This is a genomic window from Gracilimonas sp. BCB1 (genome assembly GCF_040117685.2).
Classification (GTDB): Bacteria; Bacteroidota; Rhodothermia; order Balneolales; family Balneolaceae; genus Gracilimonas.
This window is the reverse complement of record NZ_JBEDYP020000013.1, coordinates 288,358-342,587: the sequence shown is the minus strand read 5'-3', so window position 1 is coordinate 342,587 and position 54,230 is coordinate 288,358. Positions and strand designations below refer to the sequence as shown.

The window sequence follows — 54,230 nt, the reverse complement described above, 5'->3', positions numbered from 1 at the left end:
GTGTACCTCGTTCGGTTGTGCCATGCGCCCAATTAACCACGTAGAGCTTTGAACATCTAGGTTTTCGCATTTATCGTGAAACGCTTTCGCGTTTTCGTCGCTTCAATGATATAGGTCGAATTAATTTTTGGTTAACAGTGTCGTTTGCAAAAAGTAAAAAAATGGAAACTTGGTCAAGGAGTTGATTATTAGTTTATGTAATCAATTTGGAGAAGATTGTATTCAGGTGATGTTTCACCATTCTATAGATCCTGATTATTTAAAAACACCGAACCCAAGGGTCAAACTTTATAATAAAAACTTAGAATTTGCCAATTGGCTAAGTGAGAATAATATTACTTATAAAGATATATCTGGATCAGCAGATGACTTAATGGAAGAATACAATCAAGCTAATCTTCATATAGGATATAGAGTTCATGCACATATTTTATGTCAAGCATATCAAAACCAGACATCTTGATTTCTGAAGATGGTAGGGGGAAAGCATTAAAAGAGTACTCAATGGGTTTATTTTCTTGATGGTTTTGTACAGAAAGGAATAATGCCTTCTTTTGGAGAATTAAACAAATTATTGGTCTATGATCTATTCGAAATTGATAACCAGTTACCCAAAAAAATAATGGATAACTCTTCAAATTTGAAGTATCAAATGACCTGCCCCGACTTGAAAAGTGCCAAATGTCGATTGACAATCATTTCAAAAGTTATGGGAAATACTTGAAATCAGCTGACCATGAGGAAATCTGTTTTAGTTATAATCGCGTCAATTTCAAGAAGAAGCGGTGGGATTTCATCTGCATTAGATTTAATCGAAGCATTTAACATCCTTGGATATAAAGTAAATGTCGGAGTAGCAAAATATCCTCCATCTATATATAGGTTTTATAATAGTAATTTTTTGAAATTAGCTTTAAGTAAAATCAAATTTTTAGACAATAGGTTAGTTAAAAATCCATTCAAGTCAAGAATTAGAAGTGTTTATTCAATATTCAATTTTGGGAAAATTTCAGAAGATGATTTCAATAAATATGATTATGTAATTGATATATCCGTGTTAAATGAAAGACTTGTTTCTAATTTTAGAAATGATGTAAATACAATTTTTGTCAAAAACCATGCTGGATCAGTTGAATCTTATAAAAAGAGCTTTTCTAATAATGAGGAAGAGTCAAAAAAAAGCTATTTAGAATCATTTAAAAGTTATGATAGGATTTTATTTCAATCTAAAACTCAATCCTTGGAGTGTATTAGCGAATTTAATGAATTAGAAGGAAAACAAATTGTAATAGAACCCTCATGTGAAGAAGAATCTGTATTGAGATCTCAATTCAGTAGTCCTCCATACCTAAAAAATAAAGATAAAATTAATTTGGTAAATGTAGGCTCCTTGCAAAAAAGGAAAGGCCAAGTATTGTCAGTAAGACTACTCCATGAATTGATTAAATCGGATATAAAATGCGAACTTCATTTGGTAGGTGGTATAATTGACGAAAATTATTTAACTCAAATTAATAAAGTATCAGAAGATTTAGGAGTTGCAAAATTTCTATTTGTTCATGGACACAAGGATAACTATTTAGATTATATGGCTCACTCTGATATTATATTACAAACATCTTATTCAGAAGGAGTATCCAGAATATTAAGGGAAGCTATGTTGATGGAAAAACCCATTGCAACATTTTCCATTTCAGGAACAAATGATCTATTAGATAATGATTGTGCTATTCTTGCAACACCCTTTGTTGTTGAGGATTTAGCAAATAAGATTAAAGCCGCTTTGAAAGACAATAATAAATTAAATAATCTAAAGCAGAATGCTCTAAACGAGTATAAAAATAATAATAGCAGAACTGCTTACTATAAAAATATACTTTCTACTTTTAAATAGACTCATAGATTGCTACAGAGAGTTAAAAATTTATTAAATAACAACCAGGTAATAGTAGAAAATTTTGGCTATATATCCTTACTACAGATATTTGTAGTACTAATTCCACTTTTAACCTATCCATATCTCGTTAGGGTATTAGGAAAAGAATTGTATGGTTTGGTAATTACTGCCCAGGTTGTGGCTAGTTACGCATCTTTGGCCATTGATTTTGGTTTTAAAAGGGTTTCTGCAAAAGATGTTTCAATTCATAGAGGAGATAAAGACAAACTATCAGAAATTGTTTCCTCAGTGCTCGTTGTCAGAGGGTTAATTTGCTTGGTTTCATTTCTGATTTACATCGGGGTAATTAATATTGTTGCGTCCTATAATGAACACTTCTACCTTTTTATATTCTCTTTCTTGTTAGTCTTTAATGAACTACTGTTCCCCCAGTTCTATTTTCAGGGAATAGAAAAAATGAAGAGAATATCTTTTATAAATATTGGGACCAAAACATTATTTGTTGCTTTAATATTTATTTTCATCAAAAGTCAGTCAGACTATTACTTAGTACCATTGTTAACGGCCATAGGGTATTTTTTAGGTGGTGTTATATCCCTGTATATAATTTTTATTAAAGATGGACTTAATTTTTTTATCCCATCTTATGATAGGTTAAAATATTACACCGTTGATGCCTTTCCAATTTTTTCCACAAAAGTTGTTGCATCTATAAAGGATAAGTTCAGCTATATTTTAGTTGGGTCATTTGTTGGAATGTCAGAGGTGGTTATCTATGATTTGGGTTCGAAATTCACAAACCTTTTAGTAAAACCAGTTACTACATTATCAATGGTACTATTTCCAAAAATGGCAAAAGACCGAAATGTCGATTTATTTTGGAAGGTACTGAAATATTCTTTCTTAGCTATGATAGTGCTGATAGCAATTACAAATATAATTCTACCCAAGCTAGTTTTGTTATTCATTGGAGAATCGATAGATCTTTTACCACTAAGAGTATTCTTAATAGCACCGTTGTTTTTGTCTGTAAGCAGTTACATCTCATCAAATATTATTATAGCATTCGGTCATAACAAATATATTTTTTACAGTATTTTAGTAACTACATTTGTTTACGTCTCCCTTACTTTATTGGCTTACTATAATAATATGTTGGATTCAGTACTTGTTTTTATTGGAATAACTGTTGTCTCTTATATTTCTGAGTTTGTTTATAGAATTTATGTGTCCGTGAAAATTAGTAATCAAAGAATTAAACAAACAGATTAATAAATTCGAAATTGTATATCCTATCAGCTACATATTATAGCGTTTTACTAATAATTAGCTTATATCTGATAGATTTAAGTAAACGAGCAAAAGGAGAAAGTCGTAACCTAATACAGCATACGTCTATATTTTTTATTATAGCTTTCTGTGGACTTAGGTTTTTCGTTGGGAATGATTATGATGGGTATTATCGAAGCTTTAAACATCTGCTTAACTATAGTCCTGGGCTGACTGAATTTTACTGGGAACCCGGATTTTACTACTTAGCGAAAGCTTTGACAAGATTTGGTGAAATTGGCTATTTTTATTTATTACTGATCAGTTCAATAGTCACATTCATTCTTATCTACATTGCTCTTAAAGAACAAAGTTCTCTGAAGTGGGGAGTGTATTTTGCTATAACACTTGGGTTACTGATTATGGCAAACGATCAAGTGCGCCAGGGAATTGCTTTAGGGGTTTTTTTATATTCATTAAAATATATTAGGGATGGAGAACTGAATAAATATTTAATGTGCATTATAATTGCATCATTATTCCATTATAGTTCACTATTATTAGTATTTGTTTATTTCATCAGATTAATAAAACTAAATAAGGTTTGGTGGATATTTTTAATCGGGGTAACCTACGTTGGCTTTCAGCGAGGAATTTTTTATGAAACTATCTTCAGCATGATTGAATTGATCCCATATTATGGAGAGCTGTATGCTGCTAGGCAAAGATTTTTTGAAGTCGAGCTTGGAGGAAGTGGTCTTTCCATTTTATTTAGAAATGCTTTAGCTCTTATTTTCATTATTGCATTACCAAATCTAAAAAAAAATATTTATGCCAAGATTTATTTAACTGGCCTAATATTAGGAAATATGGTTGTAGGGTTTATGCCGGCTGAAAGAGTTACATATTATCTCTACTACGTGCATATTATTGCTCTTCCTTTGCTGCTATATGCCAATAAAAAATTGAGTAAACAACTTTTCTACGTAATAGTATTGCTGTCTTTTATTTTCTTTTCTTTACAAAATTTGTTTGCTCTTGAAAAGCATGGGGCTATACCATATCGAACCATATTTTTTGAAGACTTATCGAATCCACCACAAGAGTTAATTTATAAGAACGAAGTAAATGAATTTCGATAGAGTGAAAAGATTGTTGACAAAAATATTAAAAGACAACGAGTTTTTATTGAGTATATACAACTCGTACTATAAATTGTTAAATAAAAAAGAGTTTCTGGAAGAGGTAGAAAAAAGGAAAATGGAAAGTATTTTTGAATATGAAGTGCTTTCAAAAGAGCTGCCTTTTTATCCGGATGCACCAGTAAAAGATTCAAACTTTTATGGTCATTACTACTGGCTAAAGAATTATACAAATCTTGAAAAATTTGATTTTGCAATAGAACATGGTTTATATCTCGGGAGTCATGTTCCAATTGCTACTCATTTAAAAACTACAAAAGCGGTTGTTACCTTTTCAAAAAATCGAGAAGAACATCTTAGAAATGCCGGTGTAAAAAAACCTATTGTTAAGATCGGGCCATATATACATTATGCAGATTCATTATTAAGCGATAAGCAGTTCATTGAGATCAAAGAAAAGTTTGGAAGGATACTAACTGTTTTCCCTTCTCATTCTATCAAGGGATTCAATGTAAACATTGATCAAGATCACTTACTTGATGAAATTGATAGAATTAAAGCAGAATACAGCTGCGACAGTGTATTTGTTTGTGCTTATTATAAAGATATTCGGGATAATAATTTCATTGAACAATACCGGCAACGTGGCTACAATATTGTTACAGCAGGACACCAATACGATCTAAATTTTTTATCTCGACTAAAGTCAATCATTCAGTTATCAGACTATACTATGTCGAATACTGTTGGAACACATACTGGCTATTGTATTTATTTAAATAAACCTCATTATATATTTAATCAAGAGATTGAATACACAGATAAAGAGGGCAAACCATCTAAAGAATACCGCTTTGATCATGAAGTTGAGAAGCTTAGAAAAGAGATGGCTATTATAATAAAGGCATTTGATGAATTTAATTCTGACATTACGGAAGATCAGAAAAAGATTGTTGATGAATACTGGGGCGTATCAGAAATTAAAGGAAGAGATAAGCTAAGATTAAAACTACTTGGATAATGACAATATCTGTTCTAATGTCAACTTACAAAAATGATTCGCCAGACCATTTAGATAGGGCAATTCAGAGTGTTTGGGAGGATCAGTATGAGAAACCAGACGAAATTATTTTAGTTGTTGATGGACCGGTTAGTAAAAGGACAAAAAAAATATTAGACAAATACAGAACAGTTATCGGGAATAATTTCAAAATAGTGTATCAAGAGAAAAACCTGGGTTTAGGTGCTACTTTGAATAATGGAGTAGAATATTGTAACTGTGAATTTATTGCAAGGATGGATGCTGATGATATCTCTTTACCGAATAGATTTTTTTTGCAAAAAAGATTTCTAAAGGAAAACCCGGACATTGCAGTTTTGGGTGGAAGCATAAAAGAATTTGATGAAGATGGGAATCAATATTGCAGGAAATTTCCAGCTGACACTGAAGAAATTAAAAACGAAATTCCCAAGGGATCACCATTTGCCCATCCAGCCGTTATGATTAAGAGAGAAATATTCAAGGATGTAGCTTATACAGAGACCACTAGCAAGTCGATTGATAAAATTGTTGTCGGCAACGAAGATATTGCTCTGTGGTTTGAAATTATAAAAAGGGGATACAAGGTTGCAAATTTAGATCAATCCATTTTGAAGTACAGAAAGAACCATTCTTTTTTTGACAGAAGGTCTAAAAATAAATCTTTTTCAGAATTCAAAATTTATTGGGAAGGCACTCTGGCTCTTCATGGATTTTCTTACAGGTTAATTTTTCCTTTGTTAAGATTAGCAAGTAGACATATGCCCAGGGTTATAAATAAATTTTTATACAGCCAAAGAAGCTTGGTCTTCAAATCGAGTTAAATTTTGTTCATTATGTTTTAATGAGAAATGTCTTATATTTGATGCCTTGAGAAATCATATATAGAGGGTTTTTAATAATTGGCCGATATGAATGTACAATTAATACAGGTCCTGACGGGGGCAATCGTTGCTTTTGGGATAGCTTATTTTTCTGTCCCCATTTTAAGAAGAGTTGCTTACCACAGCGATTTTTATGACAAACCGGATAATGACCGCAAATTACACGACCGTTATGTTCCTACATTAGGTGGGGTGGCCATATTCCTGGCATTTTTTGTAGGATTTTCTATTAGCGGGTTTGCTGAGCACATGGAGGGATATCCGTACTTTTCAGCGGCAATGATACTACTCTTTTTTACAGGACTTAAGGATGATATTGTTGATTTATCTGCCAAAACCAAGCTGGTTATGGAGCTGGTGGTGGCCGGTTTGCTCATCTTTGGGTGTGGAATGTACATAGACAATTTTTATGGCGTTTTTGGGGTACATGAAATACCATATTGGGTAAGTGTGGCATTAACTACTTTTACCCTTATAGTAGTTGTCAATTCCTATAACCTCATTGATGGAATTGATGGTCTGGCTGCCGGAACCGGCATAATTGCATCCTTCTTTTTTGGCTTAGGCTTTTATGTAGCCGGAGAACTAGCCTTGGCAACTATATCATTTGTATTATTGGTTTCACTTGCAGCATATTTGAAATACAATTTCAACCCGGCTGAAATTTTTATGGGTGATACCGGGTCGCTGGTAGTGGGATTTCTACTGGCTGTATTGGCTATTAATTTTGTAGGACTGAATGGGAATGCTGCCTATACAGAAGTGTTTGGAGCTACATCTCCAATTTTACCGGTAGCTATCTTAGCTCTTCCATTATTTGATACCTTTACGGTATTCTATAAACGAATCAGAAGAGGTAAATCACCATTTAACCCCGGAAGAGATCACGTCCACCATTCTATATTATCGGCAGGATTCGGACATAAAGTTACCTCTATTCTGCTATACGGTTGCAGTATTTTTATCACATTAATTGCTATCAGTGTTAAGCAGCTGGATATTAATCTGGTATTTTTAACTACACTGCTGTCCATGTTTTTATTCCTTCCTACTAATGGCTTCAAGCGTAGATTGTTAAAAGGCATTGGTTTTGATATTGAGGCGCATCTTGATACTCATAAAACTCTTCAGGAATTGCGAAAGGAGACGCAGGAGATATCTTCCAGCTCCAATGAAGGAAAGAATTCTTCCGATGAAAGTATTAATCGTGAAAAACGGGAATACTCTTCTACATAAACTGTGATAAGTTTATCAAAGAATGAAGTATAGAGAAAGCCACAATTTTGTGGCTTTTTTAGTTTGAAGGAGTGAATTATTTATAAACAGTACTACTTCTGCAAATCCGAAACGCATTTACTACTTTAGATAAACCCGATAAATCAAGCTTCTTAAAGAATTGAAATCTCTGTACATTAATTGTCTGAAAATCAAACTCGGCAAACGAAATTACTCTAATGAGCTTAAGCAACTTGCTTCAAAAAATTGAAGACAAAGAATACAGAGTTGGAATCATTGGTTTGGGGTATGTAGGGTTACCTTTAATGTGGACCTTTCATCAGGCGGGTCTCCCGGTAATTGGGTATGACATAGACCAGCAGAAGGTTGATAAACTGAAAAATGGAATTCCTTACATCAAACACCTTGGATCGGAGATGATGAAGGTATTGTCCAAATCAGAACGCTGTAATGCTACTACAGATTTTTCACGTCTCGATGAGGCAGATGCCATTTTACTCTGTGTTCCTACCCCACTGGACCATCATCGGGAGCCGGATATGAGTTATGTGGAGCAAACCACAGAAACAGTATCTAAATACCTGAGAAAAGGACAATTGGTAATTCTGGAATCTACTACCTGGCCGGGAACTACCGAGGAATTAATGATTCCTATCCTGGAAAAGAATTCAGGGCTCAAAGCGGGCGAAGATTTTTATGTGGCTTATAGTCCGGAGCGGGAAGATCCGGGCAATCCGAACTTTAATACCGCCAAAATTCCAAAAGTGGTGGGTGGACATGGAGAAGATGCGCTGAAGTTAGCTACAGCCATGTACGACACGGCTATTGTTCAAACGGTTCCGGTTACTGATTGCAAGACTGCGGAAGCAGTAAAGTTAACTGAAAACATTTTTCGATCTGTAAACATAGCCCTGGTGAATGAACTGAAGGTGGTGTATGAAGCTATGGGTATTGATGTTCATGAAGTATTGGATGCAGCAGACACGAAACCTTTTGGCTTTATGAAGTTCACACCGGGTCCGGGATTGGGGGGGCACTGTATACCCATCGACCCTTTTTACCTGACCTGGAAAGCCCGGGAGTTTGAGAAGCATACTCGTTTTATTGAGCTGGCCGGCGAGGTGAATACCAATATGCCGCAGTATGTGATCGATCAGGCCATGCTGGCTATGAATGCCCATAAAAAGGCGATGAATGGAAGTAAGGTGTTGGTAATCGGTCTGGCCTACAAGCCGGACGTGGATGACATGCGTGAGTCTCCTACCTTCAAAATTTTCGATCTGTTAAAGAGAGTTGGTGCTGAAGTTTCCTATTATGATCCGTTTATTCCGGAAGTACTCCCTACGCGGGAACATGCAGAATGGACCGGCCATACATCCGTTGAATGGAATGAAGAAGACGTTTCTAAATTTGATGCAGTAATCATATCTACCAATCACTCCACCATAGATTACTCAGAACTGGCAGAATGGAACAATTGTATTATCGATACCCGAAATGCGATGAAGGGTGTTACACCTAAGGATGAAAAGCATATTTTTAAAGCGTAGAAGAGGTGTTAGGTTTTAGGGGCAAGGTGTTAGGGGTTCTAAGCTTTATATATACTTCTGATTTCTTTTTCTTCAATTGTTGTCTTTGCTAAAAACTGATGCGACGCAGCAATTTCCTGGAAATAACCCCGGAAAATGAATAGCATCCTTATCGAGTTGCGATTAACCGAATGATCGATAGATCGATTTGCGATGTGATATATTTTATACCTGAAAGGCGTTGTTGCTGAGCAGCATAAGGAAGTTTAACAGTAACCATGTTATTCTGAACGAAGTCCCGAGTAGTCGGGACGGAGTGAAGAATCTCATGGAATCGAAATGAGATGTAAATCAACGACCATATTTATATCAAGCAACAAGATCCCGGGCATTCGCCGCGGGTTGACAACCAACACAACATGTCATCACGGGCAAAGACCCGCGATCTCCTTGATTAAGTTCAGAAATCATTTAGGGAGATCCCGTATCTCCGCTATGCTTCGTACGGGATGACGGGGCTGTATGAGACAGGCTTCTACCTTCATTTAGAAAGTAAAAGAAAACGGTTACTTATTCATATACCTAACCTAGCTTGGCGCAGAAAAGTCTCTCCTTGCGAAAGAGTCCCGATTATCGAGAAGAGAGGTCGGGGAAATCGAGTTGGGATGTACTCTATTGTCCCATGAGAAAACCAGATCCCGGATCTCCGTTACACTGCGTCCGGGATGACGAACAGTTGGTAAGGATTAGACTGCTTCCGGTACACAAGCGAAGGGGTTCAGCCCTTCGCTGAAAGGCCCTGAGTGACAGAATCTTCATTTCTTCTCCTATGATACAGCGCCAATGGAATAACTCCCAATGCTGATAAAGGAGCCAAGTAGGTTGAAAGAAAATCAAGAACATGAAACATCCATGGATGTTGGGCTGGGTTCATCCAAAAAATCAGTGTGGAGATAAATAAGACAAAGCCATGGGCTGTTATCAATACAACAAAGAATTTATTCTCTGCTCCAATCAGAATAAGTCCGATGATCCCCAGAAAAAAGAAATAACCAAAGGGGATTTTGTAGGAAAAAAGTTTTACCGTATTTCCTTTTGAATACTTGAATACGGCCAGGCGGGTATCCAGCTTTTGGAGAGAAAGATCCTGACTTGACTGCACAGATTCAATCAAACCCTTATTAACCTGATATTGGAATAAGGCAGTCCGAACAGGACGAAGAAGGTATAGATGAAAAATTATATAGGTTATGATGAGCACAACCTTAATAAGATATTTTTTTACCCTCATGGATATTAAATGTGTGTATTCTAAAAGTTTCTGACAATACCAACTTTAGTACAAGTTTGAAAGTCATAAAAATTTTATATTTGTGGCTTTATTATGAATCCTAAGAAATATTAAATATGAAGATTGCCGTTGCCGGAACAGGGTATGTGGGGCTTTCCCTTGCTGTTTTATTATCTCAGAATCATGATGTGGTTGCGCTGGATATTGTAAAGGAGAAAGTTGACCTCATTAATAACCGAAAGTCACCAATTACGGATGCTGAAATAGAGGAATTTCTGGCAAAGAGAGAGAATTTATCCTTAACGGCTACCGTGAATCCCACAGAAGCCTACGAGGAAGCAAAATACATCATCATAGCCACTCCCACAGATTATGATCCACAAACTAATGAGTTCAATACCAAATCGGTAGAAGCGGTAATTAAGGATGTATTGCAGATAAATCCTGATGCGGTGATGGTTATTAAATCGACTATTCCGGTAGGCTATGTAAAGGAGGTCAAGGAGAAATTCGGTACAGATAACATTCTGTTTTCTCCTGAATTTTTAAGGGAGGGTAAAGCCCTGCACGATAATTTATACCCATCAAGAGTGGTGGTTGGAGAACAATCAGACCGCGCTAAGGTTTTTGCAGACTTGCTGATTGAAGGGGCCGCTAAAGATAAGGATGAGATTCCGGTTCTTTTCACCGATAATACGGAAGCAGAGGCTATTAAACTATTCTCAAATACCTACCTGGCCATGCGGGTGGCTTATTTCAATGAGCTGGACTCCTATTGTGAAACCCACGATCTCAGTACAGCTCAAGTAATTGAGGGGGTTGGACTGGATCCAAGAATCGGAGACCACTATAATAATCCTTCCTTCGGTTATGGAGGATATTGTCTGCCCAAAGACACCAAGCAATTGCTGGCTAATTTTGAGGATGTACCGAACAATCTGATCCGGGCTATTGTGGATGCTAATTCTACACGCAAGGACTTTGTCGCCCGTCAAATCTGGAAGAATGATCCCAAAATTGTGGGGGTTTATAGGTTGGTCATGAAGCAGGGTTCAGACAACTTCCGCCAAAGTGCCGTTCAAGGGATTATGAAACGAATCAAAGCTAAGGGTATTGAAGTGGTTGTTTATGAGCCCTACCTGGAAGAAGATGAGTTTTATCACTCCCGTGTGATCAGAGACCTGGATGAGTTCAAGAGAATTTCCGAGGTAATTGTAGCCAACCGCATGGTGGATGAGATTCGGGATGTGAAGGAAAAGGTGTATACCCGTGATTTGTTTGGCACAGACTGAGGGAGCATTGAACATTGAACATTGAATAACGAACATTCAATGTTGAAGTTTTTATCTGGGTAAGGTTTACAAACATGCCTGAAAGGCATTGCTGCTGAAAGCAGCATTAGAACGGGTAATGAAGTGCCTGTCATTCTGAACGGAGCGTATGCGGAGTGAAGAATCTCTATTATCTGGATTGGGTGGTAATTAATGTCCCCTTTCCTCGGTAAAACAACCAGATCCCGGGCATTTGCCGCGGGATGACAGCCCATTGTATGTCTTCGTGTTCTGCCGCAATGGCAAGCATGCGATGACGGTTGGATTATAGGCACCAGATGTTTAGTCGGCCAAACAGGTAAAGTCTCTCCTTGCGAAGGAGAGATTTAGAGAGGTCGGGGGAATCGAGTTGGGGTGTACATGAGAAAACCAGATCCCGGATCTCCGTTACACTTCGTCCGGGATGACGGGAGAAAGTGCTGAATAATGAATCATAGCCTTCCAGTAAACAAGCGAAGGGGTTCAGCCCTTCGCTTAATAAACGTAAAGCAGTTTTAATTCCGCCGTATCTGGAAAATGGTATTCGTTACAATCGCGGCCATAGAGACAATAGTGGACAGTATGGCTATTCTCTCCTGAGTAGACATACGTTCGCGTTGCTCTTTAGGGGGGATGATAAGTACTGATCCCGGTTTCACTTTCGGGTACGATTTAAAGAATAAGAATTTCTTGGTACGGTCTACTTCGCCATTGGCATAAACAATATAGGCTTTCTTCGTATTGGCCTGTTCGGTGAATCCACCGGCTGCGCTGATATAACTTCGGAATGAGCGTCGATCTTCATAACGGGCATTAATCGGGTATAATACTTCACCCCGGATTTGCACCGTTTGAAGACGCTTAGGTATTTCAATCACATCGCCCGGTTGTAATAAAAGGTCATACTCAGAATTCGGATTATTAATGGCTTCCTGAAGCTGTATGCCCACCTGAGATAAGGACTCAATATTCTCTTGTTTTGTAACCGAATCTTCCAGGTTGACTGACAAGTCTTCCATTTCATTACCATAGTTTCGGGTCAGGGAAGCTCCTTCCACATAGGCAAAATCAGTGGGCCCGCCGCTTTTTTCAATCAAGTCAGTAAGACGAAAATTCCGGCTGCTGATGGTGTAATCACCCGGGTACATGACTTCACCTGTTATTTGTACAGTTTGCTGCACTTCATAAGAAGGTGACTTTCGAACAAACACCTGATCGAAAGGTTCGAGTTTTATCTCCTCCAGCTTGTCATTGTAAGCAAGTCCGTTTTCAATATTTACGGTGATGATCTCAGCAATCTGGTTATTCATTTTCCCGGAACCAGAATCAGGAATACGACGGGCAATCTCAATATTATAGGGAGCTGCTTCTTCTTTAAACCCGTTTGCCTGGTAAATCAGATCCTTAAGGGAGCTATTCTCAACATACTTGTACGTATCCGGGTTAAGTACAGAACCACTAATTTTAACGGTTCTGAGTTCTCTTAAATCAAATATGGATGAAATCTGTACCACATCATCTTTTACAAGTTTGATTTCTGCAGATGCAGTATCGCTCATCAGGTGATTGAGGTTCACCGGTATCGCCTCAATACTGTAATCTTTCTGGGTACGGTAAATGACAGCACGTTCCATAAAGGCATCGCCCATGAGTCCTTCTGCATTTTCAATAAGTTCTGTAAGGGTCGGGTTTTCTTCCAATTGATATTCTCCGGGGCGGAATACAGGTCCTTTGATGGTTACCTTATTTTCGTATCGGTCCAGGATTCGTCCAACAGTCACAATATCTCCGGAATGAAGTACGGTATTCCCATTTTCAGGATAGGCGATGTCAACAATCCTTTTTTCTGTGTCGGTTTTACGCTCAAGTTTCACTCTTTTCTTGTAGGCAAACTGATTGAATCCACCGGCATATTCCAGCAGATCGCTAAATGTTTCTCCGTCCAGAGTTTCAAAAAGCCCTACGTTCTTTGTTTCCCCTTTTACCGTAATTCGGTTTACATAAGGTTCCACCTTTATGATGTCTTGGTCTTTGAGAATGATGTTGTCAGATAGATCTCCGGATACCAGGAACTTATATAAATCAACCGTTTGCTTAACATTACCGTCGCGTAAGACTTTAATGGAGCGATAACTTCCACCTTTATTAGGTCCGCCGGCTGCATAGAGGGCATTAAATACCGACGAGAGGGAACTGAGGGTGTAGGTGCCCGGAGCTTTAACTTCACCGACTATACTAACTTTAATGCTTCGGATATCCCCAAGCGTTACCTGCATATAGGTAGTTTTATCAGGTCCTTTTAAACCCGAATAGATGTTGGACAACTTGCTTACTAACCGTTCTTTGGCTTCTTCAACGGTAAGTCCGCTTACAACAATAGGGCCTACATTGCTAATCTGAATGGACCCTTCAGGGCTTATTACCAGCTGATAGGTGGTTTCTGATGCTCCCCATATATCAATAAAAAGTTCATCGCCGGGTCCCAATGTATAATTTTTTGGGGTAGGGATATTCAATGAAGGTTCAAAAGTGATGCTTTTGCTGGTAAAGATGTCCGATCCAAATATGTCAGAAGTATCTCTTTCGGTTGAATCTAAAAGTACATCGAGGGTGTCAGGTCTTAACCCCTGGGAACGGGTTGTTAAGTTTTTGGATGTGTTCCCGGATCTTAGTCGCCCTTGATTGGAGGCTTCAGATTCCTGATTTAACCCGCTCATGGAAGAACGAACACTATTGATTCTTGACCTAAGCTTGCTCACTTCAGATGGGTTCATTCCCCGTGCAAGTGCCAATGACTCAACTTCTGAAATGGTGAGTCCTCGTTCCTGCATACGTTCATAGAGCTGCATGACCTGCTGATTGCTTAAGTCGTCTACTCTTATATTTTCAAAATCAATGCCGAAATTTTGTGCCTGTGCTGATATAGTTATTAAAGCTACAAACAGGAGTGTAGTTAACCGCTTTAACATGTAATATAATGTCCTTTATATGGGGAATGTTTAAGAGCCTTAATAATACGGTTTTTTGAATAGAAGAGTAACATTAAAAAGAACAAAATCAATGACTATAAAATAAAGCGGAGGTACTAAGTCAGGGAGGAATATTGTTGGGAATAACAGAAAAAGTATGGGCTTTTGTTGGCAAACCCCTTTCTGTCTTTACCTTGGAAAGGGAAAGGACGCCTTAGTAAGATTTTGCCGGGTTTAGCTGAGTTTAGAGGAAAGAAATTCGAGTTTTGAACCCTGATTTTCAGGATTTAAGGATGAGCCGGATGGCTACCGGCACATCAAGGTAATCTTGCTCATCCTCCAAATCCTGGTTCGAAAATGAAACGGTAATAATATATCTGAGGAACTACAGGTATAGAGCCAAGGCAGGCCGTCGAAGACGGCATACGTAGTTGCTCCACAGGCATATGTCATTCTGAGCGTAGCGAAGAATCTTCCTGAATTATTTGGGGATGGTTTTCATCGTTGTCGCCTTTTGCAAACAACCAGATTCCGGCTTTCGCTGCGGAATGACGGGTTCAGATGTTTGTTTTTGTCAGATGGTTTGAATTCAACAATTTCGTTACCTTCGAATGCATTAATTCCAAAATCATTTTATGAAAGAAATAAGCTTTTCAGTAATTGGGTTCGGGAGAATCGGCAAACGACATGCCAAAATTATTCATGAGTATGAACACAGTCGGTTAGTTTCGGTAACCGATACCGATGCCGTGGAAATGAAGTCATCTTCTGAGCTTGGAATTGAATGTGAAAAATATGATTCGCTGTCTTTATTCCTGCAAGAAGATAATCACAAGAGTGATGTAGTCTGTATTTGCACCCCCAATGGTTATCATACCGAATATGCCGTTAAGTTGCTGAATGCCGGCTACCACGTGGTAATTGAAAAACCCATGGGTTTATCTAAAGAAGGCTGCCTCGATGTGATCGGAGCACAGGAGGCATCCGGAAAAAGGGTGTTTGTTGTGAAGCAGAACCGGTATAGCCCGCCTTCCGCTTGGATGAAGAAGGTTATTGATGAAAAACGGATTGGGAATGTGCTGATGGTTCAGGTGAATTGCTATTGGAACAGGGATGAAAGGTATTACGGAGATAACAGCTGGCGGGGAACTAAAGACCTGGACGGCGGTGCCTTATTCACTCAATTCAGTCACTTCGTGGACTTAATGTACTGGGTATTTGGGGATATTAAACAGCCAAAAGCGATTATTAAAAACTTCACGCACCCTAATTTGAAAGACTTTGATGATTCCGGTTTTGCCCAGTTTGAGTTTGTGAAGGGAGGGATGGGAAGTATCAACTACTCTACATCCTGTTGGGATAAAAACATGGAGAGCAGTATCACGGTAGTGGGCACCAAAGGCAGTTTTAAGGTTGGAGGGCAGTATATGAACGAAGTGGAATATTGCCACATCGAAGATTATGAAATGCCGGAGCTGGCCAAAACCAATCCTCCCAATGATTATGGCCCTTTTAAAGGAAGTGCAGCCAATCATCATTATGTGATTGAAAACGTGGTGGAAACGCTAAACGGAAAAAGCGAAGCCACCGCCAATGCATTTGAAGGAATGAAAGTAGTTAGCATCATCGAACAAATTTATAAAGCGGCTCAGGGATAACGTATCATGTCTATACCTTTACTTGATTTAAACCGTCAATACGATTCCATAAAAGGCGAGATTAAAAAGGCCATCGATGAGGTGATGGAAAGTCAATACTTCATTATGGGAGATGAGGTAAAAGAATTTGAGGATGAAGTCGGGGCATACTGTCAGGTAAATTATGCCTTTGGCTGTGCTTCCGGTTCGGATGCATTATTGCTGGCTCTGATGGCCATCGACCTTCAACCCGGGGATTATGTTTTAACATCCCCTTTTACTTTTTTCGCTACAGCAGGAGCCATTTCAAGGATTGGCGGTATCCCTGTTTTCCTGGATATCGAAACGGATTCCTATAACCTGGATCCGGAACAGGTGCGCAGCTTTATGGAAGGAGAGCATCCGGTGTATAAAAAACTGAATCCTGACCGGGAAAAGATTAAAGCTATTATACCGGTTCATCTCTACGGACAAATGGCGGATATGGACCCGATCATAGAGGTTGCCAAAGAATATGATCTAACGGTAATAGAAGATGCAGCCCAAGCCATCGGTTCTGAATATAAGGGCCAACGAGCTGGAAGTATGGGTGATTTTGGGTGCTTTAGTTTCTTCCCAAGCAAAAATCTGGGGGCTTTTGGGGATGCGGGATTAGTTACCGTTAAGGATCAGAAGCTTGCCGAAAAGCTGGATATCCTCCGCCTTCATGGAGCTAAGCCAAAGTATCACCATAGTCTGGTAGGTATTAACAGTCGGCTGGATACCATTCAGGCAGCCGTACTTTCAGTAAAGTTGAAATATTTGGATGCATGGTCGGAACGAAGAAGAGCAATTGCTCACCGATATAACCGGCTTTTTGAAGATGAAGGTGTTTCCGGTGAATTGGAAGGATGCTCGGAAAGTTGTGTGGAAATGGGAGGCAGCGGGTGTTCACTCAACCCGAATAAGATTATCACCCCGAAAGAAACAACCGGTTCCGGTGACAATAATGGCCGGCATATTTATCATCAATATACCATTCGCTCAAAAAAACGTGATCAAATAGCAAAGGCCTTGTCGGAACACAATATTGGTCATTCAGTATATTATCCGGTTTCCCTTCATGAACAGGAATGCTTTGCCTATCTGGGGTATCAGCCGCAAGATTGCCCGGCTTCGCATTGTGCTACCAAACAGGCTATTTCAATACCTATTTTCCCGGAGCTGAGGGATGAAGAGATCGAGAGGGTGGTTGAGGTTGTTAGCAAGGCGGTTAAAGGGAATAGCTAGCCTTAGCAAGCAGACCCCATTCTGTCTTTCCCCTTGGTAAGGGGAAAGGACTCCTTTTTAGGGTTTTGCTGGGTAATGCTGAGGAGAGTAAATGTGCATTCTTATTTTGAACCTAGATTTTCTTGATTTAAGGATGGGCAGGATGAATGGGGATAATCAAGACAATCTTGCTAATCCTACAAATCCTGGTTCAAAAATGGTGCGGTAATTTTACCTATTTGTCAATTTTGGCAGATACATGCCGATGCCGTCAAAGACGGCATAAGAAGTCGCCCCGCTCACATTTGTCATTCTGCGCGTAGCGAAGAATCTTCCTGATCTAATTCGGGATCGTTTTCATCGTTTTGGCCATGCCCAAAGTACCAGATTCCGGCTTTCGCTGCGGAATGACCGTGCAAAGTTTATGGCTGCGTAAAGTGGTGAGCACGGTTAAGCTGCCGGTGTTTTGAACCTTGATTTGCCTGATTTAAGGATAGCTAGGATTTTTACTGTTTAATCAAGTAAATCCGGCTAACCCTACAAAATATGGTTCAAACGAAAGTACTCTGGGTTCCCTCACATTTTATAATTTTATTACTGCAACAAACGCTTTGAAATCTCTATCTTAGCTGTCTAAAAGTTTGAATCTATGATCTGGGAACAACCTTTATTTTTGTGGCTGCTTGTATTGATTCCTGCCCTCATTGCACTAATGTGGTGGCAATCCCGAAGGGTGCGTATCTGGAAAAAGCAGTATTTCAGCAACGAATTATTATCTACTCTTCGACAAGGATTTTGGCCTCTGGGCAGTCGGCTTAAAAATATTTCTATGCTGGCCGGGTTATTCTTCTTAATTGCAGCACTGGCCGGACCTAAAATCGGAACTGAGGTGAGGGAAGTAAAACGGCAGGGAATAGATATGCTGGTGGCTCTGGATCTTTCGGCCAGTATGAATGCGGAGGACGTCCGCCCCAGCCGACTGGAGAAAGCTAAATTTGAGATCAACCGGCTGATTGAAAGACTTCGCGGTGATCGTGTCGGGCTGATTGTTTTTACAGGCGAAGCTTATCTCCAAAGTCCGATGACACTCGATTATTCTGCACTGAAACTTTTTCTGGATATAGCAGATACTGAACAAATGCCCAGTTCAGCTACCGACTTTAAATCAGCTATGGAAACAGCGCTTCAGGCTTTTAATGCCTTAGAAGAAAATGCTACCGAAGCAGCTAAGGTGCTGCTAATTATTTCAGATGGGGAAGATCATGGGCAGTCGTACGAAGAGGCCTTGAATGCCCTGGTTCAGGAAGATATTTCGGTTTATACTCTTGGTGTAGGAACTACGGATGGAACAACCATTCCACTTTATGAAGAAGGAACTGATGAGTTGATAGGGTACAAAAGGGATAATGAGGGGAAAGTGGTGACGACCGAACTTCAGCCTCAAATACTCAGAAGTATCGCCAACGCCGGAAACGGAGAGTATTACTCAATAGAGCGTGGAAACGATGGCATCGACTCTTTCCTGGCCCGAATGGATGAATTGGAGAAAGGAGAATTTGCCAGTCAGGAGTACGCCGATTATAAAAACCAATACCAGTGGATGGGAGCTTTGGCACTGTTATTTTTATCTATTTATGTGCTGATTCCCTCTTATTCCACTTCAAATGATAAATAAAATTCAAAAATGAGCCTGACAGAGAAAGAAAAACTCTTCAACGATATTAAAGGTAAACTGGAGAGTAGAGGGTTCGAAATTGAAGCTATTGACTCTAACCGTCCATGGGGTGGTTTTTTTGTTATTGAAGAAGAACAGGCCCAAAAATTCATTGACACTTATTTCCATGATGACGTTGAAATGGCGGAAATTAACATTTCCGGAAAATTGAGTTCTAAAGTTTTAGTGGTTGAACCGCAGAAAAGACTTTCCTGGCAGTATCATCACCGCAGGACTGAAATGTGGCACGTAGTGGAAGGACCTGTGGGTGTGGTTCGCAGCATGTCTGATGAACAGGGAGAGGTTCTTGAATATCAAACAGGGGATCTTATCATCCTGAAAAAAGGAGAGCGTCATCGGTTGGTCGGACTTCAAAATTGGGGGATTATTGCAGAAATCTGGCAGCATGTGGATGCCGAAAACCCTTCAGATGAAGACGATATTGTACGGCTGGAAGACGATTTTGGCCGCTAAGTAATTTTCTAAAACTATTCATTCAAAAATATATGATTAAGCTTTTCATCACTGATTTAGACGGCTGTATTTCTCATCCTTTTGTAAGTCCAAATTGGGATGCAGTATCGAAGATTAAGGAACTCAACCAACGAAGCAGGGAAGAGGAGGAAATACCGGCCCTGACCATCTGTTCCGGTCGTCCTTTCCCTTATGTAGAATGCGTAGCCCAGTGGCTGGATGTGAACATTCCCATGGTTTTTGAAAGCGGAGGGGGAATGTATGATTTCAATACCAACGAGATTACCTGGAATCCTCATTTTGATGATGAAGCCAAAGCAGCTGTTGCAGAAATCCAGGACTGGATCAACGGTACACTGGTCAAGAATTACAAAGGCACGTATCCGGAGTTCGCCAAATATACTGACGTTGGTTTGGTAAACCCCGATCCGTCAAAGGTTGCCCTCATGCATCAGGAAGTGTTGAATTATGTACCTGAGCGATATCCCATGTTCGAAGTCCATGCTACGGATATATCGGTGAACATCATTCTGAAAAAAGCGAACAAAGGTGTAGGAATCCGCTTACTCTGTGAACTTCTTGAAATTGATCTGAATGAAGTCGCATACATCGGGGATAGCAGCGGAGACATGCCGGGACTGGAAATTGTAGGAAAATCCTTTGCTCCCGTTAATGCCAAGTCGTTTGTAAAAGATGCTGTCGATCAGGTTACAAAGGAAACAACCGAAGGCGTTCTGGAAGCTTTTGAAGAGCTCATCGCTTACAATAAGAGCTTGGTTTCTGCTTCATAAGCGTATTAAGTCGTTTTAGGGCTGCCCATAGCCTTGAGGTAATGACAGTAACTAATATGCTGCAATTATATCCGGATTCCTGCCTGCGCAGGAATGACGAGGATGGAGGTTTGAACCATGATTTTCATGATTCGAGGATTTGAAGGATTAAGTCAGCAAAATCAGGGGAATCCTATAATCCTATCAATCAAGGTTAAAAGGAAAATGCTGATCTCCTTTATTGGTATTGAAAAACACCTCATCTTATTAAAACATAAAGATTCCGGCTTTCGCTGGGGAATGACTGTCATTATAAATGAGAGGATCAATTGATACTTTCCTGCTGTTCCTGAAGGCGTTTCAACAGCTCAAAGTAGTTTTCAATCAGTCGCTGATAGTCCGGTGAGTATTTAGTGAAGTTTGGGTCGTTAAGGCGATTTCTGATTTCTTTTTGTAGCTCTTCAAGCGTCATTTCAGGAGGGCTGGGTTGCTCATACTCCTGAGCTAAATTCCCTTCGCGTTTTTCTTCTTCACCTCGTTCCTGCATAGCTTGCTCAGCCTGTAACATGCGTGATAAAATATTCTGTTGTCTTTCTACCATGGTTGGGTCAGCAGAACCGCCTCGCAGGTCGTTGATGGTATCTTCCATGTCTTCAATCATGCGTTCAAGCTCGCTGCCAATCCGATCTCCGTCCATCTCGCCTTGCTGCTGCAGCTCCTGGAGTTGTTTGCGAATTCGGTTTTGCTGCCTGGCGATTTGGTTGAGTCGCTCCATCTGGTTTTGGTTGAGTCGCTCCCCCTGCATATCGTTGATGATATCCTGCAGCTGTTGGTTCAACTGCTGCTGCATTTGCCCGGATTGCTGCAGCTGTTCCATCATTTGTTGCATGCTCATCCCGCCTCCGCCTCCTCCGCTTTGGGAGTTCTGAAGCTGTTCCAGCAGGTTTGCAATCATAAATGAAATGTCGTTGATACCGCCCAAAGCCTGACGGGATGCTACCGACGACTGACTTCGATTTCGCTCTGACATCTGTTCCAGGGATCGTTGAAGACGTTTTTCAACTTCCAGTTTCTTCCTGTTGATTTGGTTGGAAAACTGGGGGATGTCGGCCGAAAGTTGAAACAAGGAATCTGAGACGGCTTTGAAAATCTCTTCTACATTTCGCTGGTTCCGGGCATAGTTAACGTAAGCCTGACTTCGATTCTCGGTTGCTGAAGCCAAAGTGGTTAAATCTTCCTGCTCCAACGATAAATTCAGGAGCGAATACAGCACATACTGCAACCCGGCAATGTTAATGTTCATTTGCTGCTGACCCATGTTCTGCATCATACTTCGGGTATTCTTGGCCAGCTGCTCGTATTTCTGTTGCCGATTGTTTTGTTGATTCTGTGACTGACTCTGATTGTTCTGCTGGCTTTGTTCGGTATTTTGCTCTCCTTGCTCTCCTTGCTCTCCTTGCTCTCCTTGCTCTCCTTGCTCTCCTTGCTCTCCTTGCTCTCCTTGCTCTCCTGATTCAATCTCTTCCTTTAAGTCTTCACTCAATTGTTCCAGGTCCTGTCGGGTTTCTTCCTGGAATTCATTGATGGCTTTCTCGTTTTTTTCTGAAGTGTTATTGGATAGGGAATCTACCTGATTCTTAAGCTTTTCATTTTCTTTTAGAGATTGCTCAAGTTGTTGCTCCTGGTTTTGAGCTGCTTCAGGTGCATTATTTTCATCATTCTGAGTACGTTCTTCTTCTTTGCGGGCCATGTCTTCGAAAGACTTCGCCAGCTTATCGAGATCAGAGTTCAGTTTCAGTTGCTTGAAAAGTTCGACGGTCCGTTCCAGTCGCTCCCGATACAGTTCCTCGTTAAACTCGAGATTCTCCATGGCTTGTCGAAGCTGCTCCGGGTTCATTTGCCCCAGTTGTTCCTGCAATTTCTCCATGGCTTCCCGGAAGGCAGGGTCATCAATTTCCTCCATCAGTTTTTGAAGCTCATCATAGGCCCTCTGCGTTTCTTCAGAAAGCATATTGTCCCTGCTCATTTCATCTTTGAGCTCTTCAAACTTTTTATTCAGCTCATCAATTTTCTTCTGAACTTCTTCCTGTTGTTTTTGAACCTGTTCCAGTTCCCGCTTCTCTTCATATCCGGGATTTTCAGGATTATCCTTCATCCTTTCTTTGAATTCCTGGTACTGTCGCTGCGTTTCTTGAAACGACTTCGATATATCTTCCAGCTCGGATTCCACATCGTCTTCTTTTTTATCTACGTCTTCAAAATAGTCTACCAGAGAGGGAACTGTGAGGGTGAGTTTTCGGGAATCGGATGCTTTAAAACCATTATAGCTGTCATTGTCGCTGGCAGAGATCCAGAAAGTAAGTTCATCTTGGGGTTTCAGCTCAAAAGGTTGAAGATCCCATATATAGGGCTGAATAACACCTTCCTGCGGCTTATTCAGAGGGAGGGAGCCGGTGACAGGTTCTTCTACATAAGCCTGCCTGAGTTCATAATTGAGCCGTGCAGAAGTCAAACCAAAATCGTCGGTTGCCCTGTACAGAAGCTCAAGGTTAGTGGGATTTACTTCCTGAATGGATTCTTCCGGTTCCAGCAACTCTACAAGAGGGTATTCATCTGCCTGTGGCGCTACTATAATCTGAAATGGATTTTGATTCGTCAGGCCACTTTCATCTTCAATATAAAACCGGAGGGTATCGGGTTGGGTTACCTCAATTTCATAACTGAACGTACTGTCTGTTTCCACAAATAAATCCAAAAGTTCAGCAGAGGTGTACATCTGAAGGAAAGAGGCCATTTTATTTAGCTCTCCGGATAATTTTACGGTTGAACCTTCATATGCTCTGAGCTGTGAAATGGGGTAGGAGATGATGGATGAATCAAGTTTGGTGTATTCCGGCGGGATGACGGTTGCCTGTAATTCACTAAACCGCGGACGTAACTGAACATCAGCGGTAAACAGTTCACTTCGGTAGCCATCCATTTCCACGTAGTACTGCATGTCGTTATTAAGATCCTGAGGAATTGACCGGAAATACGTGCCGGAAGTTTCCATGGCCCGGGTTCTGAATTCCTCTTCAACCGATGTTTTAATGCGCAGACTTACCTCTCTGGGGATTAGGTCGCCGGTGAATTGTATCTCTACCTGAAAGGGACTTCCCTGTTCTACGGTCACATCACCCGGATTCACAGTATATAAAAAAGGATTAGGTTTGGAATAGGATTCCCAGAACGCAAGAGTTCGCTGAGCAGCTGAATTGAAATTAAAAGCGGTGATTCCAAGCACTAACACTGTGGCGATAGAAAGTGTGAGTAAACGCGAATAACTTTTATAACTGTCAGAGTTCTTTGTATAAGCGGTCAAAGTATCCTGAAGTCGCTGAGTTTCAATTTTACCCAGGTTTTGAAGGATAGCGGCATCCACCAAAGCAGGATTTCCTGAAGATGATTTTTCTAAATCAAGAGTATCCTTAAGCTCCGGAAAGTTGCTTTTCCGACTAAACGTGCGGTAAAATTCTCTGAAGCTTGTTGGGCTTGAACTGCTAAAACTTTTCCAAAAAGAAAAAGCTGCGGCAGTAAGCAGCACACCCAAAATTACGGATTTGGTAGCAGCAGAAAGGTAAAGTACATGTTCAGTAATAATAAAAGCGGTGCAACCGGCAAGTAAAATCAAAGCGGATCGCAACAACAAACTCAGCTTTTGTTTAGACTGAGCAGCTTGATAAGCCTCCCTGAGGAGTGCTTCAACTTTTTGACCGGATGTTTTCTTGTTGGTTTTTGCCATGTGCTACTATAAGAAAGAGAAGTGTGTGATAAAAACTTCCTTCGGTGCTATTTATTGCAGTCAGAGGTCATTCAGGGTCAGATTATCAGCTACCGAAAACCGTCCGTCTTTCTGCTGAACTCGGATGATTTCCTGATGGGCATCATGCTCTAAATACAGCATCCAATTATGCTCCGCTGCTTTTTTCAAAAACGCATCTTTTTCACTCAGCGTTTGAACCGGATACATGTCATATCCCATCACCCAGGGAAGGGGAAGATGAACATGGGTAGGCAACAGGTCGGCTACAAAAACAATGGAATCCTCTCCGTTTTCAATTTTGGGTAACTGTTGTCCTATGGTATGTCCGTCCACATTGATCGCTGAAAGTCCGGGTTCATACTCGTGATTCTCCTCCACTAAATTCAGCTTTCCGGATTCCTTAAGCGGTTCAATGTTTTCAGGAAGAAAACTGGCTTTCTCACGTGCATTGGGGTTCGTTGCATTCTCCCAGTGCTTTTTCACTATATGGTAGTTTGCATTGGGGAAAGTTAATTCCAGTTCCTCGTCTTCATTATAAAAACTACTTCCTCCGCAGTGATCAAAATGAAGGTGCGTAAAAATGATGTCGGTTACATCGTCAAAGGAAAAACCATGATGCCTAAATGAATTCTCCAGGTTCTTGTCGCTGTAATCAAGCTGGTAAATATTCTCCATTTTTTCGTTGAACTTGGTCCCGGCACCGTTGTCAATAAGGTAAAGCTTACCCGTGTTTTTGGATTTGATCAAGAGACAGCGCATCGTCATTGGGATGCGGTTCTTTTCATCTGCCGGCAATCCCCGCGACCATAATGTCTTGGGAACTACCCCAAACATAGCGCCGCCGTCTAAGCGGAAATCTCCCGTTTCGATGGTATACAGTTCAAAGGATCCAAAAGTGGTTTTTGATAAGCTCATGTACAATGTTTTTGGTTGAATCCGAATATAACAATCAGCGAAGAGTATTCAGAATGGGCTACCTTTATTTACAAGGTTAAAAAATGAATTATTGGAATAACGCAGGGACACAAGATTTTGTGCCCATACGTTATAAATCGATGTGATTAAACAAAAAAAAAAGCCTCGCACTAAATAGTGCGAGGCTTCGAAATTATTTAACAAGTTCCTTTATCTAAAACGAAGGAACTACATCATTTCTGTACATGGTGTCCAACAAGGTGATGGCAACCATCAGAATGAAAAAGGAGACGGCCATGATAAGCAGCATGGCATTGAATTTAACATCCCAGTACAGGTTCATGAAAAATGCAGCTACTAAAAATGCCTTCACCAGTGCAACAGCCATTGCTGTAACAACATCAAAAGGAGGCGGGATGGCGACAAATTTGGCCAATACCACGGTGATGATGGTCAATATTAATAGTGCGGTTCCGACGGCCCAAAGCTGGCCTGCAGAAGAAACGTGATGTTCGTGATTATGTTCGCTCATAATATCTATATTCTATATTCTTTGGTGATGATATCAATCTCTGTCATTCAATGAGGTAGAGAAGTGGAAACAGGAATATCCAGATGAGGTCAACCAAGTGCCAATACAAGCCGGTGATCTCAACGGGGGTATAATACTCACTGCTGAATTCGCCTTTCTTGGCACGAAGGTAAATCCAGTAAATAAGACCAATTCCGATTAACACGTGAAGGGCGTGAACACCGGTCAGCATATAGTAGATGCTGAAGAAAATAGCCGCCTGTGCATGTTCCAATCCTTCATAGGTATAGAATTCGCCCGGGAAGATACCAAGGTGGAATTTGTGTGAGTACTCAAAGCCTTTAATCACCATGAAGACAACGGCCAGAGCAATGGTAATCAACAGGTTTATCTTGAGTCCTTTGATCTGATCTTTTTGTACCGAACGTATGGCCATGGCTACCGTCAAACTACTACCGATCAGCACTACCGTGTTAACGGCACCCCAAAAGGTGTTTAGTTCAAGAGCTGCTTCCGTGAAGAGTTCAGGATACCATGCTCTATAGATGATATAAGCACAGAATAATCCGCCAAAGAATAGGATTTCGTTTACCAAGAACACCCACATACCCATTTTTGCGGTATCAAATTGCTGATCGGAGTCAACAAAGTGATGCTGCACATGTGAGGGGTGTGAAGTCGAATGATTCGCCATTTACTTCCCGAGTTGTGTTGTTTGAATTTAAATTTTTAGTTGGATTCTGCTGTCTGTTTAGCAGCAATTGAATCGTGACTTGGGTCGTGTCCATTGTGTGAGTCCGCAAGTCCAAGCTGGAATTCTTCCATCGGCTTGTGATAATCATACGGTCCGTTAATAATAACCGGTGTATGATCGAAGTTGTGAAAGTCCGGCGGTGATGTTGCCTGCCATTCCAATCCACGACTACCCCATGGGTTAGATCCGGCTTTCTCACCTGTAAATAATGACTTCATCAGGTAATACGCGATAAGCAGGAATCCAACACCAAGGATGTATGATCCAATGGTCGAGGTTTGATGGAAAATGGTAAACTGATCGATGTAGTTGTAATACCGTCGTGGCATTCCTTGTGATCCCATAATAAACTGTGGGAGGAAGGTTACATTAAAGCCGATAAATATAAGCACGGCCCCGATTTTTGCCTGAAATTCGTTGTACATCTTGCCGGTCATCTTTGGCCACCAGTAATGGAGTCCGGCCAGCAGAGCAATAAGAGTTCCACCCATCATCACATAGTGAAAGTGAGCAACCACGTAGTATGTATCGTGCAGGTGAATATCGGCAGAGAGAGAACCCAGCATAATTCCTGTAAAACCGCCAATGGAGAATAAGAACAAGAAGATGAATACATAGAGCATCGGGGTTTTCATCTCAATAGACCCTTTGTACAGGGTAGCCACCCAGTTCAAAATCTTAATACCTGTTGGGATACCTACAAGGAAGGTCAGGAATGAGAACACCGTAGTCGCAACAGCAGACTGACCGGAAGTAAACATGTGGTGTCCCCAAACGAGGAATCCGATGAATGCAATGGCCAGAGAAGAAAGTGCAATAGCCCAGTATCCGAAGATGTGTTTTTTGGAGAATGTGGTAATTACTTCAGAGATGATTCCAAAACCCGGTACAATCATGATATATACGGCAGGGTGAGAGTAGAACCAGAAGAAGTGCTGGAACAACACAGGGTCACCACCAAGAGCCGGGTCAAAAATCCCAATCCCCAAAGTACGCTCCATAGTGAGTAGAAGCACAGTAATAGCCAGTACCGGAGTTGCCAATACCTGGATAATACTGGTTGCATACAGCGCCCAGATGTTCAGCGGAAGCTTGCCCCAGGTTATTCCGGGAGCTCTCATTTTGTGGATGGTGGAAATAAAGTTCGTACCGGTTAAAATAGAGGAGAAACCAAGTATAAAGACTCCAAGCGTTACCCAAATTACACTGGATGTGGATTCGGAACTGTATGGGGTGTAAAATGTCCACCCGGTGTCCAAGCCATTGTTTGCAAGAGCGATGAAAGTAAATATTGCCCCAACTACATAAATGTAGAAACTGGCCAGGTTCAGCCTCGGGAAGGCTACATCCTTTGCTCCAAGTTGCATGGGAAGCACAAAGTTACCCAATGCGGCCGGTATCGAAGGAACCAGCACAAAGAATACCATAATGGCACCGTGCAAGGTAAAGAACTGGTTGTAAGTGTCGGCTTCGATGAACGTTTTTGCAGGAGTCAGTAGCTCGGTTCTTAATAAAAGAGCAAGCACTCCACCCAACAGAAAGAATAAGGCAACCGAACCCAAATACATAAGTCCGATTTTCTTGTGATCTACTGTCGTCATCCAGGCCCACAGACCTTTTTCGTCGGTCAGATAGGTATTTTTCGGGTCTTCGGACGGCTTAAACCGCTTAACTTTTAATGTTCGTACGTTCCCTGAAGAGGAAGGTGTTACTTCAGCTGTTGCCATGTTATTCTTCTAACGTTTTAATGTATTCAATAATGTCGGAGATGTCGTCGTCACTTAGTCGACCCTCATAGCTAACCATTTGGTTTTGATATCCTTCAACAATTTTGTCGCCGGGATTCAGAATAGATTCTCTTATATAGTTTGCATCGGCTACTGCAGAAGTCCCGTCATCAAAATTACGTTCTTGTTCCCAGAGGCCTTGCCAGGTTGGCCCGATACCATCGGAGCCATCCATAGAGTGACAGCTTACACAACCTTGTAAAGTAGCAAGTTGTTCACCGCGTTCCACGGGAGTTCCGCCGCCACCGGTTCCCTGCTCATCCAGCCAGGCTTCAAAGTCTTCTTCGGTGTGCACTATAACTTTGGCCAACATATCAGAGTGTGAGGTACCGCAATATTCAGTACAGAAAACCTGTGATTCACCGGGTTCTTCAGCCTGGAACCAAACATAAGTGTATCGGTTGGGCAGTACGTCTTGCTTAATTCGGTAGTCGGGAACAAAGAAGGAGTGAAGTACATCCTGAGACTGCATTACCAACTTAACAGGCCGACCTGCAGGTACATGAACTTCATTACCAACCTGTGCTCCGGTTTCATATTTGAAGGTCCAGCCCCATTTGTAGGCTGAAACCTGAATTTCGTATGCGTTATCGGGTACGGTTTTGAGATTCAGCCATCCTTTGTATCCCCATCCAAAAACAACAAATACTAATAAAAGAGGGATTACCGACCAGGTAATTTCAAGCGTGTTGTTGTGAGTGATAAGCGGCGTTTTATCATTTTCAGATTTGCGCTTGTACTTGATTGCAAAATAGATCATTGCAATGGTAACACCGGCAAGAAGGATAAAACTGACGATGTGGATGAATGCCATCAGCGCATCGGTACTTGCTCCCGTCATTGGAGATTTAAGCTCCGGGAGCATAAAATCGAATAAACTGCCCATTAGTTAAATTCAGTTTTTGAGGTTGGTTTTTTGCGTTTTTCGCGAAGCCAAAGCACGCCGAGGAATATACCGAGAATTATCAGTGTAGCCAAGCCGCCAAGCTTCATAATATTAATTGCTACCGGCGCATAACTGCCGGAGTCCGGATCGTATTGATAACAGTACATCACAAGTTTATCGACGGTGTTACCAATCTTTCCGTCCGCAGATTCATACAAGGCACTGCGAACATTGAATGAGTCGTAGGAGATACCGTATAAATAACGGGTTATCTTGCCTTCCGGACTCAGGAGCATGATTGCCGCACTATGGGCAAACTCTCCGGTTTTTTCAATTTCTTTGTACTCAAATCCAACGGCTTCAATTACCTTGTCAATCTGATCTTTTTTACCGGTGAGGAAGTGCCACCCTGCTTTGGTGGTGGAGTCCATGCCGGCCAGGTAATTTTCCTTCGACTTAGCTGCCAGTTCAGCATCTTCTTCAGGATCAATGCTGATTGAGATTACAATAAATTCTTTGCCGGGTTTCCAGGCCAGCTCATCTACAACAGTAATGACCCCGTCTATCACAAGCCCGCATAGCATCGGGCATTCATAATATAAGGGGTTCAATAAAACAGGTTTTCCTTCTTCCAGTAAATCACCAAGCTCTACACTATCTCCTTCGGAGGTGGCAAACCTGGCATCAAGAGGGATAAAGTCTCCCAAATGCTCATCAATACCGAGATCTTGCAGCGCATCCGGTGTTTCACGATTTACCTGCGCATGGGCAGATTGTGAAGTCAGAAACACTGCGAGCATGCTAATTGCTAACAGTGTAAAACGTCTCATGATGTTGGTGTCAGTCTGTGGCTATTCTACTAATAGCGCTGTCAATAGGAATTCTGTAAATACCTTCTTCAAGGTCAACCACGCCAAAGCTATTCAGCTCTTGATCTTGTTCAGCTTTTAGCTCTTGTATTTCTGAATAACCGCTCTGGGCTGATACCTGTTTTTGAGCTTCAAAAAGGCTGTATTGAGAAAAATAAACTAAACCGATAACAAAAATAATAACGAGTGATGTTCCCAGGGTAGACCAGAATATCAATTTGCTGTAGTTGAGGTTGTCACTCATTACGCCGTGTTCTACGGCACCTGCAAACTCTTCGTTTTCAGTGGTGATATCAACTTCCTCAACCTCGGCCACATCAGCGTGAGCTGTTTCAGTGGTAAAAATCCGGGAAGCTTCATCCTGAAGCTGAGCGGCCCATTCAACTACATCATCTTCTGAAACGTCATGCTTTTGAGCAATTTTCTCAATCACAGAACGTCCCTGAGCTACAGCTTCGAGTGCTACTTTTGCTTTAAATTCTGAGCTAAACTTTTCTGACATCGGTAAATTCGATTATTGGTGATACGATTTGGACAGGCAGTCTTCCAGTTTTGGATCATTCTTAGGCACCATGTCGTGTTTCTTGAATGTGTTAAAGAAAAGTCCAAAGAAAATACCTCCCAATCCAAGGAAAGTAGTGATATCCATCCAGCTGAAGTTAATACCGTGATCAAACAACACCGGCATGGCAATCCAGTAGATTTCTGCAAAGTGAATAATGAGTACGATCGCTGATACAACGCCTAAAACCATTCGGTTCTTCTTGGCTTCACGGTTAAGCAATACCAGGAATGGCAGGGCAAAACGGAAGATCAACAAACTATATGCAATGTATTTCCAGCTGCCTTCCAATCGGTGGAAGTACCACAGAGTTTCTTCAGGAAGGTTTGCATAATAAATAAGTAAAAACTGACTGAATGCGATGTAAGCATAGAAAACGGTGAAGGCGAAGAACCAGGCACCCAGGTCATAAATATGTACCTGACGAATGGTGTTTTTCAAAATCCCTTTGCTCTGCATAAAGAACACAAGCAGGATCATAACAGGCCAGAACGCCTGGAAACTAATGGCAAAAAAGTACACTCCGAACATAGTTGAAAACCAGTGCGGGTCAAGAGACATCAACCAGTCGAAACTTGCAAATGCAACAGACAGTGCAAACAATGGAATACCCGGAGCACTTACTTTACGAAGCAGGCTGCTTAGACCCCAGTCTTTGGTTTTGTCCATCTGAACAGACACTTTGTGCAGCTTATATCCGAGATATCCCCAGATGGCAAAGTAGATAAACTGCCGTGCAATAAAGAAAGGAGTATTCAGGTAAGCTGATTTCCCTTTAATAATCTTGTCATAATAGGGAGAGCTTGGGTCGAATAACTCACCATGACTCCAGTGATAGAGGTTATGTATTCCAAGAATTACAGGAATCACAAAGATGGCCCATATCCAGAAGTTAGCAGAAAAAGACTCTGAAATACGTCGGAAAACAACGCCCCAGCTTGAGCGGGTTATGTGATGAAGCATCACCATAATAATGGCTGCAAGTGCTATTCCGGTAAAAAAGACAAAGCTAACCAGGTACGAAAAGAAGAATTGGTCGGCATCTAAAAAGTAGCCAACAAGACTGGCAATCAGGCCAACGGCGCCAACACCGAATAGGGCACGAGGAACTTTGCTGTCGGCTGGAAATTGTAAAGAATCTGTTATTGTAGGCTTATGACTCATTGTGTAAGTGTATTAAGCAAAGTTCTTAGTTTTCAGATAGATTTTTGATGTACAGTACGATCGACTCAATTTCATGATCGGCGAGGTAGCTGTAAGAAGCCATTACACCCTGAGCGTAATCAACAGGTTTAGCAGCTTCAGGAGCAACAATAGACTCACGAATGTAGTCTTCATCTTTAGTAATGGTGATGGTTTCGCCATCTGCTGTTATTACCTCTCCTTCACTACCAAAAAGCCCGGCCCATGTTGGCCCGATACCACCGGGCGTGCCGTCTTCATTATGACAGGCAGCACATCCATTGGCTGTAATTACTTCTTTACCCAGGTCTACAGTCGGCTGCGGCGCATCTTCAGGAGCTCGTGCAGCGGCAATTGAATCTTTTTTTGCTTGCTCAGCAGTAAACGCTGTCTTCATAGCGTCAACATCAACCGGATATTCCTGAATGTCCTGCTCGTTGATGTTCTGGCTTTCCTGTAAAGCCCGGATGTAGGCCACAATCGCCCATCGGTCTTCAACAGGAACCTGTGTGGAATAGGAAGGCATGGTTCGTACGCCGTTATAAATCGCGGAATACAACTCACCGTCTGATAAGTCTCTTACCCTTTGGTCGTGATAGGAAGGAGCCGGTACATAACCGTAATTCCCTTCCATAATGATACCATCACCTGCACCGGTTTGTCCGTGGCAGGGTGTACAATAAATTTCGTAGCGTTCTTTACCTCTGTAAAGGAAGGATTTGGTGAGGTCAACCGGGATATAATCTATAAAATCGCCGTTCTCATCAACCCCTTCATAATAAGCGAGATCAGTTTTCGCTAAACCACGGGCTACAGTTCCTTCTACCGGTTGACGCATAGCGCGTCCATCTGCAAAAAAGTTATTCTCTTCTTGTGCTTCTACTCTCGGCTGCTGGTCCATATTCATGTTAGGGTGAACAGGAGGCTTTTCAGAAAGCTGTCCCTGGCAGGCCGATAAAGTGACTCCGAGCGTAAAGATGCCCGCAATCTTAAACATTTTCTTAATGTCCATTGCTGGAAATGATATTTGAGTATTCGTTTTATTCATAAACTTCCTCAATGTGAGTAGCACCGGCTTCTTCAAATAGATTCTTAACCTTTTCGGCGTCAAACAGATCGTCTTCAGCTTCAATACAGGCAAAGAAACCATCGTCGGTAGCTTTCTTGAATCGCTCAACGTTGAAGAGAGGATTATTCAATTTCGGAAGCCCGTTCAGGAAAAACATCCCGAAAACAGCTCCGAAAGAAGACAGAAGCACTGTCAATTCAAAAGTGATGGGGACCCAGGCAGGGGCGTTAAAAAACGGCTTACCACTGATATTCATCGGGTAATCGACTACAGCCATATAGTACATCATGGCGAGGGCTCCAAAGAAACCAATGCAGGCATGGCCGATTACAATCCATCCGAGCTTCGACTTTTTCAGGTTCATAGCTTTATCCATTCCATGAATTGGGAAAGGACTAAAAGTATCAAACTTGCTGAAACCTGATTTTGACATTGTTTTTGCAACGTCAATCAGTTCTTTGGGATTTCTGAACTCGGCTATAACGCCGTATAAATCATTCTTTTCTGTTGTACTCATAATCTTAAACCTTCTCAGCTTGAGGTTTCGGTACTTCTACTTTTGGAGCTTCAAATTCTTTGGTTTCCTCGTCGTAATTGTGAGGATCTGCCAGAGGGATTACCGCTTTAACCTCAGCAAGTGCAACCATTGGCAGGAAGCGCAGGAACAGCAGGAACATGGTAAAAAACAGACCGAATGTTCCAACATAAGTTAACACGTCCCAGATGGTCGGGGAATAATAATCCCAACTTGATGGCAGGTAATCGTTTGCCAGTGAAGTTACCGTAATTACAAATCGTTCAAACCACATACCGATGTTCACCACTATAGAAATAAAGAAGGTGAAGCCAACGCTACGGCGTAATTTCTTGGACCAGAAAAACTGAGGAGACAATACGTTACATGTCATCATTGCCCAGTATGCCCATGCATAAGGTCCGGTTGCTCGAAGCATGAAAATAGCTTTCTCGTACTCTACGCCACTATACCAGGCGATGAAGAACTCCATCATGTAAGCAAAGCCTACCATGGAACCGGTTACCAGAATCACAATATTCATTTTTTCCATGTGATCATCGGTCATGATCTCCTTCATGCCGTAGATCTTACGGGCAACAATCATTAGGGTAAGCACCATGGCAAAACCGGAGAAAATAGCACCGGCCACGAAATAAGGAGGGAAAATAGTAGTGTGCCATCCCGGAATCATGGAAACGGCAAAGTCAAAAGATACAATGGTGTGTACCGAAAGTACCAGAGGAGTAGCCAAACCGGCCAGAATCATATAAGCCTTCTCATAATTCCACCAGTGGCGGTTAGAGCCTGTCCAACCAAGAGAGAAAATTCCATATACAACTTTTCTGATTTTGTCGGTAGCACGGTCACGGATAGTTGCAAGGTCAGGAACCAGTCCTACATACCAGAATAAAAGGGAAACAGTGAAATAGGTAGATACCGCAAACACGTCCCAAAGTAGTGGAGAGTTGAAGTTTGGCCACATTGCCATGGAGTTTGGAACCGGGAATACCCAGTAAATAACCCAAATACGCCCAACGTGGATAGCCGGGAATACACCGGCACACATTACGGCAAATATGGTCATAGCCTCCGCAAAACGGTTAATGGCGGTACGCCAGTCCTGCCGGAAGAGGAATAAAATCGCTGAAATAAGAGTACCGGCGTGGCCAATACCAACCCACCATACAAAGTTAATGATGGCCCAACCCCATCCAACGGGATTGTTAAGTCCCCAAATTCCAGTTCCTTCCCAGATCAGGTAGCCAATGGCGGCAACCATAACAAAAAGCAGGCCGTTCGCAGCAATCATGCACAGGTACCATGCTTTTGGAGTAGGGCGTAAATTTATATCGGTAACTAATCTTGTAAGGCTCGAAAAGTCATGATCGCCTTTTACAAGAGCGGGTTCCGGTACGTATTGGTATTTACTCATGTTTTGGATGTATTCCTGATTAATATCTTAAGCCAAAGCCGGGTTTGGATTCGTAAGTTTAGCCATATAAGATGTTCTTGGACGCGTGTTAAGCTCCTCAAGCATCTGGAAGTTTCGTTCGTTGCGCTTCATTTTCGCAACTTCACTGTTATCGTCGGTTAAATCACCGAAGTAGATGGCATCGGCAGGGCATGCTTGCTGGCAAGCAGTTTTAACAGCGCCGTCGGCCGGTTTTGGAGAGCCGGTTTCGTTTTTGGCTTCGATTTTAGCACGGTTCACGCGCTGAGCGCAATACGTACATTTCTCCATCACACCACGGAACCGAACGGTTACTTCCGGATTCATCGCCATTTGGATGATATCAGGATCGTCGCCCGTAGTTAAGTATTCTTTTGGATAGTTGAAGAAGTTGAAACGACGAACTTTGTAAGGACAGTTATTTGCGCAGTAACGGGTACCGATACAGCGGTTATAAGTCATTTGGTTCATGCCGTCATCACTGTGGGTGGTAGCCGCAACCGGGCAAACCTGCTCACATGGTGCGAGCTCGCAGTGCATACAAGGAACCGGCTGATGAACCGCTTGTGGTGAATCAGCATCATCACCTACATAGTAGCGATCATTGCGGATCCAGTGCATCTCACGGCCGCGTTTCACTTCTTTCTTCCCGATAACAGGGATATTGTTTTCCGACTGACAAGCAATCACACATACTCCGCAACCAAAACAAGAATTCAGGTCGATAGCCATTCCCCATTGTGGTTCATGGTCGGGGTAGGTTTGCTCATCAAAGAGAGAAATAGGTCCGTCATCTTCGCCCATTTCTTCCGCTTCTTTCATGCCCGGCACTTCATAGGTATGAACCGTGGCAAAAGAAGCGAAGTCGGGATTTTCTTGGTATTCAGAAATAGAAGCCTGACGATACATATCTCGTCCTTCAAGGCTATGGTGATCCTGAACACAGGCAATTTCGTACGTGTCTCCGGTTTTGGAAACGCTGGCAGAGGCATACAGCATATTATCTGTACCTCTCAGTGGATACACATCCACTCCACCTGCGGTATAATCGATATAAGAACTGGCTACACGGCCAATTCCTTCCCGTCCATAACCGGTAGTAAGGGTAATGGCATCATCAACATGGCCGGGCTGAATCCAGGCTACAATATTAATACTCTTGCCATTTACCGTAATTTCTACAACATCGTAATCATCTTGTCCGGCCCCGGCTTCTTCAATTCCGAGTTTCTCTGCAGTAGCAGGACTCATCAGCGCCACGTTATCCCAGGTAACTTTCGTCATTGGGTCAGGCAGCTCCTGAAGCCATCCAAGGTTGGCATATCGTCCGTCATATAAAGTAGCATCAGGACGAATAACCACTTCCATTCCGGAAGTTGAGGAAATATTGGATGTAGCACGGTTCATTGCTGAAGAAAATCCAGAGCTTAACCGAACATTCACATCGTTAAAGTTCCCGGTTGTATCAATTCCGTCGTGCAGGATATTGGTCCATCGGTTATCAAAACCGGATCGGTAATATCCCCGGAAGGTATCTCTTACAAGGTCATAGCCGGATTCAATTGAGCCGGTTACGATGGTTTTTAAAAATTCAATTTCGCTTAACCCTTCATGTAAAGGGCGAATTTGAGGCTGGATCACTGAACGTGCTCCGCCAAAAGAGTATCCGTCTCCCCATGCTTCCAGGAAGTGTGCACGGTTTACGTGCCAGGTTGACTTCAGGGAAGTTTCATCAACGTAATCAGATAGGTTGACGACAGTTTCAACATTGGAGAGTGCGTTTTCAAAGTCAAGGTCAGCCGGGGCGTTGAATACCGGGTTCACACCCACCATAACAACGGTGTCGATGTTGCCGGCTTTCATTTCAGAAACCACATCAGCAAAAGCTTCAGTACTGCTTTGCTCATCAAGGTGTGGTACTTCTAAATAGTGAACGGTGCTGCCTGTGTTTCCTAAAGCATTGTTAATAGCCGCAACTGCAGCATGCACTTCAGGTTTGTGCTGACTTCCCGCTGAAAGAGCAGAGCGTCCGGCATTAGCAGCCAGTTCGTCAGCCAGAACAGTAATCCATTTGTGATCAGAAAATTCGTTGGAATAACCGCTGAATGCACTTAATCCGTTAATTCGGGTTGAAAGTGCAGCCGCCAGGGCATAGGTAAATGCTTCCATTTGGCTGGCTTTCAGTCTGAGGCGGTGGTCGGCATAAGAACCGGTCAGAGAGAAAGAATCTTCCACTGAGTAGATACGGTTCATTTCACCGTCTGTATCCGTCACTTTTCGTCGGGAAGAAACCTGCTTGGCGTATTCAACACTGTTTGGGTGGGTTGAACTCATGAAATCATCATTCAGAGAAACAACAACATCCGCGTTTTCAAAATTGTAATGGGTTCTCAGGCGTCCGCCAAAAGCAATCCGGTTACCTTCAACTACATTGTCTTCGCCAAAAGGCTCGTAAGTAACCCAGGTTGCGTTGTTGAACTTCGAAAGGGCCTGCTCCTTAATATTGTTATAAGTAGGAGAGGAGTTGGCTTCTGAAATAAAAGCAATTCGCTGACCGGTATTTGCAAAATGAGATTGAGCGAATGCTTCAAAGTCAGCTTTGCTTGCTTTGTCACCATTCTTTAAAGGTGATTGTGATCGATCAGGATCATACAGGCCAAGAATAGCTGCCTGATTAAAAATACTGGTTCCTCCGCGGCTGGCCGGGTGCATGTCGTTACCTTCCAGCTTGGTAGGTCGTCCTTCATGGTTTTCAGCAATCAAACCAACCAGGTTGCCCTGAACAGGCATTGCCGTTGCATAATATAAAGGTACGCCCGGCACTACATCTTCGGGCTGCTTGGAATAAGGAAGTATCTTTTGAACCGGTCGGCGACAAGCTGCGAGTCCGGCCAGAGCTACAGAAGCTCCCATAACACGCAAAAATCCACGACGTGATACCCCATCCGAAAGTTCGGTGGCATTTTCAGGAAACTCGCGCTCGGCGAATTTCTGGTATTCCTTATTATTGGCTAGTTCGTTTAAACTCTTCCAATACGTAGTTTCTTTCACTTCTTCACTCATCTGTCGATCTGTAGATTCTAAATCATTCATTAGTAATGGCAACCCTGGCAATAAGTTGGAGCATGAACATTCTTTTTATCTACCAGTTCACGGCCAATTTCTAACTGGTTTTCAACCTGGTACCCCATGGTTGTAACTTCATCAACGGGACGTATATACTTTTCCGGCTCACGATGGCAATCCAGGCACCAGCCCATGCTAAGTGGCTCCGACTGATATACAACTTCCATCTTATCAATTCTGCCGTGGCAACTTTCGCAACCTACTCCCACATTGGTATGGGCAGAGTGATTGAAATAAGCATAATCAGGCAGGTTGTGTACACGAACCCATTCAATAGCTTTTCCGGTTTCCCAGCTCTCACGAACCAGCGCCAGCTTATCGCTGTCGGTCTTAATTTGATTGTGGCAATTCATACAGGTTTGTGTGGCAGGAATATTTGCCTGCTTGGAATCGAAAGTGCTCGTGTGGCAGTACTGACAGTCGAGACCCAGCTGGTCCACGTGTAATTTGTGGCTGTAGGGAACGGGTTGTTCCGGAGCATAGCCAACGTCAGTGTATTCTGGAGAGAAAAAGTACCAAACACCAAAAATGATTGCGTTCAGTACCACGATTAATCCAATTAAAATTTTTCGGGGAACCTGATTTGTCCACTTGGGGAAAATCTGCGCCATAAAGATTGCTGATTTAAGTTTACGTATAGAGCAGGATTGCTCCCGTTCTTAGGCCGGGCAAATCTATCAATTTTTTCATTCTAAATTGAATAAAAAGGACGGAACGCCTTCTATTTAAAACAGTTCTAAATAGATTTACCAAGACTCCGGTCACACCCTGAAGATGTGAGGGCGAAAAGATAGTATACATTTAGCAAAAATGCCGAAAAAGGAATGGAAAAAACTAAGATTCCGATCAGCTTTGTTTTAACTTTGCCTTGCAAACATATACAGGAGAAGTTGACAATCGGAGGTAATTAATCTTTCAAGATCAAAGAAAATATTTGGTCAAATAGGTGCGAGGATTAGTTGTTTTAGAAAAGTGATCACATTTTGGATCTGAAAATCACGAATCAAATTTTGGAGTAAAATAGTAAGTGCCATTCAAGAGCCTGACACCGTAAAAAATCTGATCATAAAATAAAAGTGTAACAAAAGTCACTTTACTTCCTCGTTATATTACGTAGGCATAGGTCGAAAAAAATAAGGCCCTACGAGAGACATTAATAAATACAAGGGGAAGCCATTGGTTGCTAAAGAGAAGCATATCAGGGTTAATTTAGCAGTCTCAATATTTCTTTATTGGGCTGCTTGTTTAGACAAGTACAAACTTGGTCTGTTTTGGTAGTTGTGGGTGGTACGGTTTCTTATTTGAAAAAATTTCGGGAGTCGATTATGAGAAAGTCGAGAATCATTTTAAGCCTTTTAGTTTCATCATTAGTATTGAATAGTTGCTTTGCCGATTTAGGGTGTCTTTTCGAATTTCCTGAGCATAAAAATGAACTACGTCTCATGGAAATTAAATACAGCGAAAGTATATCGGATGTCCAGGTTCTAAGAAAAAATGTATTTATTGGGGAAGGCACTAACATACCTCATGAATTCGAACTCAATCGTTTATATTACTCCTACGATGGAATGACTTCTTATTTTCGGCATGGAAAAAAAGGGTTCATGAATTATGGTTCAGATGAAAAAGTTTTTCAACAACCTTTGCTAATAAATCATCCAACATTTTTGGAATACTATTCAAGTCCTGATCGTAGTGACTTTGACTATCAACTGAGTTCAAATACCTCTATTTATCATGACTACATACTTCATAGAGTTGAGAACCCATTTACAGGAGATTCGATTTCTACTACTACAGAATTCCTTATTGAGTTTGATCATAATTTGAGTAGTTCGGATACGCTGCAAAGATTTGAGTCTGTTTTTGTGGACTCAATTACTTATAGAAAAGACCGCATAGTCGATCAACGTTATACACCGGAGGGTGAAATTTTAATGGTGACAGGAAACATCGGCTATACTATAAAATACAGTGAAGAATATGATTATTACTTTGGTGTCAAAACGGCTCAACATTCTTATCATCTGCTGAAAGTGAATAGGGGATTGCTGGTAGATACCCTGTTTACCGTTCATAATGAGGAAGAACCGGCTTCAGGATTACTAATGGCTGTGTCTGCTGAAAAGATTTTACTTTCAACTAGAGGACCTAATACTTATCAGTTTAACGGTTCAGATGGATCATTAAAATTTTTATATAGTGGAGGCAGACCTCGTAATATAGCAGTTGATGATCAGTCATTGACCTTTGACAAGGGGAGGAAACATTACAGTTTTTTAGAAGAAAAAGTTACTGACCTCACCAATTACTTTGATGATATCATTTACAGTATGCCGTATAAAAATTTGGTAGCTGTTCAGACGCGTGCCGATGAAGATAAAATTTTCGTATTTGACCTCAACTCAAAATCCATTAGTTATACGATCAGAGTTGATGACCTCCCTGAGTTTAAGCAGGTTGTTGGAAATTCTTCTTATCGATTAGAAAACCCTATTTTTACCGAAGACGGTGAATTGATCTTCATGTATATCCGCGAAACCTATCTCACTGATGTAGAATACGAAAAGAGGTGTGGTTAAGTACTCGAACTCTACCTTTAACCTCGTCATCGTGCCCTACTCCGACATGCGTCATGAAAGCTCCTCCTCAAACTGCATTCATAAAGTCCAATGAGCCCAACCTCCGGCTACCAACCAAGTCGTGGCACCCACCGGGCGGAGGTTTATATTTTGGTATTGATTAGCCCCGCCCTAAAGGACGGGGCTATAGCTTGTGGTCGCGGTCGCAGGCAATTTTAACTTTCGAATCCACTGGGCGTTTCAACCCTAATGATATTATTAACCGCTACCATCCGCCTGATCCGTGTCATCCGTGTTCCATTCTTTTCGTGTTTTAGAGCTTTCGTGGCAAAATAAAAGGAACCAAAAAAACTCACCTTTTGGTTTAGCATGTCTTAACTTTGGCTCGCAAACAAATAGAAGTAAGAAAGATATGTCTGAAAATTTCTCCTTACCTGAATCATCAAAAATATTAGAACAAATCAGCGCGAAGAAAGCAATCGGATTGATTGCCGGCCTGAGTGCTGTTGCCGTACTTTTTCTTTTCTGGCTGATCTATTTCAAAGAAGGAGCCGAGGCTCCGGTTCCATGGATTAAGAACCTGTCGGCTGTAAATGCCGGGCTGAATTTCCTGAGTACCATCTTTTTGGTGCTGGCTTTCCGGGAAATAAAACGAAGGGATTTCCAGAAGCATATGCGTTTTAACCTGGCCGCTTTCGTGACCTCCTCCTTATTCCTTGTGAGCTATGTGGTGTACCATCACTTTGTTGGAGATACTAAGTTTATGGGCGAAGGATTTATCCGTCCAATCTACTTCTTCATATTAATTAGTCATATTGTGCTTTCTGTGTTCGTAGTGCCGCTGGTACTTTCCAGTTTCTACTTTGCTCTCAGCGGAAAATTTAAAACTCATAGAAAAGTATCGCGGTGGACCTTCCCCATCTGGTTATATGTGTCGGTAACCGGTGTTCTGGTTTTCTTTATGCTAAAAACATGGGGTTAGAAAGAACACCCAACAAGGAACATCCAACTTTTAACGGTTAAGGTGTCTTTCTGCTTAAGTTCAAAGTTCGGTGTTTACTGTTCATTGTTCGATGTTCATAAACAGGAATTCACCAAATCTTCAAAAACAAGGGGTATCATAGCTTCATAAATCTATGAGGCATGATGAATACTGAATTAATAAGAAAGTACAACGTACCGGGACCGCGCTACACCAGCTACCCGACGGTTCCATTTTGGAACGAGCAGGATTTCACCACTGAAGACTGGGAATCCACGCTCATAAGCTCTTTTGTAGAAAGTTATGCAGAAGGAATCAGCTTGTATATTCACCTTCCGTTCTGCGAAAGTCTGTGTACTTTTTGTGGCTGTCACAAACAGATAACTAAACGTCACGATGTTGAAGACCCGTACATCCAAACACTGTTGAAGGAATGGCAGCTGTATCTGGACTTTCTGCCACTGACTCCGGTAATCAGGGAAATTCATTTAGGAGGAGGAACGCCCACCTTCTTTAGCACATCCAACCTGGAAAGGCTGATAAACGGTATTCTGGAGCAGTCGGAACTCGCGGAGGACTATCAGTTCAGTTTTGAAGGCCATCCCAACAATACCTCTAAAGAGCATTTGAATACTTTGTATGATTTGGGCTTTCGGCGGGTTTCCTACGGAGTGCAGGATTACGATCCGCAAGTGCAATTTGCTATCAACCGCATTCAGCCTTTCGAGAATGTGAAGCGCGTTCATGATTGGTCGCGGGATATTGGATACACATCCGTGAATCACGATCTGGTATTCGGTCTGCCACATCAAACGCCGGAAAGTATTGAAGATACCATCAACAAAACGAACGAGCTGCGTCCCGACCGTATCGCTTTTTATAGTTATGCTCACGTCCCGTGGATGAAGGGCAACGGTCAGCGTGGTTTCAATGAAAAAGATCTGCCTAAAGATCATGAGAAAAGAGCCTTGTATGAGCTGGGTAAGCGCATGTTTTTTGATAACGGATATGAGGAAATCGGTATGGATCATTTTGCGTTACCTTCTGATTCGCTTACCGAGGCAATGAAAGCTAAAGACCTACACCGAAATTTCATGGGCTATACTTCCGGTTCAACAAAAGCTTTAATCGGGCTGGGTATGTCGGCCATTAGCGACAGCTGGTACAGTTTTGCACAGAACGAAAAGAAGCTGAAAGATTATCGGCAGCGGGTGGAAGAAGGGAGCCTACCCGTTTTTCGTGGTCACCTGTTAAGTACCGAAGACTTATTGCTTCGGGAGAACATCCTGAACATTATGTGCAGGTTTGAAACTGAGTTTGAAGGAGATGAAGACTTGTTCCGGATGATTAAAGAAGACTTAGAGGAACTGGTAGCTGACCACCTGGTTCACATAAACGGCCGCAAAGTGACGGTTACCCCGGAAGGGATCCCTTTTGTGAGAAATATTTGCATGGCCTTCGATCGAAAACTTCAGGAAAGCAAACCCCGGGAAAACCTGTTTTCCAAAACCGTATGATGAATTGTAATCCATATCTTCATTTAACCTTAATGAAAGAGATGTATTCTTTGGAAGTTGAAATTAACATAGGGATTGTTTGATGACTTCGTTAGCAAAAAATTCAGGAATTTGGCAGTGGGCTATGTTCAGTTTTGTACTGGCCGGCTTAACCGGTTTTGTGTTCCGGTTTGGCTTTGTGGAGCCGTTGCCTGTAGACTTGAATCTCGATAATGTAAGGCATGCCCATTCCCACCTCATGTTTTTTGGCTGGGCTACATTGTTACCTCTATATCTGATTAAACTGGATGTCGTTTCAGGCTATCATGCTGCTTTAGGCGTTCGGTTAATGAAAAATGCCCTTTGGTGGATTGTCGTGTTCAGCTTGTTGTCGTTTCCGGCCTTTCTGCTGTATGGATACAAACCCGTAGCTCTGGGGAATGCCTCACTTCCGCTGTCGGTGATTTTTTCGGGGATGGTGATGCTGGGGTGGTATGGTTTTATGGCCGGATATTGGATCACACGACGCCGGAAAAAGGGATATACACCCAATCCATTTTTTGATGGTGCCCTGGTGATGTTATTTGTGAGCTCCCTCGGGGCCTGGTCGGTCGGTATCTTACAAATGGCAAACGTGGGCGGTGTATTACTATCCAAAGCACTTACGCATTTCTTTCTTGCGACCTTCATTGAGGGGTGGGTCATTCTGGTGTTGATGGGATTGGTGGCAAAAGCCCTGCAGCTGAAAGAAGATGAATGTGAAGTATCGCCTAACGTCTTAATAGGATTGGTAGCAATCGGGGCACCGCTCACCTTCCCGTATGGTATTGCAGACGGACTTATAAATTTTGACTTGTCCGTTGCCGCAAGAACCGGTGGCGTTCTTATAGCCGAAGGCGTGCTGCTATTTGTGTATTCTGTGATAAAAAACAGGCGGACCAACCTCTCAATCTGGATATGGCCATTACTGTTTCTGGTGTTGAAATCCGTGATGCAGCTGGTAGCATCGGTTTCACCTATGGAAATGTGGCTTTCCGATCACGGAACGCGAATATTGTATCTGCATACCACTTTGTTGGGGGCATTTACCGTTGGGGTTATCTGGTTTTTACACCAACTGGCCGACATGCCGAAAAAGTACTTTTATTCCGTGCTCTCATCTGTAGCTTTGCTGATAATGAGCCTGGTACTCATGACTACCTTATGGCCGGCTTCTTTAAGCGGCCCCTGGATTTTTGATGTTTTGGCAACAGTAGCAATCTTTCCGGTAATTGCTGTTGTGTTTTTCTGGATTAAACTGAAAAGACTGGTGGATGAGGAACATCATTCCGTGGAAGTTATCCGGAAAGAAGTTGTTCTATAAAGCTCTTCAAAACCACGGTGCTGTTGTGTTCCTCATCTTTGGATGCAAATACAAAGGTAACGACATCTTCCTCTTCTACCGTGTTAATAAGTTGTTGAATGGTCTCAGAACCGAATAACTCTTTCCGGTAGCGGTCTTTGAATTCGCTCCACTTCTCGTGGTCGTGATCAAACCATTTTCTTAACTCATGGCTGGGGGCTACGGCTTTCATCCACTCATCAAGATTAGCTCTCTCTTTCGAAACCCCGCGTGGCCACAGGCGTTCGGTAAGTATTCGGTAGCCATCTTCCTCTACCGGTTCGTCATACACCCTTTTTAGCTTAATCATCGTTAGGCGATTCCTTAATCTTCTGAGAAATATCCAGCGATTGAATAGATCCGATAGCAGCCTCAATAGCCCCTTCCATACAAAGCCCACTCATAGAAGCATCCATGAAGCCTTCCCTTGCTGCTTCGATACATGCATTTCTGATACACTCGATTTGTGTGCTGCTGAGTTGACTTGTGACTTTTTCTTCTTTCTTATTCATACTAATGAAAACCTGAATTTACATTACTGCCTGTGAAGTTTATTAGGGTTCAACCTTGCTCATACAGTATATAAATTATTGAATAGAATAAACCCTTTCGATTCCAATATTTTATGCTTTGGACAAGCAATTCGATCGAACTTATCCAAAGGTTATTGAGTTGACCTTTTAGAGAATCGTAGTTGTGAAGACATATATTTATTTATGGAATTTGGGATATATACCTTTGTAGAAAATACACCAGACGCCGATAGTGGAGAAACGCTGCATCCATCTCAACGGCTTAAAAATCTGATGGAAGAAATTGAGCTGGCTGATGAACTTGGCCTGGATGTGTTTGCTATTGGGGAGCATCACCGGGAAGAATACGTTTCCTCATCCCCAACTACTTTACTGGCTGCAGCAGCAAGCCGAACCAAAAATATCCGGTTGAGCAGTGCAGTTACGGTACTCGGTTCCGAAGATCCGGTTCGGGTATTTCAGCAATTTTCAACCATCGACCAGCTAACGGAAGGGCGGGCAGAAATTATGGTGGGGCGCGGTTCTTTTATTGAGTCTTTTCCATTGTTCGGCTACGATTTGCAAAATTATGAAGAGCTTTTTTCCGAAAAACTAAAGTTGTTGATGAAGCTCCGGGAAGAAGAGAAAGTGAGCTGGGAGGGGAAATATCGGCCATCTATTAATAACAGGGGAGTATATCCTCAGCCTTACCAGGATAGATTACCTGTTTGGAGGGCAGTTGGGGGAACACCGAAGTCGGCTTATGAAGCCGGAGCCATGGGCATGCCGATGGCGATAGCCATAATTGGAGGACAGCCTGCCCAGTTTAAACAAATGGCTGAACTGCACCGCCGAGCTGCCGAAGAACACAATCAACCCAAGCCCGCATTGAGTATAAACTCCCACGGGTTTATTGCAGAAACCACACAGGAGGCTGCTGATATTGCTTTTCCGGCTTTCAAAACTACGATGGATAAAATCGGAAAGGAGAGAGGGTGGCCTCCGATGAGTCGTTCGCAGTTTGATGCTTCCATCACTCTGAAAGGGGCAAATGTAGTTGGAAGCCCACAGGATGTAATCGATAAAATCATGTACCAGCATGAGATCTTTAATCACGATCGGTTTCTGCTTCAAATGAGTGTGGGAAGTGTTCCCCATGAAAAGCTTTTACGCTCTATTGAACTCTTTGCCAAAGAAGTTGCTCCAACCGTTCAAAAAAAGCTTGAGCAGGTTTCATCGTCTTAGCTGATGTGGGCTTCAAGTTGAGCCCTCCGGCTTTTGAGCTCCTGAGATGCTTTCGCGTACCCGCCATCGGTTCCATCTACAAAGTGAATGTGATTGCTTTGATAGCTTCTGACAAAACAGGTAACCATAGCGGCAAAAGAAGCGTGAACGCCATAAACGACACTTCCTTCACTGAAAAGCCCTTCTAAAAAATCTGTCATTTCCATTCGTTGTTTTATAGTACCGGAGGCCACAAAACGCAGTCCGTCACCAAATTTTTTATAGTCTGCATGGCGGACTAAATCGGGTTTGTAATCCCCCCAATTGGTAGCCGATGTTTTCTTTTTGAACTTCATCAGATACAATCCGGTGATAAGCTGAAAAATCATTAACCCAATGTGCCTGAGCTTTTTTGAAAGGGTCGGGGGTTGGGTTCGGAGTTTCCATTCCACCCCAAGGAGCAGCGGGTTGGTTGTCATTTGCAAGTCATCTTCCCGAAGAGGATGGAAGTTGTCTTCCGTACCGTAAATCTCCTCGATCTTTTCAAAACACTGCTCGTAAATTTCAGCACTTGCTTCATCATTTTTATTAAATGACTGAATAATGTAAGCGGCAACTTCATCTTTATCGCTGGGTACCTGGCTCCACCGGCATTCCAGTCCTGTGAAGTCAGCTTCTATTGGTTCAACATCCTTAAGTCGGTCTTCCTCTTTGATAAGCTGCTCGGCATAAGTTACCCCGGTTCCCCAAAAAATAGTTTGATCCAAAAATTCGGACATAGCCAGCCGGGCTACACTTACGTCATGTCCAAGTTCACGGAGTTCTTTCACCTGGATAATTCCGATGGCCATTTCAAGTCCATATGCATCTTTTACCGCTTTACGGCAGAAGGATAACACTCCTTTTACTTGCTCAATTTGGCGATCGGGCAGGGCAATCAGGGAGCCATCGCCACCAAAGAGATAGGGAAGAAGGTCTTCTTTTTTGTAGAGATTATTTAATGCCGCAATGATGGAAGCCCCGGCCATGTTTACTTCTTTATATTTCCCAAGGCGGATAGCATCGGTGGATCCTCTCACGTCAGCAAGGGCAATGTACCAATCATCAGGCAGAGGAGTATACAGGGAATGATCAGAGACCTCTTTAAATGAAAAAACAATATTAAGTTTTTCGTAAAACTCTTGGGCGTTCATAAGTGTCGGTTTGCAAATGGGTTACATGCGGTTTATAGCATAACAAATTAATTTGGAAATAGTTGATACAAAAAAGCCCGCCATTAAACGGACTTAGATATATACGACATAATTAAGGAAATGGATTAATAGAGAACTCCGGAGCTTTCTATCTCAACGGTTTCCTTAAACTCAAACTCTTATGAGCCTTCAGGTTCAATTTATGTTTTAACCCGCTCCTCCTGAAGCGCCCCCACCGGCTGAGCCAGCTGAAGCACCCCCGCCGGAGAAACCTCCACCCGATGATACTGTTCCTGTTGCAGCAAGGTTGCTGAAAGAGGTGGCAATACCGGCTGGTGAATTATCACTTCCCGGAATAATCATCATCCAGGTAATAGTTGAGACCGCCGCTGGATTTTGTTCAAACAGATGCTCAATATGATCTTTACTGAGCCCGAGTGCGATGCTGTATATAAAGTGCCGGCCAAGGTGATGGTCTGGTATGGAATAGTCCTTCGCATTTTTTAATGCCTGCTGATAGTTTGTCCAGCTTTTGTACAATTCTTCCCCTTTCGGAGTTCTCCTGATGATAACAAGGGATAGTACTGAACTTATAAAAACAACAATGGCCGAGAGTCCAGCTACCGGGTGCAGCATAAATACACCCACTAATGCCGCCAGCATCAACACCATTTGCAAGCCAAAATTTAACCAGGCACCTCTGTAACTTTTTCTGTCAATCCAGCCCTGTTCTTCGGCAAAAGATTTGAGTTCCGTTTTCCATTCACTAAACCATTTGGAAACTTCACTGTCGGTAAATTTGAATACCTTTTTGATATCTGAATGGCCTTCAGAAATTCGTTTCTTTACGAAATTCAGCAATGAAATTTCCCATTCAGCAAGAGATGAGTCAGGCTTTTGATCGGTTTCAGTGATTATAAAGGTATTGTTCTCATTTGGGTTAGAAAACCAGCTGTCGTCTTCTTCAGGTTCAGCTTCAGTAATTACGAAATATCCGCGTCGGGCCAAATCGAGCAGGGTTGCTGTTACATGCCCACCGGTGATCGTGCGATGCATGAGAAGCCAGCCAATGGTAGCCGGTTGTTGTTTGCCGGGAACCATAAGGCTTTCATTCAATGACAAGTTGATCTGATGCCTGCTTCCATATTTCCGGTAGAAATACACAAAACACAGGATACTCAGGCCAGCTAGCACTACAGCTAACTCAATGCCGAAGGTCATCATACGCTCGCGCTCTTCAGCTTCTGCAATTTGTTGCTCCCGGTAATTGGCTTCGTCGTTTCTGGCCCAGACGAGTGAAAAATCTGCATCGGTGACATTGGTTCGGGAAGCGTCAAAAACGGAGGCAGGAAAGACCGTTCTTATCACCACAGCCTGACCCCGACTGATGTCAAACCCGGTAAATTGAAGTCCTTTATCGAAAGAAGTTGACTCTATCTCCCATGCGGGTTCACGCACCCAGGAATGTACACTGGAGTCGGCAACCGTTTCAGGTAGTTGAAAAAGAATAGATAACTTTTCGGTAGATTTCTCCCGACCTGCAGCCGCGTAGTTCCAGAAGAACTCACTCCACTCCGGCCCGATTACGACGGCTCCTTCCAGCGTATAGGAAATGGAAAATACCCGTTCTTCATCTTCGGCATCATAAAACCATTTTATATTGTATGACCGGTTTGACTCTTCCACCAGAAAAGTACCGGGTTCTTCAGAGTTCAGGTTTATAAAGTTAGAGCCATTCTCAGAAACCTGAATGTTTCGGATAGCGGAAAACCCGGATTTCGGGAGTTCGTAATTGGCCCAGGAGAAATCACCGTCAAAAACGTACGTTCGGTGCTCGGTTATGGTGACGGTGCCATCGGGGTTTATCGAAACTTCAATTTTGAGCTCGGGGATGGCATATTCTTTAGCAAGAGCTGTGGAGCCCAAAAAGTTTAAGGTGAAAGTAATGACAAACAAAAAAAAGAATTTCGAAATTCTCATGTCCGGGTTTTTGCATTTTTTAATTCTGAAGGATACATAATGATCTTTTCTACTCAAAAAAATTCAAGATGTTATACCGTTGACATATAAACATAAATATGCATAGTTTATCGCCATGAGAACTTCTGTAGATTTACCCGATGAATTGATGAAAAAGGCCAAAATAAAGGCCGTTGAAGAAGGGATTAGCTTAAAAGACCTGATCATCCGATCATTAAGAAATGAACTTGACCAAACAAAAGAAATTCAGGGAACTCCCTGGAAAGACCTGAAGGGGAAAGGTACGGCTTCGGGGCTGTCCGCGGATAAATCAGGATTTGAAGAATAAAAGAGTGTAGATGATTTTACTTGATACGCACGTTTGGTTATGGTGGCTTTTGGATGAAGGACCTTTAACCGACGAAGAAAGGAAAACACTGGATGAGTCGGCCGCTGAGCGGGAAATAGCCATATCGGCTGCTACGGTTTGGGAGACGGAAATGCTGGCCCGAAAAGGAGTGATTGACCTGAAGCCTTCATTCAAAAAATGGATGGAGCTTGCTACAAAACCTCAGGTTTGTACCGTCATTCCTATTGATAAAGATGTAATTTTAGCCCAGGAAAAGCTTCCATCCAACTTTCCTGATGACCCTGCCGATCGGTTAATCGTAGCCACGGCCTTGCTCAATGAATTTCCGCTGGCTACAAAGGATGATAGGCTTCAGAACCTGGGTTTTTAATTACCCGAAATTCCAGGTTACTCCACGCCCGATTTCAGGATCGGGATAATTCCAGTCTACCGCTCCCTGATCGCAAGCATACATGCACGTTCCGCACTCAATACAATCTTCTACCTGAAAGTGAACTTTGCCGTTATCGTCCATCGTGTAGCAATTGGCCGGGCAAACGTAGGTGGTACACTTATGCGGGCATGTTGAATTACAAATATCCGTATCAACAACAATATGTGGCTTAATCTCCGACTTTGCCTGGTTACGATAGCTTACAAGTCCGAGTCGTTCCGTGAGTTTTAGGTTTTTCATGTGCTTTCTATTTGTGAAACGGCAAAGGTGAAAACTTTGCTGACTTTTCAGATTGAATTTTTTTAAGTATCTATTTGTGAATAATTAATCAACACGGGGTATTATGATCAATTTGAATCACAAACAGTTAAACGTTTATAAAAAAGTGTCGAATTAGTTAGTGAGATTTATAGGTTAACTGAAAATTATCCAAAGACCGAAACTTTTGGCTTAACAAGTCAAATGAGAAGAGCTGCCGTTTCAATTCCTTCCAATTTATCAGAAGGTGCTTCAAGAAAATCTGAAAAAGATCGAAAGCGATTCTATCGGATATCCAGATCTTCTTTAGTTGAACTTGATACTCAACTCGAAATCTCTATTAATCTCAATTATCTAAATAACAATAACACAAAGAAGGTGGAAAAACTGGCAAACGATGTATTTGCTATGCTGTCAAATATGATATAAATACTTTCTTCTTCTGCCTTTTCACCTTTCACTTATAATGATTTTCCTGCTTTGAATCCGAGTTTTGCCAATTCCCAGATAGATGAATGACGTTTGATCGCTCCCTTCAGCATGTCCTTCGATTTTGGAGTCGGCTCATTTTTAATGGTGAAGAACTGACGACCGAAGTCACAAACTAAATTCGGGACCTTTTGTTGCATGGTTTCGGTATGGAGAAGATGCACCGCATCCTGGAAACCATTGATGTCTTTCATCACGTAACTCTCATCCATCACCTTGCGATATTCTTTAAGCGTGGCGGAAGAGTAATCTCCTTTGTCTTTAGCTTTCACTATGGTTTCAGCGGCAAGAATTCCGGAGCGCATGGCATAATCCATACCCTGAATCGCTTTTCCGGCATTCATGAGCAAGTTGGCTGATTCACCGGCCAGTAAAATACCGTCTTTGTATAATTCTTTAGGCATTGCTCGCTTATCCCCGGAGGAAACAACATGAGCCGAGTACTCAACAATCTCGCCATCCTTTATGATGTCAGCGATGGTAGGATGAGTTTTGAAGTGATTCAGAATGTCATGCGGACTTTTCTGCTTCTCACGCATATCTTTGATTCCCAGTACCAAACCCAGTGAAATCGTATCGCGGTTGGTGTACAAGAATCCACCGCCTTCTACGCCATCGGTTGCCCAACCCACAAATTCGTTGCTCATTCCGCTGAGTCCATTCAGCTGAAATTTCTGTTCCAGTACGTCCTGGTCAAAACGTATGATTTCCTTGATTCCGGTAAGCATGTGGTCGGCAGGTACGTATTTATCCTGCAGTCCAACCTGTCGGGTAAGCAAGTTATTTACCCCTTCAGCAATGATCACTGAATCGGCATGAAATTCATCCTCGCCCGTTTTGATACCTACAGCCTTGTCGTTCTCCATGAGTACTTCATCCACCTTAATGTTGGTAGCAATGAAGGAGTCCATGGCATAATCAGAAGCGTCTATGGCTTCCTGTACTTTACCCGACAGCCAGTTGTCAAACTTGGAACGCAATACAACAACACCGGAATAAGGCGGCTCATTGAAGTGAGAAGACTTAAAATCTAAGGAGAAAGTTGATTGTTCATCCATCAAGGTAAGCCGGCGATGATTTATAAATCGTTCCCAGCCACCATCTTCTTCTTCCCAATAGTTGGGAACCAGTTTGGCAAGGTCGCTTCCCCACAACACGCCACCGGAAACATTCTTGGAACCGGCAAATTCACCCCGTTCAATTAACAGAAATTTCATGTTGTTTCGTGCAAGGGTCATCGCTGCAGCGAGACCGGCCACGCCACCGCCAATAACTATACAATCAAACTTTTCGTCCATAGTGGAAATTTTAAATGATGAATTTTAAATGTTAAATGAGACTACTAGTTCATTTAACATTCAGCAATTCACATTAAACATTAATTTTTGATTTTTTTGATTTCTTCGATGAAGGGAGGGAGAACCTTATACAAGTCTCCGACAATCCCGTAGTCTGCTACTTCAAATATGGGTGCATCAGGGTCTTTATTTACAGCAACGATCACTTTGGAATTTGCCATCCCCGCTACGTGCTGAATGGCTCCTGAAATACCTACGGCGATATACAGCTGGGGGGAAACTACTTTACCGGTCTGACCAATCTGCAAACTCGGGTCATAAACTCCGGCTTCGGTTAAGGCTCGTGAAGCTCCGATTCCGGCATTTAAAACCGAGGCCAATTCAGAAATGAGATTTTGTCCTTCTTCATCTTTTACGCCACGGCCGGCAGCTACAATTGCTTCGGCTTCGTTCAGGTCTATAGTGTCGCCGGAAGCAGAAATAATTTCTTTTAGCGTAGCTTTAAGGTCATTGTCATCCATGCTGAAGTCAATATTTACAACTTCGGCATCGGTTTCACTTTCAACTAAATCATAAGAGCCGGAGCGAACGGAAACTAAAACCTTATCACCTTTGGCTTCGGTATTGGCAATGATTTTCGCTGCCATTACAGGGCGTTTAGCAGTAATACCGCCATCGGCAAGCTCAAAGGATGAAACATCAGGAAGTACAGAGGCATCCTGATTAGCGGCTAAGGCACCTAATATATCTTTGGTTCCTTCTGTGGAGGCAAAAGCGAATACGGATGGGTTTGCGGTTTCCATCACTTTGGCTAAGGCCCTGAGTAACGGGGTGTTCATATGATTTTTGAAAATGGGATCTTCAATAGTATAGATTTTCGAAGCCCCGTATTTTTTTACTCCGTCAACAAAGGAAGAAGCTTTTTCATCAATAATAACAGCCTCTACAGAGTGGCCATCGGATTCGGCTAATTTTTTGCAATGAGATAAAACTTCCAGGGAAGAACGCTTAATTTTACCGTCTGAGATGGCAATGTGTGTGAGAATTGTGCTCATGAGTTTGATTTAATTTCTTTTGCTTGTTCAGTTTTGGCTTAAGCTGAGATTGTTAAAGGACGTTGGCTTCGGTATCCAGAAGCTGTGCTACTTCACGGGCAATCTCGTCCGGTTCACCCTCAAATTTCTTACCGGGCTCGCGGCCGGGTTTTTCTTCATACCCTTTCACGGAAGTATTTGGGGTAAGTTCATCATCACTTAACCCTAAAGCAGAAAGCTCGATCTGCTCAACCGGCTTACGCTTGGATGCCATAATCCCTTTCAGGTTAGGGATGCGTGGCTCGTTCATGTCATTAGAACAAGTAACGGCACACGGAGTGGGTAACTCAATCATCTCCTGCCCGGAATCACCCTGTCGCTTAACGATTAGCTTGCCTTCTTCGGCTTCCAGCCCAACGGCATTGGTTGCATAAGGCAGCTCCAGAAGCTCGGCTACCATGCTGCCCGTTAAGCCGGAGTCGGTGTCCTGAGATTGCTTACCCAGAGAAAGCACATCGTAATCTTTATCTTCGAAAAATTTAGCAAGAATGCGGGCGTAAGAACCGGAGTCGTATTGCTCATCACTGGTTGTCTGGATGTGAGTGGCTTTATCTGCTCCCATAGCCAGCGCCTTACGGATGGTTTCTGAAGCTTTAGCTGAGCCGATACACACCACCTCAACTTCGCCGCCGTGTTTCTCTTTAAGTACCAGGGCTTCTTCAACTGCCGAAGCATCGTAGGCATTGAGAATCATCCGGTCAGCATCCTGAATTAATTGTCCGTCTTTAATTTGCAGAGGTGCGTTAACATCAGGCACCATTTTAATACATACGTAAAATTTCATTCGCTATAATTTTTCGTCTTAATAAATTCAGTTATGGAACCGCTTTTTTGGGCGGCTAATATACAAAACCAGCAGATAAATATTTTAGTTCTGCAAGCTTTCGTACTCAGATAAATGTCCCTGATCCGTATTCTGTAAAACGTCATAAGCTTCCAGTCGGACATCGGTTTCCGCTTCATCAAAAACAGCAGCAATTTCCCGGGCTTTGGTATCAAAGAAGATATCAAAAAGGAAGTTACTGGTAGATCGTCGTTTGGTCTCCTGTATGGTTTTCAGGGAACTTAAGATTTCTCCGCGGGCAACATCCGGGTTAGC

At 42.2% G+C, this 54,230-nt stretch carries 46 protein-coding genes and 1 pseudogene (1 of these 47 running past the window's edge); 22 read left to right on the top strand and 25 right to left on the bottom strand.

Going from position 1 to position 54,230, the window contains the following annotated elements; all coding sequences use genetic code 11:
- Positions 1–181 precede the first annotated feature (181 nt).
- The 8 genes from ABFW99_RS10755 (at position 182) to ABFW99_RS10720 (ending at position 9,017) form a co-directional block, all read left to right on the top strand.
- Positions 182–463: a hypothetical protein gene (locus ABFW99_RS10755; protein ID WP_440707498.1), complete on the top strand. Its 282-nt coding sequence runs from the start codon at positions 182–184 to the stop codon at positions 461–463.
- Between the two features lie 273 nt (positions 464–736).
- Entirely contained in the window at positions 737–1,894 is a 1,158-nt protein-coding gene (locus tag ABFW99_RS10750; RefSeq protein WP_440707497.1) for a glycosyltransferase, read from the top strand.
- A 9-nt stretch (positions 1,895–1,903) separates the two neighbouring features.
- Positions 1,904–3,169 (top strand): oligosaccharide flippase family protein, encoded by a 1,266-nt coding sequence (locus tag ABFW99_RS10745; protein ID WP_349353496.1) that lies wholly within the window; start codon positions 1,904–1,906, stop codon positions 3,167–3,169.
- An 11-nt stretch (positions 3,170–3,180) separates the two neighbouring features.
- The gene (locus tag ABFW99_RS10740) at positions 3,181–4,308 is read left to right on the top strand and encodes an EpsG family protein (protein WP_349353495.1); all 1,128 of its coding nucleotides are present in this window, start codon (positions 3,181–3,183) and stop codon (positions 4,306–4,308) included.
- A complete protein-coding gene (locus ABFW99_RS10735) occupies positions 4,295–5,329 on the top strand; it encodes a hypothetical protein (RefSeq protein ID WP_349353494.1) in 1,035 nt (344 codons plus the stop codon). Before ABFW99_RS10740 ends, ABFW99_RS10735 begins: the two co-directional genes overlap by 14 nt.
- Positions 5,330–5,346: 17 nt before the next feature.
- Positions 5,347–6,171: a glycosyltransferase gene (locus tag ABFW99_RS10730; RefSeq protein ID WP_349353493.1), complete on the top strand. Its 825-nt coding sequence runs from the start codon at positions 5,347–5,349 to the stop codon at positions 6,169–6,171.
- Between the two features lie 87 nt (positions 6,172–6,258).
- Positions 6,259–7,467 carry an MraY family glycosyltransferase gene (locus ABFW99_RS10725; RefSeq protein WP_349353492.1) on the top strand — a complete coding sequence of 403 codons (1,209 nt, stop codon included), beginning with the start codon at positions 6,259–6,261 and terminating at the stop codon, positions 7,465–7,467.
- Between the two features lie 218 nt (positions 7,468–7,685).
- Positions 7,686–9,017, top strand: coding sequence for a nucleotide sugar dehydrogenase (locus ABFW99_RS10720; protein WP_440707496.1), 1,332 nt, complete (start codon positions 7,686–7,688; stop codon positions 9,015–9,017).
- A gap of 757 nt (positions 9,018–9,774) precedes the next feature.
- On the opposite strand, the gene ABFW99_RS10715 is transcribed toward ABFW99_RS10720, so the two are convergent.
- Positions 9,775–10,170 carry a hypothetical protein gene (locus tag ABFW99_RS10715; RefSeq protein WP_349353491.1) on the bottom strand — a complete coding sequence of 132 codons (396 nt, stop codon included), beginning with the start codon at positions 10,168–10,170 and terminating at the stop codon, positions 9,775–9,777.
- Between the two features lie 233 nt (positions 10,171–10,403).
- Here ABFW99_RS10715 and ABFW99_RS10710 point away from each other — a divergent pair, with 233 nt between their 5' ends.
- Positions 10,404–11,579 (top strand): nucleotide sugar dehydrogenase, encoded by a 1,176-nt coding sequence (locus ABFW99_RS10710; RefSeq protein WP_349353490.1) that lies wholly within the window; start codon positions 10,404–10,406, stop codon positions 11,577–11,579.
- Between the two features lie 533 nt (positions 11,580–12,112).
- Here ABFW99_RS10710 and ABFW99_RS10705 read toward each other — a convergent pair.
- Positions 12,113–14,566 carry an SLBB domain-containing protein gene (locus tag ABFW99_RS10705; protein ID WP_349353489.1) on the bottom strand — a complete coding sequence of 818 codons (2,454 nt, stop codon included), beginning with the start codon at positions 14,564–14,566 and terminating at the stop codon, positions 12,113–12,115.
- A gap of 635 nt (positions 14,567–15,201) precedes the next feature.
- On the opposite strand from ABFW99_RS10705, the gene ABFW99_RS10700 reads away from it, so the two are divergent.
- From ABFW99_RS10700 to ABFW99_RS10680, 5 genes are all read left to right on the top strand, one after another.
- On the top strand, positions 15,202–16,224 hold the full coding sequence (locus ABFW99_RS10700; protein WP_349353488.1) for a Gfo/Idh/MocA family protein: 1,023 nt from the start codon (positions 15,202–15,204) through the stop codon (positions 16,222–16,224).
- A gap of 6 nt (positions 16,225–16,230) precedes the next feature.
- Positions 16,231–17,472, top strand: coding sequence for a DegT/DnrJ/EryC1/StrS family aminotransferase (locus tag ABFW99_RS10695; RefSeq protein ID WP_349353487.1), 1,242 nt, complete (start codon positions 16,231–16,233; stop codon positions 17,470–17,472).
- A 628-nt stretch (positions 17,473–18,100) separates the two neighbouring features.
- Complete coding sequence (locus ABFW99_RS10690) at positions 18,101–19,126, top strand: vWA domain-containing protein (protein ID WP_349353486.1); 1,026 nt, start codon at positions 18,101–18,103, stop codon at positions 19,124–19,126.
- Between the two features lie 9 nt (positions 19,127–19,135).
- Positions 19,136–19,639 carry a phosphoheptose isomerase gene (locus tag ABFW99_RS10685; RefSeq protein WP_349353485.1) on the top strand — a complete coding sequence of 168 codons (504 nt, stop codon included), beginning with the start codon at positions 19,136–19,138 and terminating at the stop codon, positions 19,637–19,639.
- A 32-nt stretch (positions 19,640–19,671) separates the two neighbouring features.
- On the top strand, positions 19,672–20,430 hold the full coding sequence (locus tag ABFW99_RS10680; protein ID WP_349353484.1) for an HAD hydrolase family protein: 759 nt from the start codon (positions 19,672–19,674) through the stop codon (positions 20,428–20,430).
- Positions 20,431–20,734: 304 nt separating this feature from the next.
- On the opposite strand, the gene ABFW99_RS10675 is transcribed toward ABFW99_RS10680, so the two are convergent.
- The 14 genes from ABFW99_RS10675 to ABFW99_RS10610 all read right to left on the bottom strand — a co-directional run bounded on the left by ABFW99_RS10675 (position 20,735) and on the right by ABFW99_RS10610 (position 38,471).
- The gene (locus ABFW99_RS10675) at positions 20,735–24,190 is read right to left on the bottom strand and encodes a DUF4175 family protein (protein ID WP_349353483.1); all 3,456 of its coding nucleotides are present in this window, start codon (positions 24,188–24,190) and stop codon (positions 20,735–20,737) included.
- 60 nt (positions 24,191–24,250) lie between these two features.
- Positions 24,251–25,126, bottom strand: a complete 876-nt coding sequence (locus ABFW99_RS10670; RefSeq protein ID WP_349353482.1) for an MBL fold metallo-hydrolase — start codon at positions 25,124–25,126, stop codon at positions 24,251–24,253.
- A gap of 214 nt (positions 25,127–25,340) precedes the next feature.
- Positions 25,341–25,658, bottom strand: a complete 318-nt coding sequence (locus ABFW99_RS10665; RefSeq protein ID WP_349353481.1) for a cytochrome C oxidase subunit IV family protein — start codon at positions 25,656–25,658, stop codon at positions 25,341–25,343.
- A 43-nt stretch (positions 25,659–25,701) separates the two neighbouring features.
- Positions 25,702–26,352: a cytochrome c oxidase subunit 3 family protein gene (locus ABFW99_RS10660; protein ID WP_349353480.1), complete on the bottom strand. Its 651-nt coding sequence runs from the start codon at positions 26,350–26,352 to the stop codon at positions 25,702–25,704.
- A gap of 35 nt (positions 26,353–26,387) precedes the next feature.
- A complete protein-coding gene (gene ctaD / locus ABFW99_RS10655) occupies positions 26,388–28,139 on the bottom strand; it encodes a cytochrome c oxidase subunit I (protein WP_349353479.1) in 1,752 nt (583 codons plus the stop codon).
- A gap of 1 nt (position 28,140) precedes the next feature.
- Entirely contained in the window at positions 28,141–29,085 is a 945-nt protein-coding gene (coxB, locus tag ABFW99_RS10650; RefSeq protein ID WP_349353478.1) for a cytochrome c oxidase subunit II, read from the bottom strand.
- On the bottom strand, positions 29,085–29,915 hold the full coding sequence (locus ABFW99_RS10645) for an SCO family protein (RefSeq protein ID WP_349353477.1): 831 nt from the start codon (positions 29,913–29,915) through the stop codon (positions 29,085–29,087). Before ABFW99_RS10645 ends, coxB begins: the two co-directional genes overlap by 1 nt.
- 10 nt (positions 29,916–29,925) lie before the next feature.
- The gene (locus ABFW99_RS10640) at positions 29,926–30,456 is read right to left on the bottom strand and encodes a transposase (RefSeq protein WP_349353476.1); all 531 of its coding nucleotides are present in this window, start codon (positions 30,454–30,456) and stop codon (positions 29,926–29,928) included.
- A 12-nt stretch (positions 30,457–30,468) separates the two neighbouring features.
- Entirely contained in the window at positions 30,469–31,680 is a 1,212-nt protein-coding gene (locus ABFW99_RS10635; protein ID WP_349353475.1) for a hypothetical protein, read from the bottom strand.
- A gap of 25 nt (positions 31,681–31,705) precedes the next feature.
- Positions 31,706–32,710 carry a c-type cytochrome gene (locus tag ABFW99_RS10630; protein ID WP_349353474.1) on the bottom strand — a complete coding sequence of 335 codons (1,005 nt, stop codon included), beginning with the start codon at positions 32,708–32,710 and terminating at the stop codon, positions 31,706–31,708.
- Positions 32,711–32,738: 28 nt separating this feature from the next.
- Positions 32,739–33,284, bottom strand: a complete 546-nt coding sequence (locus tag ABFW99_RS10625; protein ID WP_349353473.1) for a DUF3341 domain-containing protein — start codon at positions 33,282–33,284, stop codon at positions 32,739–32,741.
- A 4-nt stretch (positions 33,285–33,288) separates the two neighbouring features.
- On the bottom strand, positions 33,289–34,716 hold the full coding sequence (gene nrfD / locus ABFW99_RS10620; protein ID WP_349353472.1) for an NrfD/PsrC family molybdoenzyme membrane anchor subunit: 1,428 nt from the start codon (positions 34,714–34,716) through the stop codon (positions 33,289–33,291).
- A gap of 27 nt (positions 34,717–34,743) precedes the next feature.
- Entirely contained in the window at positions 34,744–37,827 is a 3,084-nt protein-coding gene (locus tag ABFW99_RS10615) for a TAT-variant-translocated molybdopterin oxidoreductase (RefSeq protein ID WP_349353471.1), read from the bottom strand.
- Positions 37,827–38,471, bottom strand: a complete 645-nt coding sequence (locus tag ABFW99_RS10610) for a cytochrome c3 family protein (RefSeq protein WP_349353470.1) — start codon at positions 38,469–38,471, stop codon at positions 37,827–37,829. The genes ABFW99_RS10615 and ABFW99_RS10610 overlap by 1 nt, the downstream gene beginning before the upstream one ends.
- Before the next feature lie 630 nt (positions 38,472–39,101).
- Here ABFW99_RS10610 and ABFW99_RS10605 point away from each other — a divergent pair.
- The 4 genes from ABFW99_RS10605 to ABFW99_RS10590 all read left to right on the top strand — a co-directional run bounded on the left by ABFW99_RS10605 (position 39,102) and on the right by ABFW99_RS10590 (position 44,283).
- Positions 39,102–40,442 carry a hypothetical protein gene (locus ABFW99_RS10605; protein ID WP_349353469.1) on the top strand — a complete coding sequence of 447 codons (1,341 nt, stop codon included), beginning with the start codon at positions 39,102–39,104 and terminating at the stop codon, positions 40,440–40,442.
- Between the two features lie 412 nt (positions 40,443–40,854).
- Complete coding sequence (locus ABFW99_RS10600) at positions 40,855–41,424, top strand: DUF420 domain-containing protein (RefSeq protein ID WP_349353468.1); 570 nt, start codon at positions 40,855–40,857, stop codon at positions 41,422–41,424.
- A gap of 164 nt (positions 41,425–41,588) precedes the next feature.
- The gene (gene hemN, locus ABFW99_RS10595; RefSeq protein ID WP_349353503.1) at positions 41,589–42,941 is read left to right on the top strand and encodes an oxygen-independent coproporphyrinogen III oxidase; all 1,353 of its coding nucleotides are present in this window, start codon (positions 41,589–41,591) and stop codon (positions 42,939–42,941) included.
- An 82-nt stretch (positions 42,942–43,023) separates the two neighbouring features.
- On the top strand, positions 43,024–44,283 hold the full coding sequence (locus tag ABFW99_RS10590; protein WP_349353467.1) for a hypothetical protein: 1,260 nt from the start codon (positions 43,024–43,026) through the stop codon (positions 44,281–44,283).
- Here the strand turns inward: ABFW99_RS10590 and ABFW99_RS10585 are convergent.
- Positions 44,258–44,611 carry a DUF488 domain-containing protein gene (locus ABFW99_RS10585; protein WP_349353466.1) on the bottom strand — a complete coding sequence of 118 codons (354 nt, stop codon included), beginning with the start codon at positions 44,609–44,611 and terminating at the stop codon, positions 44,258–44,260. The genes ABFW99_RS10590 and ABFW99_RS10585 overlap by 26 nt on opposite strands.
- Positions 44,604–44,813: an acetyltransferase gene (locus tag ABFW99_RS10580; protein ID WP_349353465.1), complete on the bottom strand. Its 210-nt coding sequence runs from the start codon at positions 44,811–44,813 to the stop codon at positions 44,604–44,606. Before ABFW99_RS10580 ends, ABFW99_RS10585 begins: the two co-directional genes overlap by 8 nt.
- Positions 44,814–45,017: 204 nt before the next feature.
- Between ABFW99_RS10580 and ABFW99_RS10575 the strand changes: the two genes are divergently transcribed.
- On the top strand, positions 45,018–46,058 hold the full coding sequence (locus ABFW99_RS10575) for an LLM class flavin-dependent oxidoreductase (RefSeq protein ID WP_349353464.1): 1,041 nt from the start codon (positions 45,018–45,020) through the stop codon (positions 46,056–46,058).
- Here the strand turns inward: ABFW99_RS10575 and ABFW99_RS10570 are convergent.
- Together ABFW99_RS10570 and ABFW99_RS10565 are read right to left on the bottom strand one after the other, a co-directional pair.
- Positions 46,055–47,230, bottom strand: coding sequence for a DUF3095 family protein (locus ABFW99_RS10570; protein WP_349353463.1), 1,176 nt, complete (start codon positions 47,228–47,230; stop codon positions 46,055–46,057). The two genes, ABFW99_RS10575 and ABFW99_RS10570, sit on opposite strands and share 4 nt — an antisense overlap.
- A 207-nt stretch (positions 47,231–47,437) precedes the next feature.
- Positions 47,438–49,210, bottom strand: coding sequence for a DUF2207 domain-containing protein (locus ABFW99_RS10565; protein ID WP_349353462.1), 1,773 nt, complete (start codon positions 49,208–49,210; stop codon positions 47,438–47,440).
- Positions 49,211–49,325: 115 nt separating this feature from the next.
- Here ABFW99_RS10565 and ABFW99_RS10560 point away from each other — a divergent pair, with 115 nt between their 5' ends.
- A complete protein-coding gene (locus ABFW99_RS10560; RefSeq protein WP_349353461.1) occupies positions 49,326–49,538 on the top strand; it encodes a hypothetical protein in 213 nt (70 codons plus the stop codon).
- Positions 49,539–49,548: 10 nt separating this feature from the next.
- Positions 49,549–49,929, top strand: coding sequence for a type II toxin-antitoxin system VapC family toxin (locus ABFW99_RS10555; protein ID WP_349353460.1), 381 nt, complete (start codon positions 49,549–49,551; stop codon positions 49,927–49,929).
- On the opposite strand, the gene ABFW99_RS10550 is transcribed toward ABFW99_RS10555, so the two are convergent.
- Positions 49,930–50,232, bottom strand: a complete 303-nt coding sequence (locus ABFW99_RS10550) for a ferredoxin family protein (RefSeq protein WP_290961329.1) — start codon at positions 50,230–50,232, stop codon at positions 49,930–49,932.
- A 153-nt stretch (positions 50,233–50,385) separates the two neighbouring features.
- Between ABFW99_RS10550 and ABFW99_RS10545 the strand changes: the two are divergent.
- Positions 50,386–50,679: pseudogene (locus ABFW99_RS10545) on the top strand (four helix bundle protein); the annotation flags it as partial.
- A 32-nt stretch (positions 50,680–50,711) separates the two neighbouring features.
- Here the strand turns inward: ABFW99_RS10545 and ABFW99_RS10540 are convergent.
- From ABFW99_RS10540 to ABFW99_RS10525, 4 genes are all read right to left on the bottom strand, one after another.
- Entirely contained in the window at positions 50,712–52,037 is a 1,326-nt protein-coding gene (locus tag ABFW99_RS10540) for an FAD-dependent oxidoreductase (protein WP_349353459.1), read from the bottom strand.
- 80 nt (positions 52,038–52,117) lie between these two features.
- The gene (locus ABFW99_RS10535) at positions 52,118–53,092 is read right to left on the bottom strand and encodes an electron transfer flavoprotein subunit alpha/FixB family protein (RefSeq protein WP_349353458.1); all 975 of its coding nucleotides are present in this window, start codon (positions 53,090–53,092) and stop codon (positions 52,118–52,120) included.
- Positions 53,093–53,144: 52 nt separating this feature from the next.
- Positions 53,145–53,915 (bottom strand): electron transfer flavoprotein subunit beta/FixA family protein, encoded by a 771-nt coding sequence (locus tag ABFW99_RS10530; RefSeq protein WP_349353457.1) that lies wholly within the window; start codon positions 53,913–53,915, stop codon positions 53,145–53,147.
- A gap of 84 nt (positions 53,916–53,999) precedes the next feature.
- Positions 54,000–54,230: the final stretch of a DUF4835 family protein gene (locus ABFW99_RS10525; protein ID WP_349353456.1), read on the bottom strand. The gene runs 699 nt beyond the window's last position; 231 of the gene's 930 nt are visible here — the last part of the coding sequence; its start codon lies beyond the right edge, outside the window; it ends in the stop codon at positions 54,000–54,002.

What these genes read in the sequence shown, in the direction of transcription:
- ABFW99_RS10750 (WP_440707497.1), top strand. Translation starts at nt 737, where the DNA reads ATGAGGAAATCTGTTTTAGTTATAATCGCGTCAATTTCAAGAAGAAGC.
- ABFW99_RS10735 (WP_349353494.1), top strand. Translation starts at nt 4,295, where the DNA reads ATGAATTTCGATAGAGTGAAAAGATTGTTGACAAAAATATTAAAAGAC.
- ABFW99_RS10730 (WP_349353493.1), top strand. Translation starts at nt 5,347, where the DNA reads ATGTCAACTTACAAAAATGATTCGCCAGACCATTTAGATAGGGCAATT.
- ABFW99_RS10725 (WP_349353492.1), top strand. Translation starts at nt 6,259, where the DNA reads ATGAATGTACAATTAATACAGGTCCTGACGGGGGCAATCGTTGCTTTT.
- ABFW99_RS10720 (WP_440707496.1), top strand. Translation starts at nt 7,686, where the DNA reads ATGAGCTTAAGCAACTTGCTTCAAAAAATTGAAGACAAAGAATACAGA.
- ABFW99_RS10710 (WP_349353490.1), top strand. Translation starts at nt 10,404, where the DNA reads ATGAAGATTGCCGTTGCCGGAACAGGGTATGTGGGGCTTTCCCTTGCT.
- ABFW99_RS10705 (WP_349353489.1), bottom strand. Translation starts at nt 14,566, where the DNA reads ATGTTAAAGCGGTTAACTACACTCCTGTTTGTAGCTTTAATAACTATA.
- ABFW99_RS10700 (WP_349353488.1), top strand. Translation starts at nt 15,202, where the DNA reads ATGAAAGAAATAAGCTTTTCAGTAATTGGGTTCGGGAGAATCGGCAAA.
- ABFW99_RS10695 (WP_349353487.1), top strand. Translation starts at nt 16,231, where the DNA reads ATGTCTATACCTTTACTTGATTTAAACCGTCAATACGATTCCATAAAA.
- ABFW99_RS10690 (WP_349353486.1), top strand. Translation starts at nt 18,101, where the DNA reads ATGATCTGGGAACAACCTTTATTTTTGTGGCTGCTTGTATTGATTCCT.
- ABFW99_RS10685 (WP_349353485.1), top strand. Translation starts at nt 19,136, where the DNA reads ATGAGCCTGACAGAGAAAGAAAAACTCTTCAACGATATTAAAGGTAAA.
- ABFW99_RS10680 (WP_349353484.1), top strand. Translation starts at nt 19,672, where the DNA reads ATGATTAAGCTTTTCATCACTGATTTAGACGGCTGTATTTCTCATCCT.
- ABFW99_RS10675 (WP_349353483.1), bottom strand. Translation starts at nt 24,190, where the DNA reads ATGGCAAAAACCAACAAGAAAACATCCGGTCAAAAAGTTGAAGCACTC.
- ABFW99_RS10670 (WP_349353482.1), bottom strand. Translation starts at nt 25,126, where the DNA reads ATGAGCTTATCAAAAACCACTTTTGGATCCTTTGAACTGTATACCATC.
- ABFW99_RS10665 (WP_349353481.1), bottom strand. Translation starts at nt 25,658, where the DNA reads ATGAGCGAACATAATCACGAACATCACGTTTCTTCTGCAGGCCAGCTT.
- ABFW99_RS10660 (WP_349353480.1), bottom strand. Translation starts at nt 26,352, where the DNA reads ATGGCGAATCATTCGACTTCACACCCCTCACATGTGCAGCATCACTTT.
- ctaD (WP_349353479.1), bottom strand. Translation starts at nt 28,139, where the DNA reads ATGGCAACAGCTGAAGTAACACCTTCCTCTTCAGGGAACGTACGAACA.
- coxB (WP_349353478.1), bottom strand. Translation starts at nt 29,085, where the DNA reads ATGGGCAGTTTATTCGATTTTATGCTCCCGGAGCTTAAATCTCCAATG.
- ABFW99_RS10645 (WP_349353477.1), bottom strand. Translation starts at nt 29,915, where the DNA reads ATGAGACGTTTTACACTGTTAGCAATTAGCATGCTCGCAGTGTTTCTG.
- ABFW99_RS10640 (WP_349353476.1), bottom strand. Translation starts at nt 30,456, where the DNA reads ATGTCAGAAAAGTTTAGCTCAGAATTTAAAGCAAAAGTAGCACTCGAA.
- ABFW99_RS10635 (WP_349353475.1), bottom strand. Translation starts at nt 31,680, where the DNA reads ATGAGTCATAAGCCTACAATAACAGATTCTTTACAATTTCCAGCCGAC.
- ABFW99_RS10630 (WP_349353474.1), bottom strand. Translation starts at nt 32,710, where the DNA reads ATGGACATTAAGAAAATGTTTAAGATTGCGGGCATCTTTACGCTCGGA.
- ABFW99_RS10625 (WP_349353473.1), bottom strand. Translation starts at nt 33,284, where the DNA reads ATGAGTACAACAGAAAAGAATGATTTATACGGCGTTATAGCCGAGTTC.
- nrfD (WP_349353472.1), bottom strand. Translation starts at nt 34,716, where the DNA reads ATGAGTAAATACCAATACGTACCGGAACCCGCTCTTGTAAAAGGCGAT.
- ABFW99_RS10615 (WP_349353471.1), bottom strand. Translation starts at nt 37,827, where the DNA reads ATGAATGATTTAGAATCTACAGATCGACAGATGAGTGAAGAAGTGAAA.
- ABFW99_RS10610 (WP_349353470.1), bottom strand. Translation starts at nt 38,471, where the DNA reads ATGGCGCAGATTTTCCCCAAGTGGACAAATCAGGTTCCCCGAAAAATT.
- ABFW99_RS10600 (WP_349353468.1), top strand. Translation starts at nt 40,855, where the DNA reads ATGTCTGAAAATTTCTCCTTACCTGAATCATCAAAAATATTAGAACAA.
- hemN (WP_349353503.1), top strand. Translation starts at nt 41,589, where the DNA reads ATGAATACTGAATTAATAAGAAAGTACAACGTACCGGGACCGCGCTAC.
- ABFW99_RS10590 (WP_349353467.1), top strand. Translation starts at nt 43,024, where the DNA reads ATGACTTCGTTAGCAAAAAATTCAGGAATTTGGCAGTGGGCTATGTTC.
- ABFW99_RS10585 (WP_349353466.1), bottom strand. Translation starts at nt 44,611, where the DNA reads ATGATTAAGCTAAAAAGGGTGTATGACGAACCGGTAGAGGAAGATGGC.
- ABFW99_RS10580 (WP_349353465.1), bottom strand. Translation starts at nt 44,813, where the DNA reads ATGAATAAGAAAGAAGAAAAAGTCACAAGTCAACTCAGCAGCACACAA.
- ABFW99_RS10575 (WP_349353464.1), top strand. Translation starts at nt 45,018, where the DNA reads ATGGAATTTGGGATATATACCTTTGTAGAAAATACACCAGACGCCGAT.
- ABFW99_RS10570 (WP_349353463.1), bottom strand. Translation starts at nt 47,230, where the DNA reads ATGAACGCCCAAGAGTTTTACGAAAAACTTAATATTGTTTTTTCATTT.
- ABFW99_RS10565 (WP_349353462.1), bottom strand. Translation starts at nt 49,210, where the DNA reads ATGAGAATTTCGAAATTCTTTTTTTTGTTTGTCATTACTTTCACCTTA.
- ABFW99_RS10560 (WP_349353461.1), top strand. Translation starts at nt 49,326, where the DNA reads ATGAGAACTTCTGTAGATTTACCCGATGAATTGATGAAAAAGGCCAAA.
- ABFW99_RS10555 (WP_349353460.1), top strand. Translation starts at nt 49,549, where the DNA reads ATGATTTTACTTGATACGCACGTTTGGTTATGGTGGCTTTTGGATGAA.
- ABFW99_RS10550 (WP_290961329.1), bottom strand. Translation starts at nt 50,232, where the DNA reads ATGAAAAACCTAAAACTCACGGAACGACTCGGACTTGTAAGCTATCGT.
- ABFW99_RS10540 (WP_349353459.1), bottom strand. Translation starts at nt 52,037, where the DNA reads ATGGACGAAAAGTTTGATTGTATAGTTATTGGCGGTGGCGTGGCCGGT.
- ABFW99_RS10535 (WP_349353458.1), bottom strand. Translation starts at nt 53,092, where the DNA reads ATGAGCACAATTCTCACACACATTGCCATCTCAGACGGTAAAATTAAG.
- ABFW99_RS10530 (WP_349353457.1), bottom strand. Translation starts at nt 53,915, where the DNA reads ATGAAATTTTACGTATGTATTAAAATGGTGCCTGATGTTAACGCACCT.